Source organism: Streptomyces chryseus (assembly GCF_014650755.1).
In the GTDB taxonomy this organism is placed as follows: Bacteria; Actinomycetota; Actinomycetes; order Streptomycetales; family Streptomycetaceae; genus Streptomyces; species Streptomyces chryseus.
In genome coordinates, this window is sequence record NZ_BMVO01000023.1 from 57,672 (window position 1) to 107,656 (window position 49,985).

Here is a 49,985-nt window from a genome sequence, read left to right on the forward strand (position 1 = left end):
CGCGGCGTCGCGATACGCGGCCTCCAGGTCGGCGTACACGCCGTCCGCCTCGGTGAAGCCCGGTCGCGTCACGAGCAGCAGCCGTACGGCGAGCGGGTCGCCCCGCAGTGGGCGGATCGCCATGTCGTCGCGCGGCCCCGAGGTCGGCTACCAGGGTGCGACGGCCTCGCCCATCACGATGAGGGACGTCGCCGTGTGGTAGTCCCCGCGCAGGACGGGCGGGTCGAGGCCGGCCGCGTCGAACACCCGCTGCACGCCGTCCCATTCGCCGTCCACCGTGGGGTCGATCATCCAGCGGTCGGCGGCCAGGTCGGTCAGCTCCACCACGGAGCGGCCGGCCGCCGGATGATCTCGTGACATCGCGATGAACTGCGGTTCCCGCTCGACGAGTACGCGCTGGTCGAGACCGGCGGGGACCCGCAGGGCGAATCCCTCCACCTCGTGCACGAAGGCGACGTCGAGCTGTCCCGCCGCGAGCAGCCGCAGCAGCGTACCGGCCGATACGTCGACATGCAGGGAGGTGCCGGTCTCCGGGAGGCGCGTACGGAGCCTGCGCAGCCACCCGCCGATGACCCGGCTGGCGGTCGCCCCGATGCGCAGTTGCGGGCTCCCCGAGGAACGGGACGCGGCCGCTCGCGCGTCGGCCACCAGAGCGTTCATCTGCTCGACGAGCGGACGCGCCCTGCTGAGCACCGCGCGCCCCAGCGGCGTCGGCCGGCAGCCGGTGCGTTCGCGCGAGAACAGCTCCGCGCCCAGGGCGTTCTCGATCCGGCGGAGCTGCGTGGTCAGGGACGGCTGGCTCATTCCGAGCGTACGGGCGGCCTTGTGCAGGCTGCCCGTGTCGGCGATGGCGCACAACGCGCGAAGGTGCCTGACCTCAAGCTCCATGCCTCGACCCTGAGGCGGCCCGCCTGAGCCACACCAGACTCCATAAGCACAGGAATCACTGCCAGTTTGGCGCGAGTTGGGCCGGGCGATGCGCTCGCGCTATCACCGGTTGACATCATGCGCGGCCGCGGCGGGGCCCCGACACTCTCCCTACCCAACCGTTTGACATGAACGGAACGAGTAGGAGCCCCCCACATGAAGACACGGCACCCCAGAGCCCTCCTCGCCACCGCCCTCGGCCTCGGTCTCGCCGCCGCGACCCTCGGCGCCGCCCCCGCGACGGCGGCGACTTCGAGCACGTCCGGCACCTCCGGCACGTATTCCTCCTTCACCTCGTACGAGAGGTCCAAGGAGAACGCGGCCGCGAACAAGGCGTTCTTCGACGCCGTGCGGAAGTCGGTCGCCCAGAAGCGGGCGGCGAACCCCGGCGCCCAGGCCGTCACCGTCGTCTACTCCGCGGCGAGCGCGCCCAGCTTCCGCACACAGATAGCCAGGAGCACCCAGATCTGGAACAGCTCCGTCACCACCGTACGGCTCCAGGAAGGGTCCAACCCCGACTTCGTCTACCGCGAGGGCAACGACCCCCGTGGCTCGTACGCCAGCACCGACGGGCACGGCAGCGGGTACATCTTCCTCGACTACCGCCAGAACCAGCAGTACAACTCGACCCGCGTGACCTCGCACGAGACCGGCCACGTGCTGGGTCTGCCCGACCACTACTCGGGGCCGTGCAGTGAGCTGATGTCCGGCGGCGGTCCCGGCACCTCGTGCCAGAACGCCACCCCGGACCAGCGCGAGCGCAGCCGCGTCAACCGGCTCTGGCAGAACGGCTTCGCCCCGGCCGCCACCTTCTGACCGGCCCGGCCGGTCCGGGCGGCCCCGGCCGGCCGCGCCACCCAGGTGCCCCGTACGTCCACGGACGTGCGGGGCGCCGTCGCGCCGCCGCCGGGAGACCTGCCGCACCGGCTGCCCGCGCCGCCGCTAGGAGACCTGCTGCCCCGCCGTCTCGGTGGCCGGCTGCCCGGCGGACGACGCCGCCGCCCGCGGACGCGCGTACGGGAACGGGCCCCGGTACCCCGTCCCCGGCCCCTGCGCCGGTCTGCGCTCGAAGTCCGGGCACGCCCAGGTCTCCTGGACGAAACCGGACCGCAGGTCCCACAGGTCGAACAGGTCCTGCTTGCTGTCGACCGTGCGGTAGGCGTCCTTGGTCCTGCGGAAACAGGCCAGGTTTCCGAACATCCCGGTGCCCACCGGGTGGTAGTCGGAGAAGGCGCAGGAGATGCAGGCCCGCAGGTACGCCCCGGACGGCAGTTGCCGCTGGATCACCGTCAGGGCGTGCTCGAAGTCGCTCTCCGCACGCTCCGACGCGTACGCCGCCCCGTCGAAGTGCAGCGTCAGGGAGAGGTGTTCGCGGTCGACCGCGCCGTTCGGGAGCGGCTTGCCCAGCGCGAGGAGGCAGCTGAGGGTGGCCCGGTGGACCCGTCCGTCGGCGTACACCGGCACGGGGATGTCCCATTCGAGTACGCAGTCGCACAGCGAGCCGTCCGACAGCGTGAACCCCGCACCCTGGGACGGCGGTCCGGCCACCGGGTCCAGCGCGTCGAAGCTGTCGCCCTCGAAGTCGACCCCCCTGATACGGGTGCGCAGCCGCTGCCCGTCCGTCGTGAAGTGGACGGCGACGGAACCCTCACGGTCGCGGTACCAGCCGGCCCATGGCTCTCCTGTCATGACCCGGACTTTAGCCCGTTCGGGCGAGGGCTCCCGAACACCCCTGGTGTCAGCTCTTCTTGCTGTACTTCAGCACGATCGTGCCGTTGTCGAACGTCCGGGTCGAGTCGAGCTCGAAGGCGAATGTGCCGAACTCGGCGGAGAACATCGGGACGCCGGCGCCGACCACTATCGGGTAGAGCTTGACGATCAGCTCGTCGATCTCCTCCAGCAACTGGGCGGCGAGGTCGGCTCCGCCCGCGAGGTAGATCCCGAGACCGTCCTCCTGCTTGAGTGCCCGCACCTTGGCGACGACGTCACCGGAGACGACCTCGACGTCGGGGTCGATCGCGGGGTCGACGCTGCGGGACACGACGTACTGCCGCAGGTGCTTGAACGGGCTGGTGATCCCGACCGCCAGCGCCGCGTCGTACGAGCCGCGTCCTTGGATGATCGTGTCGAAGTGCTTGTTGTCGAGGTCGTCGACACCGAGGTGCTGCCGCACGTGCGTCGGCAGGCACTCGGGATATTCGCCGATGAAGAAGTCCTTCACCAAGGACTCGCTCACCGGATAGAAGTCGTAGGTGCCGTCGGGCGCCGCGATGAAGCCGTCGATGGACATGCCGACGTAGTAACTGAGCTTGCGCAAACTGATCCTCAGGTCGGAGAACAAGGGCGTGGCTGCCCCCGGGGCACGGCCGCGAGGCCGACCCCTGGAACCACTACGTGCATAGTGGTCTATGCGTAGTGGTTACGCAAGGGGCTTTCGCGGGAAAATTCGCACAGGCCCCGCGCCGGGCGTCAGCTCACCGGTTCGCGCCACATCGGCCACATGGGGGGGCCGCCGGGCAGGTCGACCGTACGGCCCGTGAAGGCGAATCCGAGCCGCTCGTACAACGTGCTGCTGCGCTCGCTGCTGGCCTCCAGATAGGCCGGTACGCCGTCGCGGTCGCAACGGTCGAGCACCGGCTGGATCAGCGCCGTGCCGAGCCCCTCCCCCTGGCGCTCCGGAGAGACCGCGATGAGCAGCAGGTACTCGTGCGCCCTGTCGTGCGGATGCACCTCGCCCGTCAGCCGGCCGACGAGCTCGGCGCGTTCGTTGTCCGGGTCGGCGGTCTGCCGCATGAGCGCCGGGGTGTCGTCCTCCCCCTGCGGCGGCCCGGCCGGCACCTGGAGCCACAGGGCGGTGGCCGAACCGTCCTCCGTCATGTCGACCCGCCCGTCCCGCAGGGCCACGTCGAGGAAGACACCGAGGAACGTGCCGTGCACCCGGCCGCGGTGGGTCCGGTCGGGGAAGACCCAGCTGCTCACCGGGTCGTCCATGAAGGCCGCGTCCAGCAGCCGTACGAGCGCCTCGCGGTCGCTCGCCCCCGCCTGTCGTATCTCCACACCCACGGTCCGGCCTCTTCTCTCGGGATCAGCTTCTGTCATCCAACTGACACACGTGATCCTAGAGTTGACACAGAGAAGACGGCGGGCGCCCGGGGGATTCTCCGGACGCCCGCCGTCTCGCAAGCCGCCCCGCGGCGGTCAGCGCGTCCTGCGGGTGACGAACTCGGCGAGCGAGAGCAGGTCGCCCGCCGCCCCCAGGTCGGGCACCGCGCGGGACAGATGCCGTACGGCCCGGCCCATCCGGTCCGCGGCGTGCCCCTGCGCCCAGTCCCGGCCGCCCGCCCGGTCGACGGCGTCGGCCGCCCGGCGCACGGCGGCCTCGTCCAGCGGCCCCGCGTACAGCGCGGCGAGCTCGGTGGCGGCCTCGTTGTCCGCGCTCAGTGCCGCCACCACCGGGAGGGACTTCTTGTGGGCCACCAGATCGGCGCCCGTCGGCTTCCCCGTGTGCGACGGGTCCCCCCAGATCCCGATCAGGTCGTCGATGAGCTGGAACGCCAGGCCGGCCTCCCTCCCGAAGGCGTCCATGGCCGCGACCTCGTCCTCGTCCGCGCCCGCGTAGAGCGCGCCGAGGGCGCACGCGCAGCCGAGCAGGGCTCCGGTCTTGGCCTCGGCCATGGTGAGGCACTCGTCCAGCGACACGTCCCGGGGCCCGCGCCGCTCGAAGGCGCAGTCGGACTGCTGGCCCGCGCACAGCTCGATGACGCACGCGGAGAGCCGTGCCGACGCCCTGGCGGCCGCCGGGTGCGGGTCCTCGGCGAGCAGCCGCAGGGCGAGGGCGAACATCGCGTCCCCGGCGACGATCGCGTCCGGCACACCGAAGACCGTCCAGGCGGTGGGCCGGTTCCTGCGGGTCGGATCCTCGTCGATGACGTCGTCGTGGAGCAGGGTGAAGTTGTGCGCGAGTTCGACGGCGGCGGCCGCCCGAACGGCCGGCCCCGGTGCGCCGCCGAGCGCCTCGGCGGCGGCGAGGACGAGGGCGGGCCTGATCGCCTTGCCCGCCTGCCCGGCGGCCGGAGTGCCGTCGGCCTGCTCCCAGCCGAAGTGGTACGCGGCGATCCGCCGTATGGACCCGGGCAGACTCTCCACCGCCGCGCGCAGCTGCGGATCGACGCTGCCGCGGGCCCGTTCGAGCAGGGCCGCCGCCTCGTGCCCGTCGGTCGCGGCTGCTTCGGCTCTCGTTATGGTCACGGGTCACTTCCTCCAGCAGTACTCGTACGGTGCCCCCCGTCCGGGGGCACGGACCGCCTGGGCGAGGGCAGGGTCAGTGCCACCTGCCGATCTCGACGTTCTCCAGGACACCGAGCGCGTCCGGCACCAGCACCGCGGCCGAGTAGTACGCCGTGACCAGATAGCGGATGATCGCCTGCTCGTCGATGCCCATGAAGCGCACCGAGAGGCTGGGCTCGATCTCGTCCGGGATGCCGCTCTGCTGGAGTCCGACGACGCCCTGCTCGGCCTCGCCCGTACGCATGCAGATGATCGAGGTCGTACGGGCGTCGCTCACCGGGATCTTGTTGCACGGGAAGATCGGGACGCCCCGCCAGGTGGGCACCCGGCTGCCGCCGATCTCGATGCTCTCCGGGTTCAGACCGCGCTTGTTGCACTCACGGCCGAACGCGGCGATGGCACGGGGGTGGGCGAGGAAGAGCTTGGAGCCGCGCCGCCGCGACAGCAGCTCGTCCATGTCGTCCGGGCTGGGCACGCCGTCGTGCGGCTGGAGGCGCTGCCCGTAGTCGCAGTTGTGGAGCAGGCCGAACTCCCGGTGGTTGATGAGCTCGTCCTCCTGGCGCTCGCGCAGCGCCTCGACGGTGAGCCTCAACTGCTGCTCGGTCTGGTTCATCGGCTGGTTGTAGAGGTCCGCGACCCGGCTGTGGACCTTCAGGACGGTCTGCGCGACGCTCAGTTCGTACTCGCGCGGCGCCGCGTCGTAGTCCACGTACGTGTGCGGGACGACGGGCTCGCCGACATGGCCTGCGGACAGGTCGATGGGCGCCTCGCCGTACTTGTTGGTGCGCTGGCGGGGCAGCGACCGTACTCGCGTGAGGTGATCGCGCAACGTTTCTGCGCGATCGGCGAGCGTCATGACGGACTGGCGCGACAGCGTCAGCACCGTGCACGCGGTCGCGGCGCGGACCGTGCACGACCAGGTGCCTTCCTCCTCGACCAGGGCGTGGTCGCCGAAGTACGCCCCGTCCGCGAGGACTCCGAGCACCGCCTCTGCGTCGTACGCCCCGTCCGCGACCTTCTCCACCCGGCCGTGGGCCAACAGGTAGACGGTGTCGGCGGCCTCACCGACGTTCGCGATCACGTCTCCCGCCGCGTACTCCCGCTGCTCGCACCGCTGTGCCAGCTCGGTCAGCACCGCGTCGTCGCCGTAGGTGCGCAGCGCCGGCAGCTCCGTCAGCTCCCCCGGAATGACCTCGACGCGCTCTCCCGTCTGCACGAAAGTCACTCGCCCGTCGCCCACCGCGTAACTGAGCCGACGGTTCACCCGGTACGTACCGCCCTGAACCTGGACCCATGGCAGCATCCGCAGCAACCACCGTGAGGTGATCTCCTGCATCTGCGGTGCGGACTTGGTGGTGGTGGCCAAGTTCCGCGCTGCGGCTGTGCCGAGACTCTGCTGCGGCTTGGCCTGCTGTTCGCGGATCTCGGAACCTGCCTCGACCGACATCTGACTCCCTCTCGATCATGTACTGACCTGCGTCGAAAAGCCTTTCAGTACAGGCAGTGGCTGCGCCATTACACAAAAGAGTGTGACTAGATCACCGGAGCAGCGGGCAGATCGGACGGCGCGGGGGCGGGCGGCCGGTGCGGAAGTTGTCCGAATCGACTCGTACGGCGTCCGAACGCGTAGCCGTGGCAGCGCGGTTCGGGTACAAGCAGCGGTACGAGATGGTGCGCGACTCACCTAAGGAGGCGGTCATGGCCTCACCCATGTCCGCGAGCAGATTCCTCGACGTACTGAGAGACGAGGGCATCAGCGTCGTCCAGGTCGGCGACTGGCCTACGCACAACCGCAACCACGTGGGCCCGTGGGGGCCTGTGCACGGCGTGATGATCCACCACACGGTCACCTCCGGCACCGCGAACACCGTCCGCATCTGCCGGGACGGCTACGCGGGACTCCCCGGCCCGCTCTGCCACGGCGTGATCGCCAAGAACGGATCCCTTCACCTCGTCGGATACGGCCGCGCCAACCACGCGGGGCTGGGCGACGACGACGTCCTACGCGCGGTCATCGCCGAGACGTCCCTGCCGCCCGACAACGAGAGCAACACCGACGGGAACCGGCACTTCTACGGCTTCGAGTGCGAGAACCTCGGCGACGGCCAGGACCCGTGGCCCGAGGCACAGCTCGACACCATCGAGCGGGCGGCGGCCGCGGTCTGCCGGCACCACGGGTGGAACTCCCGTTCGGTGATCGGCCACCTCGAATGGCAGCCGGGGAAAATAGACCCCCGCGGCTTCTCGATGAACACGATGCGAGGAAGAATCCAGGACCGCCTCGCTTGAGTCCCTCGGGGCCCGCGTGACGACAGTGGCGCCCGTGCCGCCCCATGAAGCCGTGCTGCCCCCTGAAGTCCGCGTTCCCCACGGCCTCCGCGGCCCCGGGACCCGCCACCCATGACCCCATGACGACCCCATGACCCCATGACCTCCGTGCCCCTCGTGGTGCCCACGGCGACAATGGGTGCGTGACCCCCGAAGCGCTCGACCTCTCCCCCCTGCGGCCGCGGCTGCCGTCGCCGCTGCGGGAGGCCGAGGACGAGCGCTTCGGCCGGTGCGGCGTACGCCTGCTGCTCAAGCGCGACGATCTGATCCACCCGGACCTGCCGGGCAACAAGTGGCGCAAGCTGGAGCTGAACCTGCGGGCCGCCGCCGGGCGCGCGGTGCTGACGTTCGGGGGCGCGTACTCGAACCACCTGCGGGCGACGGCCGCCGCCGGGCGGCTGCTGGGGTTCCCGACGGTCGGCGTCGTACGGGGCGACGAGCTGGCCGGGCGGCCCCTGAACCCGTCCCTCGCGCGGTGCGCGGCGGACGGCATGGTGCTGCGCTTCGTGGACCGGGCCACCTACCGGGCGAAGGCGCGGCCGGAGGTGCTCGCCGCCCTCGTGGCCGAGGCCGCCGCCTCCGCCGGGCGGGGCGGCACGCGGGACGACGTCTACGTCGTGCCCGAGGGCGGCAGCAACGCCCTCGCCGTGCGGGGGTGCGTCGTGCTCGGGCGGGAACTGCGCGCGGCGGCGGACGTCGTGGGCGTGGCCTGCGGCACCGGTGGCACCGTCGCCGGGCTCGCCGCAGGGCTGGGGCCCGCGCAGCGCGTCATCGGCTTTCCCGTCCTCAAGGGCGGCTTCCTCGGCGAGCGGATACGCGCCCTCCAGGACGCCGCCTTCGGCGCCCCGGCCGGCGACTGGGCGCTGGACGACCGCTTCCACTGCGGCGGATACGCCCGTACCACCCCGGAACTCGAAGCGTTCGCGGCGGACTTCCAGGACCGGCACGGGATGCCCGTGGAGCGGCTCTATGTCGCCAAGATGCTGTACGGGCTGACCACGCTCGCCGCCGAGGGCGCCTTCTCGCCCGGAACGACGGTCGCGGCGGTCGTCACGGGTCAGCCGGACTCCGCGCGGTAGGCCGCCGCCTCCTCCAGGTCCAGCCGGCGCATCAGGGTGCGCAGCATCTCGTCGTCGATGCGCCGCCGGTCGCGCAGTTCCACGAAGACCGTCCGTTCCGCGGCGATCATCTCCCCGGCGAGACGGCGGTACGTGTCGTCCGCCGATTCCCCGGTCTCCTCGTTGACCGCGCCGAGCCGTTCCCACACGGCGTTGCGGCGCCTCTCGAGAACGGTCCGGAGCCGGTCCGCGAGCGGCTGCGGCAGTGCGTTGCGAGGATCGGCGAGCAGTTCCTCCAGCCGCGCCTCGGCGGCCGCCGAAGCCTCGCTCTGCGCCTGCGCCTCGGCGAGCGTCTCGGCGTACGTGTCGCGCTTGGGCATCTTCAGGAGGCGGATCAGCGGGGCGAGCGTGAGGCCCTGGACGACCAGGGTGGCGATCACCGTGGTGAAGGTGAGGAAGAGGACCAGGTTCCGCGCGGGGAACGGATCGCCGTGCCCGACGGTCAGCGGGATGGAGAACGCGATCGCGAGGGACACCACTCCGCGCATCCCCGCCCATCCGACGACCACGGGTGAGGTCCACGTGACGCCCGGCTCGCGTTCCCGGACGCGCCTCGACAGGAGCCGCGGCAGATACGTCGCCGGGAAGACCCACACGAAGCGCACCACGACGACGGCGGCGAACACCGCGAACGCGTACCAGACGGCCTCGCCGCCCCCGTACGGCCCGAGGCCGCGCAGGACGTACGGCAGCTGCAGCCCGATCAGCGCGAACACGACCGATTCGAGGATGAAGGACACCATCCTCCACACGGCGTGCTCCTGGATCCGGGTCGCGAAGTCGACCTGCCAGGAGCGGTGCCCCAGGTAGAGGGCGACCACCACGACGGCGAGCACCCCGGAGGCGTGCACGTACTCGGCCGCCGCGTACGCCACGAAGGGGATCAGCAGGGAGAGGGTGTTCTGGAGCAGCGCTTCCTTCAGGTGCGTGCGCAGCCAGTGCAGCGGCACCATCAGGAGCAGTCCGACCCCCACGCCGCCGACCGCCGCGACGGCGAACTCCGCGATCCCGCCGGCCCAGCTGGCTCCCTCGCCGGCCGCGGCCGCGAGCGCCACCTTGAAGGCGGTGATGGCGGTGGCGTCGTTCACGAGGGACTCGCCCTGGAGGATCGCGGTGATGCGCGGGGGCAGCCCCAGCCGTCGCGCGATGGAGGTGGCTGCCACGGCGTCGGGCGGTGCGATCACCGCGCCCAGGACCAGCGCGGACGTCAGGGTGAGTCCGGGAACGACGAGATACGCGAAGTAACCGACGACCACGGTCGCGAAGAGCACATAGCCGACCGACAGGAAGGCGACGGGTCTGATGTTCGCCCGCAGGTCGAGGTACGAGCTGTCCACGGCGGCCGTGTAGAGGAGCGGCGGCAGCAGCAGCGGCAGGACGATGTCCGGGTCCAGCGTGTAGTCCGGCAGCCCGGGGAGGTACGTCGCCGCCAGCCCCGCCGCGACCAGCAGCAGCGGCGCCGGCACCGGTGTCCTGCGGGCCGCCCCCGCGACCACGGCACTCCCCGCGATGAGGACCAGCAGTGGCAATGCGTCCATCGTTTCCGACCCGCCCTGTTCGTTCGCCCGTCGTAACCTTGGCCATCATGAACGAGTGCCGTCACGTCGCCGCGCTGCCCCACCCCGACCCGGTCCCCCTGAGCGACACCTGCCCGGAGTGCCTCGCGGTCGGCAGCCATCCCGTCCATCTGCGGCTGTGCCTGGAGTGCGGGCACGTGGGGTGCTGCGACTCGTCGCCGTACCGGCACGCGTCCGCGCACGCCAAGGAGGCGGGTCATCCGGTGGTGCGCAGCTTCGAGCGGGGCGAGGACTGGCGCTGGTGCTACGAGGACGGTTCGATCGTCTGACGCGTGGGTACGTCAACCCGACGCCGGTTGTTTCCAATTGAGTGCCGCAGACCTCTAGCCACTGTGCGTACCCATGTGCTTACCATGAGTGACAGCCCGGGGTGGGGGCCCCGGCGACAGGGCAGAATGGATCGCGATAGCGTCACCGGCGAACGAACGTAACGACGTACCGCGTGGCTTCGGGGGGCGCTTCCTCCCGGACCCCCGAAAGAGCTTGTGCCACCTTGGAGGTGAGGGTGTCCCAGATCGCAGGCGAGCCCGGGACCCAGGACTTCGTGGAAGTCCGGCTGCCCGCTGCAGGTGCCTACCTGTCCGTGCTGCGTACGGCCACGGCCGGACTCGCGGCGCGCTTGGACTTCACCCTCGACGAGATCGAGGATCTGCGCATCGCGGTCGACGAGGCCTGCGCGATCCTGCTTCAGCAGGCCGTGCCCGGCTCCGTCCTCAGCTGTGTCTTCCGGCTCGTCGAGGACTCGCTCGACGTCACGGTCTCGGCCCCCACCACCGACGGACGGGCACCGGAGCGCGACACCTTCGCCTGGACCGTGCTCTCGGCACTCGCGGGCAAGGTCGATTCCACCGTCGCGGAGGACCGTACGGTCACCATCAGCCTGTACAAACAGCGCGGCGCGGGACCCGGGCCGGCGTGAGGAACGGGGACGGGCCGGTGCGCAACGAGGAGCTCAGCCCACAGGCGCCGACGGGAGAGCGTGCGGCCCCGGCCGGTCCCGCGCCCGCACCGGCGGGCATCCCTGAGCAGCAGGCCCGCCCCCACCCGGTCGACGGACCGGGGGACGGCGGGCCGGCGGTCGACGGACCGGTGGGCACGGTGGCGGCGGAGCAGGCAGAGCGGGCGGGCCATATGAGCGAGCACGGACAGCACTCCACGGAGCAGGAGCACGAGCGCCACGACGCGCACGAGCGCCATGATCCGAACGACCGCAGTGGTGCGCGCGCTCTCTTCATCGAGCTGCGCGAGCTGCCGGACGGATCGGCCGAGAAGGCGGAGCTGCGCAACCGGCTGGTGCGCATGCACCTGCCCCTGGTCGAGCACCTGGCGCGCCGCTTCCGCAATCGCGGCGAGCCGCTCGACGACCTCACCCAGGTCGCGACGATCGGCCTGATCAAGTCGGTGGACCGGTTCGATCCGGAGCGCGGGGTCGAGTTCTCGACGTACGCCACTCCGACCGTCGTCGGCGAGATCAAGCGGCACTTCCGCGACAAGGGCTGGGCGGTACGAGTGCCCCGCCGGCTCCAGGAGCTGCGCCTGTCGCTCACGACGGCCACGGCCGAGCTCTCCCAGCAGCACGGCCGGTCCCCGACCGTGCACGAGCTGGCCGAGCGTCTGGGCATCTCCGAGGAGGAGGTCCTGGAGGGCCTGGAGTCCGCCAACGCGTACAGCACGCTGTCGCTGGACGTACCGGACACCGACGACGAGTCGCCGGCGGTCGCGGACACCCTGGGCTCGGAGGACGAGGCGCTGGAGGGCGTGGAGTACCGGGAGTCGCTCAAGCCGCTTCTCGAAGACCTTCCGCCGCGCGAGAAGCGGATCCTGCTGCTTCGCTTCTTCGGGAACATGACGCAGTCGCAGATCGCCACGGAGGTCGGCATCTCGCAGATGCACGTCTCCCGGCTGCTGGCGCGCACGCTGGCCCAGCTCCGCGAAAAGCTGCTGGTCGAGGAGTAGGCCCCACGGGTACGACCCGTACCGCCTCCACGGTGGCCCGCGGCGCTGTCGCTACGCGTCGCGGGGACCGCGAATGCCCAGTGCCCGGTTCGTCGCGGGATTGACCAGCAGGACGAGGGACGCGACGGCGACTGCCGCCAGGGCGATGCCGGCCGGGATCAGCAGGGCACCCTCGGAGCGCAGCAGGGTCCAGGCCACCGGCAGCGCCATGATCTGCGTGATGATCGCCGGCCCGCGACTCCACGCGCGGCACTTCAGGAGCCCTCGCGCGGCCAGCAGCGGCAGCAGCGCCAGGGCGATCAGCGTCAGGCCGCCCATCTCCGCCTGCTCGGGCTTGTCGGGACTGCCGAGCAGGCCCATGACGAGCATGTACGCGCCACCGGCGACCAGGGCCAGGCCCTCCAGGGCGGCGAGCCCCGCCGCGGCGGTCAGCCGGTTCGGGCGGGGTCCGGCGGCGGCTTCGGAAGTCTGCTCGTTGCTCACCCCTGCAGCGTAGCCGCCCGCCCCGGAGGGCCTGGTCTGGGCCAGGTACCGCGTACTGGGTAGTCTGGCGACCATGCGTGCACTCCTCGTGGTCAATCCGGCAGCTACCACCACCAGCGCACGCACCCGCGATGTCCTGATCCATGCCCTCGCCAGCGAGATGAAGCTGGAGGTCGTGACGACCGAGTACCGGGGGCACGCCCGCGATCTGGGCCGGCGGGCGGCGGAGAGCCAGGACATGGAGCTGGTCGTGGCGCTCGGCGGCGACGGCACGGTCAACGAGGTCGTCAACGGTCTCCTCCACGAGGGCCCGGATCCGGAGAGGCTTCCGCGCCTCGCCGTGGTCCCGGGCGGTTCCACGAACGTCTTCGCCCGCGCCCTGGGCATTCCCAATGACGCGGTCGAGGCGACCGGCGCCATTCTGGACGCGCTGCGCACGCGCAGTGAGCGGACGGTCGGCCTCGGTCTCGCGGCGGGTACCCCGGGAACGGAGGACGAATCAGTTCCGGCCCGCTGGTTCACGTTCTGCGCGGGATTCGGCTTCGACGCGGGAGTGATCGGCCGGGTCGAACAGCACAGGGAGCGCGGAAAGCGGTCGACGCACGCCCTCTATGTGCGCCAGGTGGTACGCCAGTTCCTGACGGAACCGCACCGCCGGCAGGGACTGATCACCCTGGAGCGCCCCGGGCACGACCCGGTCGAGGATCTTGTGCTGTCCATAATCTGCAACACCTCCCCCTGGACCTACCTGGGCAATCGCCCGATGTACGCGTCCCCCGAGGCCTCCTTCGACAAGGCCCTCGACGTGCTCGGACTGAGCAAGCTCTCCACCCCCGCCGTGGCCCGTTACGCGACCCAGCTGCTGACCTCGTCGCCGGAGCGCGGACCTCATGGCAAGCATGCGGTGACATTGCACGACCTGACCGACTTCACCTTGCATTCGAAGGCCCCACTGCCCTTCCAGATGGACGGTGACCACCTCGGACTGCGGACAAGCGTGACGTTCACAGGCGTTCGCCGTGCACTGCGTGTGATTGTGTGAGCGGAAGGCGCAAAAGTCCTTTAACTCGAACGTACGGCCTGGGTTACACCCCATAGAAGTACGGCTGTGACCTACCCGACACCGAGGAATCAAAAAAAACTTTCCAGAAGGGGTTGTATCCGCTGCCGAGGTTTGGGAATCTCTACATGGCGATCGGGACGGCCCGCAACACCAGCCTCCGCTGAAAGCCAGAACCCCTCCTCCACACAGGACCCACACCAGGCAACTGGCAGTCGGCCCTTCACTTGCGGGGGGATTCGTGAAAGCGTTCACATTCACAAGCAACGTGCTTGTAATACCAAGGAGAGGTAGCAGCCATGGACTGGCGTCACAACGCCGTTTGTCGTGAGGAAGACCCGGAGCTGTTCTTCCCCATCGGCAACACCGGTCCTGCGCTGCTGCAGATCGAGGAAGCCAAGGCCGTCTGCCGCCGCTGCCCCGTCATGGAGCAGTGCCTGCAGTGGGCGCTCGAGTCCGGCCAGGACTCCGGCGTCTGGGGTGGCCTCAGCGAGGACGAGCGCCGCGCGATGAAGCGCCGCGCCGCTCGCAACCGGGCGCGTAACGCGACCGCCTGAACCACCACCCCGCACGAGCCTGAGCTTGGCGGCGCGTACAGCGTGTACGCACCACCCGCCCCCGAGCCGCAGCGCGCAGTACCCCCGATGCGCATAGCAACGTGAGCTTTGAGCCCCGGACCGTACCCTCGGTCCGGGGCTCGCCGCTTTCCCGCCCCGGCCGTCCGCAGGCTCCGCCGCGACGGATGCGCGCCGTTTCCTGCCGGTGCGTTACTTGGCGGCGCGTACGGGTACGTCGAGTACCACGCGGGTGCCGCCCTCGGGGCCCGGCACCATGTCGAACGTCCCGCCCAACTCGCCCTCCACCAGAGTCCGTACGATCTGGAGCCCCAGATTGCCGGTGCGCTTCGGGTCGAATCCCTCGGGCAGCCCGCGGCCGTCGTCCTGGACGGTGATGAGCAACCGGGCGTCCTTGGGGTCGCCGCCGCGCACCGCCGCCACCTCGACCGAGCCGTGCTCGGCCGGCGCGAAGGCGTGCTCCAGCGCGTTCTGCAGCACCTCGGTCAGGACCATGGCGAGCGGCGTCGCGACCTCGGCGTCGAGAATGCCGAACCGGCCCGCGCGACGGCAGTCGACCTTGCCGGGCGAGATCTCGGCGACCATCGCGATCACCCGGTCGGCGATCTCGTCGAACTCCACGCGCTCGTCGAGGTTCTGCGACAGCGTCTCGTGGACGATCGCGATCGAGCCGACCCGGCGCACCGCCTCGTTGAGCGCCTCGCGGCCTTTCTCGGAATCCATCCGGCGGGCCTGCAGCCGCAACAGCGCCGCCACCGTCTGGAGGTTGTTCTTCACCCGGTGGTGGATCTCCCGGATGGTCGCGTCCTTGGTGATCAACTCGCGCTCGCGGCGGCGCAGTTCCGTCACGTCGCGGCACAGGACGAGCGAACCGATCCGGGTGCCCTTCGGCTTCAGCGGGATCACGCGCAGCTGGATCACACCGCTGCTCCCCTCGACCTCGGTCTCGCGCGGGGCGTAGCCGCTGGCCAGCTTGACCAGGGCTTCGTCCACCGGGCCGCGGGAGGGGGCGAGTTCGGCGGTGGCCTGGCCGAGGTGGTGTCCGACCAGGTCGGAGGCGAGGCCGAGACGGTGGTACGCGGAGAGCGCGTTGGGCGACGCGTACTGCACGATGCCGTCCGCGTCGAGGCGGATCAGCCCGTCGCCGGCGCGCGGCGAGGCGTCCATGTCGACCTGCTGGCCGGGGAAGGGGAAGGACCCGGCGGCGATCATCTGCGCCAGGTCGGAGGCGCTCTGGAGGTACGTCAGCTCCAGGCGGCTCGGGGTGCGCACGGTCAGCAGGTTGGTGTTGCGCGCGATGACGCCCAGGACGCGCCCTTCGCGGCGTACGGGGATCGACTCGACCCGTACCGGGACCTCCTCGCGCCACTCCGGGTCGCCCTCGCGCACGATCCGGCCCTCGTCGAGGGCGGCGTCGAGGAGGGGGCGGCGGCCGCGCGGGACGAGGTGGCCGACCATGTCGTCCTGGTAGGAGGTGGGGCCGGTGTTGGGCCGCATCTGCGCGACCGAGACATAGCGGGTCCCGTCGAGCGTGGGCACCCACAGGACGAGGTCGGCGAAGGAGAGGTCGGAGAGCAGCTGCCACTCCGAGACCAGCAGATGGAGCCACTCGAGGTCGGTTTCACTCAGAGCGGTGTGCTGGCGGACGAGGTCGTTCATGGAGGGCACTGTGCGAGCGTACCCGCGCTCCGGCAACCCCATGGCCGCGGCGCCTGGGAGGGACCCTCAGCCCTCCTGGCACCGCAGCCCGGAGCTGCTCGACCGGGCGGGTGTGCGGTCCCGCGCGGCCTGTGGAGGCCACGACGCAGTCAGGGCAGAGAGCGCCGGTGCCTCGATCCACCCTCCTGTGCGGGGAGGGAGGAGGCTTTTGTCCTTACCGCACATTGTGGACTAGACCATTATCCGTGTCCATGGCCGTGCCGGGTCAAATTACCCGATCAATCGGCTTCGTGCGGCCACCCGTGCGTGAAGATCTCCACGACCTGCTCCGGTCGCCCCTCGCCGGCCCGGCCCTTCAGTGGGTCTCGGTGACCTTGGCCAGGGCCCGCGGGGCGTCCGGGTCCTGGCCCCGGGCGATGGTCACCTCGTACGCCAGGAGCTGGAGCGGCAGGATCTCCAGGACCGGCTGGAGTTCCTCGGGGACGCCCTCCAGGGACAGTACGAAGCCCGCCGAGGCGGCGCTCACCTGCGCGGCCGGGCCGATCACCACCAGGTCGGCGCCGCGGCCGCGCAGCCGGTCCAGTACGGGCTGCAGGGCCTCGCCGCCCTTGCCCGCGGTCACGACGGCGATCACCGGGGAGATGTTGTCGACCATGGCGAGCGGGCCGTGCAGCAGGTCGGCGCCGGAGTACGAGAGGGCGGGGATGTAGCTCGTCTCCATGAGCTTGAGCGCCGCCTCCTTGGCCGTGGGGTAGCCGTAGCCGCGTGAGGTGATGACCATGCGCCCGGCGAAGCGGTAGCGGCCGGCGAGCTGCCTGATCTCGTCCCGGCGCGCCAGGATGCGCTCGGCGTGGTCCGGCAGGACCGCCGCGTCCGACCCGTCGCCGCCCCGCAGGCCGTCCACGAGGAGGTAGAGGGCCAGGAGCGAGGACGTGTAGGTCTTCGTGGCGGGCAGGGCCCTCTCCGGGCCCGCGAGGACGTCGATGTGGTACTCGCTGACCGCCGCCAGCGGCGAGTCCGCGTTGTTGGTGACCGCGAGGGCGGTCGCCCCCGCCTCGCGGGCCGCCCTGGTGGACGCGACCAGGTCGGGCGAGCCGCCGGACTGACTGACGGTGACGACCAGGACGTCCCTGAGGTCCGGGCGGGCGCCGTACGCCGTCGTCGTCGACATGGACGCCAGTCCGCACGGCAGCCCGAGCCGGATCTCCACCAGGTACTTCGCGTACAGGGCCGCGTTGTCCGACGTACCTCGGGCGGTGAGCAGGACGAAGCGCGGGCGCTTGGCGGCGATGGCCCGCGCGGTCTCGCGGATGCGCGGCGCGCCGGTTTCCAGGAGCCGGCGCAGCGCCGCGGGCTGCTCCGCGATCTCCGCGGACATCATCCTGCCGGGCTGTTCGACCATGCTCGGTACCTCCAAGAAGGTGACGATCGGCGCCTCTCAGTCGACCATGGAAAGACGGGCGTCCGCATGGCGAAGAGCACCTGGTTCACGGCTCCAGCTCTGCTAGATTGGTCTATACCACAAGCGGCTCCCCCTCTCAGATCGGCAGGCTCAGCGTGGAAGTTGTCATCGTCCCGGACGCCAAGGCGGGCGGCGAGCTGATCGCGGCGGCCATCGGCCGGCTGCTGCGCCACAAGCCCGACGCGCTGCTCGGCGTGGCCACCGGTTCCTCCCCGCTGCCCATCTACGAAGCGCTGACGGCCCAGGTCCGCGCGGGCGGGACCGACGCGTCGCGCGCGCGGATCTGCCAGCTCGACGAGTACGTCGGCCTGCCCCCGGGGCACCCCGAGTCGTACCGCTCCGTCGTGCTGCGCGAGGTCGTCGAGCCGCTCGGCCTGACCGAGGCGTCCTTCATGGGCCCCGACGGGTCCGCCGAGGACATCGAGGGCGCGTGCGCGGCGTACGACCGCGCGCTCGGCGAGGCCGGCGGCGTGGACCTCCAGCTGCTCGGGATCGGCACCGACGGGCACATAGGCTTCAACGAGCCGTGCTCCTCGCTCGCCTCCCGCACCCGCATCAAGACGCTGACCGAGCAGACCCGCGTCGACAACGCGCGCTTCTTCGACAACGACATCGACCAGGTGCCCCACCACGTCATCACCCAGGGCATCGGCACCATCCTGGAAGCCCGGCACCTGGTGCTGCTCGCCACCGGCGAGGGCAAGGCCGAGGCCGTCGCGCAGACCGTGGAGGGCCCGGTCGCGGCGCTGGTACCGGCCTCGGCTCTGCAGCTGCACCCGCACGCGACCGTCGTCGTCGACGAGGCGGCGGCGTCCAAGCTGAAGCTCGCGGACTACTTCCGCGCGACGTACGCGGCCAAGCCGGCCTGGCAGGGGCTGTAGCAGGCGGCTACCCGCCCGGCTCCACCCGGACGCGGAGTGCCGGGGTCCCCCGAGGACCCCGGCACTCCGCGTTCGCCGTATGCCCTCAGACGCCCGCGACGACCTCGGCGGCCGCCCGGCCGCACACGCGCGCCGCGCCGTGCGTGGCGATGTACAGACCCCCGCGCGTCTGCGCCTGCGGCACGCCCATCTCCACCACGACCGTGTCGGGCCGGGCCGCGGTCAGCGACTCCAGCGCGACCGCCATCCAGGGGTGGCGGTGGGCGTCGCGCACGACCGCGACGATCCGGCGGTCGCCCGCGGCCCCGATCACCTGGTCGGGCGTGGAGTTCTCGCTGCCGTACGTGCCCGTCGCGGTGCCCGGAAGCAGGCGCGCCAGCTCGGCGGCCACCCCCCACGGCGTCTCGTCACCGACGGCGATGTTGGCGACGGGAGAGAAGGAGGCGACGTACGGGGCGGAGGTGACCGGTTCGAATTCGGGGCTCCGCGTGATCCGCAGCGCGCGCCGCGCGGCCGCCAGGCCGACGTCGGAGCGAGAGCCCGCGCCGGGTCCGGGCGCGGTCCCCTCCTGTGAAGCCGCGCCCGGCCCGGAGGCCCCCCGGGCCCCCCTGGTCTGCTGCGCCCAGCCCGCGAGCGCGCGCACGCGCGCGGCCGCGTCGGCCAGACGCTCCTCCGGCAGTACGCCGTCCCGCACGGCCGCGACCAGCGCGTCGCGCAGCCGCAGTACGGTCTCGTCGTCCGCCAGTCCGCCGCCGACGCAGATCGCGTCGGCGCCCGCGGCGATCGCCATGACGCTGCCACGCTCGATGCCGTACGTCGCGGAGATGGCCTGCATCTCCATGCCGTCGGTGATGATCAGCCCGTCGTAGCCGAGCTCCTCGCGCAGCAGGCCGGTGAGGATCTGCGGGCTCAGAGTGGCCGGACGGGACGGGTCGAGCGCAGGAAGCAGGATATGCGCGCTCATGACAGATTTGGAGCCCGCCGCTATCGCCGCCCGGAAAGGCACCAGCTCACGGGCGTGCAGTGTGTCCAAGTCCACGTCGATCGTGGGCAGGGCGTGGTGCGAGTCGACGGCGGTGTCGCCGTGGCCCGGGAAGTGCTTGGTGCAGGCGGCGACTCCGGCGGCCTGGAGTCCTTCGACGTACGCCGCGGTGTGCCGGGCCACGAGCAGCGGGTCCGCGCCGAAGGAACGCACGCCGATGACCGGATTGCCCGGGTTGGAGTTCACGTCGGCGGAGGGCGCCCAGTTGAGGTTGACGCCGCATTCGGCCAGTCTGCGGCCGAGTTCGCGGGCGACGTCCCGGGTGAGGGCGGTGTCGTCGACGGCGCCGAGCGCGAGGTTGCCGGGGAACGACGAGCCGCGGCGGACCTCCAGGCGGGTGACGTCACCGCCCTCCTCGTCGATCGCCACCAGCACGTCGTCCCGCTCGGCGCGCAACTGCGCGGTGAGTGCGGCGAGTTGCTCCGGGGAGGCGATGTTGCGGCCGAAGAGGCCGACCGAGGTGAGGCCCTCACCGACGCGGCGCAGCAGCCAGTCGGGGGCGGTGGCGCCCTCGAAGCCGGGCTGGAGGACCGCCAGGGCGTCGCGGGTCAGGGTGTCCGTGGGGCTTACGAGTGTCGTCATGGCGGCGTTATCCCTTCACTGCGCCGGCCGTCAGACCTGCGGCCATCTTGCGCTGGACGAGGAGGAAGAGGATCACGATGGGGACGGCCATCATGGTGGCGCCGGCCATCATCGGGGCGTACTCGGTGCCGTGCTTGGTGGTGAAGTTGCCGAGCCAGACCGTCGCGGTCTGGTTCTGCTGGCTCATCAGCATCAGCGCGTACAGGTACTCGTTCCACGCCTGGATGAATCCATATACGGAGGTCGCCACCATTCCGGGGGCGAGCAGCGGGAAGACGACGCGGACGAACGCCCCGGTGCGGGTGCAGCCGTCGACCATGGCCGCCTCCTCCAGCTCCTTGGGGATGTTGACGATGAAGCCGCGCAGGGTCCACACGGTGAAGGGGAGGACGAAGGTCAGGTACGTGATGATCAGGCCGGTGATCCTGTCGTACTGACCGAACTCGTTCAGGAGCAGGAAGACCGGGATGATCATGGCGACCAGCGGGACCATCTGGATCGCGAGGATGCCGACGATCACGATCTTGCGGCCCCGGAAGGCGAAGCGCGAGATGGCGAGCGCGGCGAGCATGCCGACCACGATCCCGATGACGACCACGACGGAGGAGACGGCGAGGCTGCGCGCGACCGGGCCCCAGAAGTCGGCGACGTCGAACGCCCTGCGGAAGTTCTCCAGCGTGAACGTGCCGGGGAAGAACTGGGGGTTCGGGTCGATCGCGTCCTTGGCGGGCTTGAACGCCGTGTTGAGCATCCAGTAGACGGGGAAGCCCATGACGACGAAGACCAGGAGGCCGAGGACGTTCCAGCCGGCCTTGCCCCTCCTGCCCTTGCCGGGGCGGCCCTTGAGGCGCGGGGCGGCGGCGGGAGCCGCGGTGGTCGAGGTCACTCCACCTCTCCGATCTTCAGCATCTGACGCATGTAGACGGCGACCACACCCAGCAGCAGCAACACGGTGACCAGGGCGATCGCCGAGCCGCCGGAGTAGTCGTTCACGACGAACGCCTTCTGGTACGAGTACGTCGTGAGCAGCTGGAACTCGGCTTCCGGGTTGCCGCCCCGCATCACGAAGACCTGCGGGAAGACGCCCATGTCCCAGATCACCGACAGGGTGGTCAGCATGACGAGGAGGGGCTTGAGGATCGGCAGGGTGACCCAGCGGAAGACGCCCCAGGCCCCGGCTCCGTCGAGGCGGGCGGCCTCTTCCATCTCCTTGGGGACCTGGGTGAGACCGGCGCTCAGTGTGATCACGACGAAGGGCACGGCGCCCCACACGACCAGCAGCATGATGACGGCGAGGCCCTGCGGGCCGCTGGCGAACCAGTTGTGGCCGCCCATGTCGACCCCGGGCAGCTTGCTCAGCAGCCAGTTGAGCACGCCGTAGTCGGTGTCGAAGATCCACTTGAAGATGGCGGTGGCGACGATGATGGGCATGCCCCAGCTCGCCACCAGGGCGATGCTGATGAGCGCCTTCACCCAGCCCGACACCCGCTGCATGAGCAGGGCGATCACCATGCCGAGCACCATGGTCAGGGTGACGGCGCCGACGGTGAAGACGATCGTCCGTACGACCACCGCCCAGAACTCGCCGTCACCCAGGACCGCGGTGAAGTTCTTGAGACCGACCCACTCGGCCTCCTTGAAGCCCCACAACTCCGACTTGCCGAAGCTCTGGAACGACAGCGTCACGAGCCGCACCAGCGGATAGCCCATGACGAGTACGAGGACCAGCAGGCAGGGGGCGAGCAGCACCCAGGGCACGGCGGCCCCGCCGGCGGACGGTTTCCTGGCGGGCTTTCCCGGTACTTCCGGCCCGGTGCGCGGCGTTGGCGACGGCCGCGTCGGCGGCACCTTGGCGGTGGTTGTCTCTGCGGCACTCATCGCGCGCTCCTCACAGCTGCCTCTCCTACCGCGGGCGGGCAGGGCCGGCGCCGGGGAACCGGCGCAGCCCTGCCCGCTCGAAGGTCACTTGGTGTTGATGACCTTGTCGATCTTGGCGTCGGCGGCCTTCGCGGCGGCCTCGACCGACTTCTTGCCGGTGCCGATCTCCTGGAGCATGGTCTGGAGGATCTTGCCCTTCTCGACCTGGCCCCAGCCGGGAGCGGTGGGAACGAACCAGCTGGACGCGGCGGCGGTCGCCGGAACAGCGGTCGCCGGGTCCGACTTCAGGGGCTCCAGGTCCGACTTGTTGTTCGGGAGGTTGCCCTTGCCGATGAGGCCCTTCTGGCCCTCGGCGCCGGTGAACGCGTTGATCCACTCGCCCGCGACGGCCTGGGCGTCGGACTTGACCGGGATGGCGAGGTCGGAGCCGCCGAGGAAGACCGGGAGGTTCTTGCCGGACGGGCCGGGCATCACGAAGCTCTCGATCTTGTCGGCCAGCTTGCCGACCTTGTCGTTCTTCGGGTCGGCGGCGGTGCCGCCCTCCCACGCGGCGGCGAACATCGTCGCGGCCTTGCCCTGGCCGAAGACGACCGGGCGGTCGGCCTCGTCCTTGGTCTTGTCCGCGTGCATGTACTTGTCGAGGACCTTCTTGTACTCGCCCAGGCCCTTGAGGGACTCGGCCGAGGACAGGTTGGACTTCCACTGGTCGCCGGACTGCTCGGCGATGGAGCCGCCGGCGTCGTACACGAACGACATGGCCGCGTACCAGTCGGGCGAGGGCTGGTACCAGGCGCTGAACTTGTCGCCCTTCTTCTTCTGGATCTTGTCCAGGGCGGAGGTGAGCTCCTTGTACGTCTTCGGCGTGGCCTTGACGCCCGCCTCGGCGGCGATGTCCTTGCGCCAGGTGCCGACGCGGCCACCGGCGTAGTACGGCACGCCGTAGGTCTTGCCCTCGTACGTGACGGACAGCTTGAGACCGTCCAGCCACTCGTCCGACTTGTCGAACTTCGACGGGTCGACCTCGGCGAAGGCCCCGGTGGACATGTAGCCCACCATCTCGGAGTTGCCCATCTCGACGACGTCCGGGGCCTTGTCCGTGGCGAGTACGGCGTCGAGCTTGGCGTTCTTGTCCGGCCAGCCGTAGTACTCGTGCTTGATCTTGATGCCCGGGTACTTCTTGACGATCGTGTCGTCGGCCGCCTTGACCAGCTCGGGCCAGTTGTTCTGCGCGTCGACCGTGAGCCAGACCGTGAGCTCCTTGGGCTTCGCCTCGTCGCCACCGCCCGAGCTGCCCGAGTCGCCACACGCCGCGATGCCGACCATCATGCCCGCGACGCCTATCGCCGCGATGAGCTTGCGCTTCACGCCACCCTCCTCAGGGATGCCTGCAACCCCCCTGCCCACCGCGAAGACTTCGACAAGTACTGCCCGGGGGTGGGACCTTGGCCTCTAATGGTTTAGACCAGTACCGGGAGCTTGGCCTAGACCTTTAGGGGTGTCAAGGGTGTATAAGAAGGGCTCTCGCGTCCGTTATCGGACCGACACCTGAGCAAGGGCGACGACCTGCGCCAAGGCCGTGCCACCATGTGAGCCGCGACAGTCGGAGGAGCCGGTGACGGCAGCAGCACAGAAGTCGGAAAGGCGGGTCATGGCCACGGACGGGGGCGGCACGGAGGCCGAGGGCACGGCGGCGGCGACACGCACCGCACGCGTGCCGAAGTACTACCGGCTCAAGCGGCATTTGCTGGACATGACGGAGACCCTGCCGCCCGGGACCCCCGTGCCGCCGGAGCGGACCCTGGCCGCCGAGTTCGACACGTCCCGCACGACCGTGCGCCAGGCGCTCCAGGAGCTGGTCGTCGAGGGCCGCCTGGAGCGGATCCAGGGCAAGGGCACCTTCGTGGCCAAGCCCAAGGTCTCGCAGGCGCTGCAACTCACGTCGTACACGGAGGACATGCGGGCGCAGGGCCTGGAGCCCACGTCCCAGCTCCTGGACATCGGTTACGTGACCGCCGACGACACCCTGGCCGGCCTGCTCGACATCTCGGCGGGCGGCCGGGTCCTGCGGATCGAGCGGCTGCGGCTGGCGAGCGGCGAGCCGATGGCGATCGAGACGACGCACCTGTCGGCGAAGCGCTTCCCGGCGCTGCGCCGCTCGCTCGTCAAGTACACCTCGCTCTACACGGCGCTGGCGGAGGTGTACGACGTCCGCCTGGCCGAGGCCGAGGAGACGATCGAGACGTCGCTGGCCACCCCCCGCGAGGCGGGGCTGCTCGGCACGGACGTGGGCCTGCCCATGCTGATGCTGTCGCGGCACTCGATCGACGGGAACGGCGAGCCGGTGGAATGGGTGCGCTCGGTCTACCGCGGCGACCGCTACAAGTTCGTGGCGAACCTCAAGCGGCCGACGGACTGACCCTCAAGCGGCCCACGGACTGACGGAGCTCTGGTACGGCCCCGACCTGCAGTGGTCGGGCCGTGTCCGTACCGATATGCGGACGGGGGGTTACGGACGGCGGTCACAGCACCTAGATTTCGCGCACGTTACGAGGAAAGATCGCGCGAGGGGACGGATCGCCATGCCGGAGCCGCAGTCGACAACGCCAGCCCAGAGACAACGGGCCCTGTCCCCGAAGTCCATAGCCATATGGGGCGCGGTGGCCCTCGTCGGCGCCATCGCCTGGGCGGTACTCGCCCTCTCGCGCGGGGAAGAGGTCTCCGCCGCGTGGATGCTGGCGGCGGCCCTCGGCTCGTACGCCATCGCGTACCGCTTCTACTCGCGCTTCATCGCCCACCGCGTCCTGAAGGTCGACAAGAACCGGGCCACCCCCGCCGAGCGGCTCGACAACGGTGTCGACTTCCACCCGACCGACCGCCGCGTCCTGTTCGGGCACCACTTCGCCGCCATCGCGGGCGCCGGGCCGCTGGTCGGTCCCGTGCTCGCCGCGCAGATGGGCTACCTGCCCGGCACGATATGGATCATCGTCGGCGTCATCCTCGCCGGTGCCGTACAGGACATGGTGACGCTCTTCTTCTCCACCCGGCGCGACGGCCGTTCGCTCGGCCAGATGGCGCGGGACGAGATAGGACCGTTCGGCGGCGCGGCCGCGCTGGTCGCCGTCTTCGCCATCATGATCATCCTGCTCGCGGTGCTGGCGCTGGTCATCGTGAACGCGCTCGCGCACTCGCCGTGGGGTGTCTTCTCCATCGGCATGACCATCCCGATCGCCCTCTTCATGGGCGTCTACCTGCGCGTCCTGCGACCCGGCCGGGTCAGCGAGGTCTCGGTCATCGGCGTCGCGCTGCTGCTGCTCGCGATCGTCTCGGGCGGCTGGGTCGCCGAGTCCTCGTGGGCGGACACCTTCACGCTGGAGCCGGGCACGCTCGTCGTCTGGATGATCGTGTACGGCTTCCTCGCCTCGGTCCTCCCGGTGTGGCTGCTGCTCGCGCCGCGCGACTACCTCTCCACCTTCATGAAGGTCGGCACGATCGGGCTGCTCGCCCTCGGCGTCTTCATCGCGCTGCCGACGATGAAGATGCCCGCCGTCACCGACTTCGCGACCAGCGGCACCGGACCGGTCTTCGCCGGCTCGATGTTCCCGTTCGTCTTCATCACCATCGCCTGCGGCGCGCTCTCCGGCTTCCACTCCCTGGTCTCCTCGGGCACCACCCCGAAGATGGTCCAGAAGGAGACGCAGATCCGGATGATCGGCTACGGCGCGATGCTGACCGAGTCGTTCGTCGCCGTGATGGCGATGATCACGGCGTGCATCATCGACCCGGGCCTGTACTTCGCCATCAACTCGCCGGTGGGTGTGGTCGGGGACAGTGTCCAGGCGGCGTCCGAGGCGGTGACGAACCTGGGCTTCTCCATCTCCCCGGAGGCACTGGCCCAGGCGGCCAAGGACGTCGAGGAGCAGAGCCTGCTGTCGCGCACCGGCGGCGCGCCGACCTTCGCGCTCGGCATGTCGGAGATCTTCTCGGCCGTCGTCGGCGGCACCGCGATGAAGGCCTTCTGGTACCACTTCGCGATCATGTTCGAGGCGCTGTTCATCCTCACCACGGTGGACGCCGGCACCCGCGTCGGGCGCTTCATGCTCCAGGACATGCTCGGCAACGTCTACAAGCCGTTCCGCCAGGTCAGCTGGAAGCCGGGCGTCTGGTTCGCCAGCGCCGTCGTCGTCGGCGGCTGGGGCTACTTCCTGTGGGTCGGCGTGCACGACCCGCTGGGCGGCATCAACCAGCTCTTCCCGCTCTTCGGCATCGCGAACCAGCTGCTGGCCGCCGTCGCGCTGGCCGTCTGCACGACGCTCCTCGTCAAGTCCGGCCGCCTGAAGTGGGCGTGGGTCACGGCGGTGCCGCTCGCGTGGGACGTGGCGGTCACGCTCACCGCCAGCTGGCAGAAGATCTTCTCGGACGACGTGAAGGTCGGCTTCTTCGCCCAGCGCGACAAGTACCAGGCCGGCATCGACGCGGGCGAGGTGCTGCCGCCCGCCAAGAACATGGACCAGATGCACACCGTCGTCACCAACTCGACCGTCGACGGCGTGCTGTGCGCGCTCTTCGCGGTCCTCATCGTGGTGGTGCTCGCCGACGCCGGCCGGGTCTGCCTCAAGGCGATCCGCGACCCCGAGAGCGTCAAGCTCCACGAGGCGCCGTACGTCGAGTCGAGGCTGGTCGCCCCCGCGTCGATCATCGCGACCAAGGAGGAGAAGGCCGAACTGGTCGCGGCCGGCGTCGGCCCTGAGGGCGGCAACCGCAAGGAGACGGCGCCCGCCGGGACGGGGACGCCCGAATGACGCTGACGGACGTACGGCGGGCGGCGGGCCGGATCCGCTGGTACGTCCGCGAGCTGACCGGCGAGTCGGCGTACGACCGGTACGTCGCCCACGCGCGGTCCCGCGACCCCGGGGCGCCGGTCATGACCCGCCGCCAGTTCGAACGCAGCCGCACGGACGCCCGCGAGGCGGACCCCCGCGAGGGCTTCCGCTGCTGCTGAGCACGGGCCGACGGGCCGTCGCATCCCACGAGCCGGGACGCGGCGGCCCGTCGGCGTCAGCGCACCCACTCCTTCAGGGCTTCGGTCTCCAGCGTGATGTCCACCGGACCCGGCAGCGCCAGGGGTTTGCCGAACGGGACGGTGTGCGCGTTCTCGTACCGGACGCCGTCGGGCTCGCTGTAGACCGTCACCTCGCAGGTGTCCCGGTCGATCAGCAGGTACACCGGAATGCCGGTCTGGGCGTAGGCGCGGGGCTTCTCCACCCGGTCGCGCTGGTCGGTGTCGGTGTCGTACGACGTGACCTCGACGACCATGAGCACCTGCTCGGGGTCGGCCCACTCGCCCTGGCCGACAAAGGCGTCACTGGGCGCGAGTGAACCGTCGGGGCGCGCGCGGCCCTTCCGGTAGGCCTGCACCTTCAGCCCTTGGTCGGGATGGAGCCACAGCTCGGGGCGGGACTGCATACAGATGCGCGTCAGCCACTGAATGATCCGCCCGTGGTCCCCGTCCGGCACAACCCTGCTCCTCAGCCTCCCGTCGATGAGCTCCAGCCGCACGCCCTCGGTCGTGCGGGCCAGTATGCGCGTGGCCTCGTCGAACTCTTCGGGGAGCAGGTGAGGCCGGTCGTCGATGGCTGACATGGGCGTACCTCCTTGTGTTCACGACGATAGCCGAGAGCTGTGACAGTCGCCCCGATCCTCCCTGCGCGACACAACATCTGGGGGGTGCAACTCCCAACCGCCCCCACATGTATGCTCATGCTCGCTGTCGCCGCAGGGGAATCCGGTGTGAATCCGGAACTGTCCCGCAACGGTGTGATCGGTGTGCTTTTGCGCACCCAGGAGTCCGAGGACCTGCCGACGGCGTATCCGGCTCGACCGAACCGGGTACCGACACGTCCGGGCCTCGCGGTTGGGCCGGTGGACGCTACGCGGTGTGCCGCCCTTCACGGGTGACGTGTGCCCGTACGCCCCCGCTCCCCCCGCCGGCCCCGCGCCGAGCGAGGGAGAGCACCCTGTGACCATCGCGTCAGCCGATCCGGCCACTGCCACGGAATCGACGGAGCCGTCCGACGGACCCGGAGCCGGGACCGCACTGCTGCGGACCCTCACCGACCTGACCGCCGACCTCCCCGACACCGACCCGGGCAGAGTCGCCGCGGCCGCCCTGCGCGGCCGCAACGCGGCGTCGGACGCGGCCGAGCTGCGGGGCCTGGCCACCGACGCAGCCGCCGGGCTGATCTCCGAGGACCCGGCGTACTCCCGCCTCGCGGCCCGCCTGCTCACCCGTACGATCCGGGACGAGGCGGCCACGCAGGGCGTCCGTACCTTCTCCGAATCGGTGTCCGTCGGCCACCGCGAGGGCCTGATCGCCGACCGTACGGCCGACTTCGTGAGCGCCCACGCGGCCCGCCTCGACGCGCTGGTCGACCAGGACGCCGACGACCGCTTCGGCTACTTCGGTCTGCGCACGGTCTACAGCCGCTACCTCCTGCGCCACCCCATCACCCGTCAGGTCATCGAGACCCCCCAGCACTTCATGCTGCGCGTGGCGTCCGGCCTGGCCAAGGACGGCTCCCCCGCCGCCGCGGACGAGGTCGCCGCGCTGTACCGCCTGATGAGCCGCCTCGACTACCTGCCGTCGTCACCGACGCTGTTCAACTCCGGCACGCGCCACCCGCAGATGTCGTCCTGCTACCTGCTGGACTCGCCGCTCGACGAGCTGGACTCGATCTACGGCCGCTACCACGAGGTCGCGCGTCTCTCGAAGCACGCGGGCGGCATCGGCCTCTCGTACTCCCGCATTCGCGCCCGAGGCTCCCTGATCCGCGGCACCAACGGTCACTCCAACGGCATCGTGCCGTTCCTGCGCACGCTCGACTCGTCCGTCGCGGCCGTCAACCAGGGCGGCCGGCGCAAGGGCGCGGCCTGCGTCTACCTGGAGACGTGGCACGCGGACATCGAGGAGTTCCTGGAACTGCGCGACAACACGGGCGAGGAGGCGCGGCGTACGCACAACCTGAACCTCGCGCACTGGATCCCCGACGAGTTCATGCGCCGCGTCGACGCGGACGCCGACTGGTCGCTGTTCTCGCCCTCCGACGTTCCCGAGCTCGTCGATCTGTGGGGCGACGCGTTCGACCAGGCGTACCGCAAGGCGGAGGCGGACGGCCTGGCCCGTACGACGATTCCCGCGCGCCAGCTGTACGGCCGGATGATGCGCACCCTGGCGCAGACCGGGAACGGCTGGATGACGTTCAAGGACGCGTCGAACCGTACGGCGAACCAGACCGCCGAGCCCGGCTCCGTCGTGCACTCCTCGAACCTGTGCACCGAGATCCTGGAGGTCACCGACGACGGCGAGACGGCCGTCTGCAACCTCGGTTCCGTCAACCTCGGTTCGTTCGTGTCCGGGAACGGCGAGATCGACTGGGAGCGGCTGGACGAGACCGTCCGTACGGCCGTCACCTTCCTCGACCGCGTCGTCGACATCAACTTCTACCCGACCGAGCAGGCCGGCCGCTCCAACGCCAAGTGGCGTCCGGTGGGCCTGGGCGCGATGGGCCTCCAGGACGTCTTCTTCAAGCTGCGCCTGCCCTTCGACTCGGCCGAGGCCCGCGCCCTGTCCACCCGGATCGCCGAGCGCATCATGCTCGCCGCGTACGAGGCGTCCTGCGACCTCGCCGAGGCCAGCGGCCCGCTCCCCGCCTGGAAGAAGACCCGCGCGGCGCGCGGCGTCCTGCACCCGGACCACTACGGCGTCGAGGTCACCTGGCCGGAGCGGTGGGACGCGCTGCGCGCCCGGATCGCGAAGACCGGGATGCGCAACTCCCTGCTCCTCGCGATCGCGCCGACCGCGACCATCGCGTCCATCGCGGGCGTGTACGAGTGCATCGAGCCGCAGGTCTCCAACCTCTTCAAGCGCGAGACGCTCAGCGGTGAGTTCCTCCAGGTCAACGCCTACCTGGTGGAGGACCTGAAGAAGCTCGGCGTCTGGGACGCCCAGTCCCGCGAGGCGCTGCGCGAGTCCAGCGGCTCGGTGCAGGGCTTCAGCTGGATCCCCGAGGAGGTACGGGCGCTGTACCGCACCGCGTGGGAGATCCCGCAGCGCGGCCTGATCGACATGGCGGCGGCCCGTACGCCGTACCTCGACCAGTCGCAGTCACTGAACCTCTTCCTGGAGACCCCGACCATCGGGAAGCTCTCCTCGATGTACGCCTACGCGTGGAAGAAGGGGCTGAAGACGACGTACTACCTGCGCTCGCGCCCCGCGACCCGCATCGCGCGCGCGGCCGGCTCCGGCGCGGCTGCCGCGGCCCCCATCCCCGTACAGCAGGCCCCTGCCGCCCCCGACGCGGACGCGATCGCCTGCTCCCTTGAGAACCCCGAGTCCTGCGAGGCGTGCCAGTAATCATGAGCGAAAAGGCTGCAATCTCTAAAAACCTTCTCGACCCGGGCTTCGAGCTGACGCTGCGTCCCATGCGCTACCCGGACTTCTACGAGCGCTACCGGGACGCGATCAAGAACACGTGGACGGTGGAGGAGGTCGACCTCCACTCGGACGTCGCCGACCTCGCCAAGCTCTCGCCGGGTGAGCAGCACATGATCGGCCGGCTGGTCGCGTTCTTCGCGACGGGCGACTCGATCGTCTCCAACAACCTCGTGCTGACCCTCTACAAGCACATCAACTCCCCCGAGGCGCGCCTCTACCTCTCGCGCCAGCTCTTCGAGGAGGCCGTGCACGTCCAGTTCTACTTGACGCTGCTCGACACCTACCTCCCCGACCCGGACGACCGCGCGGCGGCGTTCGACGCGGTGGAGGAGATCCCCTCGATCCGCGAGAAGGCGCAGTTCTGCTTCAAGTGGATGGACTCGGTCGAGAAGATCGAGCGCCTGGAGACGCAGGCCGACCGCCGCCGCTTCCTGCTGAACCTGATCTGCTTCGCGGCGTGCATCGAGGGCCTGTTCTTCTACGGGGCGTTCGCGTACGTCTACTGGTTCCGTTCGCGGGGCCTGCTGCACGGCCTGGCGACGGGGACCAACTGGGTCTTCCGCGACGAGACCATGCACATGAACTTCGCGTTCGAGGTCGTCGACACGGTCCGCAAGGAGGAGCCGGAGCTCTTCGACGACACTCTCCAGCAGCAGGTCACCGACATGCTGAAGGAGGCCGTCGAGGCGGAGCTCCAGTTCGGCCGCGACCTGTGCGGTGAGGGCCTGCCCGGCATGAACACCGAGTCGATGCGCGAGTACCTCCAGTGCGTCGCCGACCAGCGCCTGGAGCGCCTCGGCTTCGCCCCGGTGTACGGCTCGCAGAACCCGTTCTCGTTCATGGAGCTCCAAGGCGTGCAGGAGCTGACGAACTTCTTCGAGCGCCGCCCGTCGGCGTACCAGGTCGCGGTCGAGGGCTCGGTCGCCTTCGACGACGACTTCTGATCCGTCCCCGGGTGCGGGCCGTCCTCGCGTAGGCGCGGGGGCGGCCCGCACGTGTCGCTCCCCCCGTCGCTCCCTTCACCGCCGACGCCCCGCCTGCTCTACTGGAGCGGCCGGACCTCGGCAGGCACGTCGGCGTTCCCGGGAGGGGGTGGAGGCATGGACGACCTGCGGGATCAGGACGAGTTACGCGCCCGGGCCCGGGCCGGGGACCGGTCGGCGGGGTGCCGGCTGGCCGAGCTGCTGGCCGGGCAGGGCCACGTCGAGGAGGCCATCGCGGTGGTTCGCGCGCTTCCGTCCGGGGCCGCCGTCCGCAACCTGCTGATCCGCCTGCTTCTGCGGGCGGGCCACATCGAGGAAGTGCGGGCGATGGCCTACGCGGGCGACATCAACGCCCGTTCATGGCTGGTCGACCTGCTCGCCGCCCAGGGCCGGATCGACGACCTGCGGACCCGGGCGGAGGCCGGCGACAGCACGGCGGGCGGGCGGTACGCCGACTGGCTGGTGGAGCACGGCGCGATCGACGAACTGCGCGCTCGTACGGCCGCCGGTGACGTGATCTCGTCGGTACGTCTCGTTCCGCTGCTGGCCAGGCGTGGCCGTATCGACGATCTGCGCGAACTCGCCGCCGCGGGCAACACCTACGCGGGGCTGATGGCGCTGTTCACCGAGCTGGATCAGGTCGAGGCCGCCCTCGACATCGTCCGGGCCGGTGGCAACGACTGGCACATCCGCGGCCGCCTCTGCGACAGGATCGTGGAACTGCTCACCGCGCGGGGCCGGGCCCGGGACGCCCTCGCCGTCGCGGAGAACCGCGCCGCCGAGGGTGACGAGGACGCCGCGGGCTGGGTCGTCCGGCTGCGGGCCCTCACCGGCTCCGGTGCGCCACAGGGGCCCGCGCGACCGGTCCCCGGCGCGGGCGGGCACGGCACCAGCCCGTGACCGGTGAACCGGCGGCTGATCGTTCACCTGCCGGCCGACGACAGCACGTCCGCCGCGACGGTCCGCCTCACCGGCCGCCGTCCGGGGGCGCTGCGGATGGTCTCGGGCCGGTGCGGGCGGGGGTTCTCGGCCTGCTTGAGCTGCCGGTCGATCCGGCGTTCCCCGGCGTGCCCGAGGAACGACGGGAGGGTGAGGAGGACGAAGAGTACGAGGACCACGAGGTAGTTCAGGAAGGTTGCCATGCGTCCACTCTGGTCCTCGGGACGAAGAAAAGTCAGTGGCAGGACTGTCATGGAACCTCGAATTGCTGCCACACTGTGCGCATGTTGAAAAACGTGGCCGTGGCCCTCGTCGACGGAGTGAACCCCTTCGAACTGGGCGTCCTCTGCGAGGTGTTCGGGATCGACCGCAGCGATCAAGGGCTGCCGGTCTACGACTTCGCGGTCTGCGCCGCCGAGCCGGGCCCGATCGCCGCCCGTTCCGGCGCCTTCTCCATCTCCGTGCCGCACGGTCTGGACCGGCTGGAGAGCGCCGACCTCATCGCCATCCCGGCCGACCAGCACTGCGAGGCCCGCACCTACCCCGAGCCGCTGCTCGACGCCCTGCGCCGGGCCGTCGAGCGCGGCGCCCGCGTGCTCAGCGTCTGCTCGGGCGCGTTCGTGCTCGGGGCGGCGGGGCTGCTGGACGGGCGCCGGTGCACGACCCACTGGCGGCACTCCGCGGAGCTGGCCCGCCGCCATCCGCGGGCCAAGGTCGAACCCGACGTGCTGTACGTCGACGAGGGCCCCGTCATCACGTCGGCCGGGACCGCCGCCGGGATCGACGCCTGCCTGCACCTGATCCGCCAGGAGCACGGGTCCGAGGTGGCCAACACGATCGCCCGCCGCATGGTCGTCCCGCCGCACCGCGACGGCGGTCAGGCGCAGTACATCGAGCGCCCGCTGACCCACGTGCGCTGCGACACCGTGGGCGGGGTGCTGGCCTGGATGGAGCGGCACCTGGACCAGGAGATGACCGTGGAGCAGCTCGCCGACCGGGCGCACATGTCGCCCCGGACGTTCGCGCGGCGCTTCCTCCAGGAGACGGGCACCACGCCGTACCGCTGGCTGCTGCGCCAGCGGGTGCTGCTGGCGCAGGAGTTGCTGGAAGCGACGGACGACACGGTGGACGCGATCGCGGGCCGCGCGGGCTTCGGGAACGCGGCGGCGCTGCGCCATCAGTTCGTACGGTCCCTGGGGACCACTCCGAACGCGTACCGCCGCACCTTCCGGGGGCCGGCGCTGGCCGCCTAGGCCCCCGGAAGACGGCTCAGGAGACGCCGCAGCTCGACGCCGACCAGAAGCGGCTCGCGCGGTGGTCCAGGTGGGTGTGGTCGCTGTGGCCGGGGTAGCCCGGGCCGAGGATGCCGTTGAAGCCGTGGTTACGGGCCTGCTTGGCCAGGGTGCACAGGGAGTGCGGGCCGGAGCCGAGGTCGGCGGCGTCCCCGTAGAGGTGACGGCTGCCGGCCGCCCCGCCGACCGCGTCGTTGCACGCCTGCGAGCGGAATCCGCTGGTGACGGTGATCGGCTGGTCGCCCAGCGCGTGCCGCAGCGCCTCCAGTTTCCACATGGTGCGCAGGGCGTTGGACTTGGCGGTGGCCGCACTCACCGCGCCGCCCGCCCAGGTGCTGTTGCAGTCGTTGAGTTCGGCGTAACTGAAGTGGACGGGCGTGCAGTCGTCGTCCTGGAGCGCGTAGAGCTTGCTGAAGGTGGCCGCTCCCGCGACGCCGTCGGCGGCGAGCCCGTACGCGGACTGGAAGCGCTTGACCGCCGCGGTCGTGGCGGGTCCGTAGTCGCCGTCGATGCCGAGCACGGCGCCGTAGCCGGGGTAGCCGCCGAGCCGGATCTGGAGCTGGGTGACGTCGGCCCCGGTGGCGCCCTGGGAGAGGGTGCGGGACCAGGTGTAGCAGCCGTCGGCGTGCGCGGTACCGGCGGTGGCGACCGTACCGGCCAATCCGGCGACCATGAGCATGACAAGGCAGAGGACGGTTCTCGCCGTACGTCGGAGCATGGGACCTCCATACCGAGGAGCGCGGGAGCGGGGGCACGCCCGAGACTGACGTGCCCGTCGACGCGCGTCAACAGGGCGGCCGCCCTGGTCATTTGTCGGACCAATGGCGGTCGCCCCGCGGTGACGGGAAGTCGGTCAGTCGTTCGGAACGGTCTCGTAGCGGGGCGTGCCCTCGGCCATCTGCTTCAGCGCGTCCTTGCGGTCGCGCTTCGACAGGCGGTCGATGTAGAGGTAGCCGTACAGGTGGTCCGTCTCGTGCTGGAGGCACCGTGCGAAGTAACCCGTGCCGCGCACCTTGATCGGCTTGCCCTGGGCGTCCTGGCCGTGGACCACCGCGTAGTCGGGGCGGCCCAGTTCGGCGTACGCCGTCGGGACGGACAGGCAGCCCTCGTTGGACTCGTCGAGCCGGCGCTGCTCCTGCGGAAGCTCCTGCAGGACCGGGTTGCAGACCACGCCGACGTGACGCACCCCGTCGTCGTCCGGGCAGTCGTAGACGAAGACCTTGAGGTCGACACCGATCTGGTTGGCGGCCAGGCCCACGCCCTCGGCGGCGCGCTGGCTGGCGAACATGTCGTCGATCAGCGCGGCGAGCTTGTCGTCGAACTCCGTGACGTCCTCGCACTCCTTGTGGAGGACCGGGTTCCCGACGACGGTGATGGGACGGGCGGTGCCGCGCTCGCGGTACGCCTGCTCGCGCTCCTCGGTGTTCTCCGTGTCCACGACGAACCCGTCGTTGATGACCTGCTGGTCCGTCGCCTGCTGGTCCGTCTCCTGCTGCGCCATGTCCGCCGTACGCCTTCCTCAAAGCCAAGAAACCCAAGAACTTGGCCGTACCGAATCCGATGCCCGTACAGCCTACGGGCAGGCGGGGGCGGACTCTCAGCAGACTTCTTCGAGATCCCGCCACTCACGGCTGTCGGGATTGTCGGCGACCCATCCGTCGAGCAGCCCGCGCACCAGTCCGGCGGGCGCCGCGATGCCGCACTCGCGCTCCGGCAGCCACAGCTCACCCGCGCCGGCCGTGCGGTGCCCGAGCGGCCCGGGGTGGCCGGGCTCGCTGTGGTCGTGCGGGTCGAGGTGCTCGCCGTCGCCCTCGTCGCTGGGCATCTGCGACTCGGAGCAGGAGCGGCACAGCAGCCGCACGGACGACGACCAGTCCTCGGCGGCGAACCCCGCGTCGGCGGCCAGCCGCTCCAGGGCGTCCCGGTCGGCCTCGGTCGCGGCTTCCAGCAGCACCACCCAGGTCGGCACGGGCGACGGCGCCCACAGTTCGATCTCGTCGAACACGGGGAAGGACGGTCCGGCGGCAGTGACGCGCTCGCCGTGCGGCACGCCGTCGTGCAGGACGACCTCGCCCCAGCGCCGCCCGGACGACGGCAGCGGGATCGAGAGCACCTCGATCCGCGCCGGGTCCAGCCTGCGGCCCCACACCACCTCGGCCTCGCCCTCCGGCGAGAGGCGGACAGCGGCGCTGCCCAGCTCCATGCCGTGCGGCTCGCCGCTCTCGGTGGGCTCGCCGGGCACCTTCAGGCCGTACGCCTGCCAGGCGCGGCGGGCCAGCGGCCAGTCCTGGAGGGCGGTGGCCGCGATGCCGACGTTCCACCAGTCCGGAGCGCCGGTCTCCCGGTCGAGGAGCGCGACGGCGCGCAGCCCTGCGGAGCGCGCCTGCTCCCAGTCGTGCCGGAACTTGTGCAGCAGCGCGAGATTGAACCAGGACTCGGACAACCAGGGTTCGAGGTCCGCCGCGCGTGTCAGCAGAGCCCCCGCGTCCTCGTACCGACCGTCGCCGATCAGCGTGAACGCGCGGTCGGTGGCCTGCCGCCACGAGGCGGATGGCCGATGCCGTACCTTCCCGAAGATCTTCACGATTCCCGCCTGTCCCGCCTGCCGGTCGCTGAAGGTCAGTCCCCCCGGACGCCCTCTTGTTCCTCTTCTTCGCATCCAACCATGCCGGGTCGGAGGGCCGCTCATTACCCATGGGTTACCCAGGTGGGGACGGGGTCAGACCGCCCCGGGACAGGACACGCGCCAGGGATTCCACGACCTCGGGCTGATAGTCGCGGCCGGTCCCGAGACGCAGCTGTTCCAGGGCGCTGAGCGGCCCGCCCAGTCCACCTCCGCTTTCCCCCGAGAGATCGTCGTATGCGTTGACGGCGCGGACGATACGGGCGGAAAGCGGCTGCTCCCGGTAGGGGTCGGCCTGCCGCTCCACGACGACCGCCACCTCGGCGGGGACTCCGGTCTGGCGTACGACCGCTCCCCCGAGCAGGGCGATGCGGCGCTGCTCGGCGGGCGGCAGCGAGGCGGTGGCTCCGCCCTGGACGGGGTCGAGGAGGGAGAGCTGCCCGATGTCGTGCATCAGCGCCGCGTACTCCAGGACGGTCAGGTCCGGCTCGGAGAGCCCCAGCTCACGCCCGACGGCCCGGCTGAGCAGGGCGACGCGGCGGGCGTGGCCCTGGGCGGTGTAGCCGGCGATCTCGGTGGCGCGGGCGAGCGAGGTGATGGTCTGGCGGTACGTCGTACGGACGGCGGCGTACCGGCGGAAGGACAGCTGGGTGAGCAGCAGCGGTACGCAGAAGACGGGCAGCGCCCAGAGCCCGGCGGCGGCGACGCCGAGCGCCATGACGGCCCCCGTGGCGCAGACCGCCGACCCGATCCCCAGCAGCGCGCGCAGCTCGTCGCGCAGGAGCGGCCCGTACGGGTAGCCGGTACGGGCGCGGGCCATGGCTGCGGTGAGTACGGCGTCGCACAGGGCGGTGAGCACGAGCAGGAGCGCGAGGAACAGGGCGTGGTACGGGCCGTGGCCGACCCGCTCGCCCCACAGTCCGCAGTTGTAGAGCGGCTGGAAGCACACGGCGGCGAAGGCGACGGTGAGGACACGGCGGACGACGTGGTCGAGGGCCGGCCCGTGCCCGGCGGCGACGTGCGGCACGGCGCCGGCGAGGGCGGCGGCGACCACGACGGCGACGACCTGGAGGACGCCGTGGGTGGTGGGCTGCCCGGCGATCTGGCCGAGCAGGGCGTAAGCGAGGGCCCCGGCGGCGCCGAGCGGTGCGGGCTCGCGCTCGGCGGGCAGCGCGCAGGGGCCCGTCCGAACGCCCCACCGGGAGAGCTCACCGAGGGTGATGAGCACGCCGAAGGCGAGGGCGATGCCGGGTTCGGTGACGCCGTACCAGAGGGTGTCGCCGAGCGCGTAGAGGGTGAGCACGGCGGCCGTGCCGTACACGCCGCCGAGGGCGTACGCGGGCCTGCGCCCCCTCACCCGGCACGCCCCGGCCGCACGCCGCCCGCCTCTGCGGCACCCGAGGAGCGGGATTCGGGGCCGCGCACCGGTTCGGGAGGGCGCGGCGAGGGGTAGGGCTCGCCGGGACACCCCTCGGGCCCGGTGTCCGCAGCGGCGCTCACCCGGGCCGGCCCGGGTCGTGGGACCGCGCGGCGGCGAGCGGAGAACCCGCCTCCCCGGCCGGGGCGGAAGCGGGGGCCTCGTCGCTCCCGCGCGATGGCGGGACGTTTCCTCTGGGATCGGCCTGCTCGTCCGAGGTGACCCGGTGGTGCCAGCCCTGGCGGGCCAGCGCCCGCGCGAGCGCCCGCACCATCCGGGGATCGAACTGCGTTCCCGCACACCGTTCGAGCTCCCGCAGAGCCGTGTCGACCGGCCGCGCCCGCCGGTACGACCGCGTCGAGGTCATCGCGTCGAACGCGTCGGCCACCGCGACGACCCGCGCGAACTCGGGGATCTGGCCGCCCGCGAGCCCGTACGGATAGCCGCTCCCGTCGAGCCGCTCGTGGTGGTGCAGGATGGCCGCCCGCGCCTCCCCGAGGAAGCCGATGCCCCGGACCATCTCGTGCCCGTACTCGGGGTGCAGCTCGATGACCCGCCGTTCCTCAGGGGTCAGCGGCCCGTCCTTGCGGAGCAGCCGCGTCGGGACGCCCAGCTTGCCCACGTCGTGCAGGATCCCGGCGAACCGCAGCACCTCGACGCGGTCCTCCTCCATGCCGATCTCGCGCGCGATCATGACGGAGGCGCGGCCGACCCGTTCGCTGTGCCCGCGCGTGTACTTGTCCTTGATGTCGACCGCTTGGACGAGCGCGCGGATGGTCGCCTGGTGGGCGGCGCGCTCGCGGTGGTACTGCGCGAAGACCCAGCAGGAGATGTACATCGGCAGCAGCACGAAGAGCGCGGCGAGCGGCCCGTACGGACTGCGCCAGAGCACCGCCGTCATCAGCCCCGCCAGGCCCTGCACGCAGTGCGGCGCGACGGAACGCAGCAGCAGCCCGCGCCACGCGGTCCGCGCGGGCAGCCGCTCGGCCGTGGCGAGGATGCCGCCGTCGAGGGCGGTCAGGACCAGGCAGAAGGCGAGGACGGCGGCCCCGGCGGGCAGCAGGACGTACGGGAAATCGGGCGCGGCCGCCCCGCCCCCCAGCGCCGCACCGCAGTCCAGGAACGCGCGGACGTGCGCCGCGCACCACGCGGCCAGCGCCAGCTGGGCCGCCCGCCAGACCCGCCGGACCGCGCGCGGGCGCCGCTCGACGTGGCCGGCGAGGGCCCCGGGCACGGCGACCAGCGCGGCGGCCGACGGGGGCAGCAGCAGCACGGCGGCGAGCAGCACCGGGAAGAAGGAGCCCGAGCCGACCCGTACCGCGCTCACGAGGAACGGCCGGCGTCCGAGCACCTCGCACGCGGCGTAGAGCGCGGCCAGCAGCGCGGCGGCCTTCCAGGGAGTGCCGGCGCCGGGCCGCAGGGCGGGGAGCGCGCAGCAGACGGCCGCGATCAGCGCGCACAGGATGTACGCGCGCGCCGCCACCGAAAGGGCTCTCACCTGCGTCGCTCCAGTTGTCCCGGTCCGCTCGCCTCAATGCGTGCGCCAGGCTAGCGAGTTGAGGGAGGCCGGATACGACGAAGCGGCCGATTAGCACCTTCGAGTGATAATCGGCCGACTTCGCGACAAGCGGGGTGGCGGGGTGGCTACGCCTCGTGGGCCGTGGCGGGATACTCGGCGGCCGTCGTGGCCGTCACGTCCTGATCGGGCACGGCCTGCCCCGACCGGATCAGGTCGATTCGCCCCATGACCTTGGACCGCAGGTCGGCGGGGACGTCGTCACTGCCGCAGCAGCGCTTCACCAGCTTCTTCACGGCCTGTTCGAGGCCGTACTTCTCCAGACACGGGGAGCACTCCTCGAAGTGCACCTCGAACTTGGTGCAGTCGCTGTCGGGCATCTCGTGGTCGAGGAACTCGTAGAGATGATCCAGGACCTCAGAGCAGTCAGTCTCGTGCGGCTCTCCGCAGCTCATGAGCCCGAACCTTTCCCGTCGTTCGACTCTCCGGCACCCGCCGGAACCAGCCCGCGGTCACGCGCGTAGTCCTCGAGCATGCCGCGCAGTTGGCGGCGGCCCCGGTGCAGCCGGGACATCACCGTGCCGATGGGTGTTCCCATGATGTCCGCGATCTCCTTGTACGCAAAGCCCTCGACATCCGCGAGGTAGACCGCGATGCGGAACTCCTCGGGGATGGCCTGCAGCGCGGACTTGACGTCCGAGTCGGGCAGGTGGTCGAGCGCCTGCGACTCGGCGGAGCGCAGGCCGGTCGACATGTGCGACTCGGCGCGCGCGAGCTGCCAGTCCTCGATCTCCTCGGCGCCACTGCGCTGAGGCTCACGCTGCTTCTTCCGGTACGTGTTGATGAAGGTGTTCGTCAGAATGCGGTAAAGCCACGCCTTCAGATTCGTACCCTCACGGAACTGGTGGAAGGACCCGTACGCCTTCGCGTACGTCTCCTGCACCAGGTCCTCCGCGTCGGCCGGATTGCGCGTCATGCGCAGCGCGGCCGAGTACATCTGGTCGAGGAAGCCCAGCGCGTCGCGCTCGAAACGCGCGTTGCGCTCGGCGGTGCTCTCCTCCGCCGCCTGGCCGTCGTCGGTCCCTGTGTCGGTCCCAGTGACCGGACCCACCTCCTCCAACGCCGTGGCGGGGCCGAATGCGGACCCGCTCGAATCGGAGGATAGACGACGATCCTGCCCGGCCGCCGCCCGACGTGGGGCGGTCTTCGCCGCGGTGAGCACCGTCCACTCCAGGTCAGCGGTGTTCGAGCGGCTCGGGCAGATGGTCGATCCCATGCGACGGACTCCCTCTCCACGTACGTGCGGTATATGTCGACGCACGCAATAACAGAAGGGCCCCGCTCATCATTCCCGCAGCCCGTCGATCCAGCTCCCCACGGCGTCGGTGATCGTCGCGACCACCTGTTCCTCGGTGCGTCCGGCCTTCTTCGGTACGGCGAAACCATGGTCCCCGTACTCCACCTCCACGAGGTCGTACTCCCCGTCCGGGAACTCCGCCGGCTTCCCGAAGGGATCGTTTCCGCCCTGTACGACCAGCGTGGGGACCCCGGCGCCCAGCAGCTCATCGGCGCGGGACTTCTCGGGGCGACCGGGCGGGTGCAGCGGGAAGCTCAGCGCGAGCGCCGCGTGCGCGCCCAGCTCCACGGCCGTACGGCAGGCGACGCGCGCCCCGGCGCTGCGCCCGCCGGCGACGACCGGCAGGCCGGGCCGCAGCAGCGCGGGCCACAGTCCGCGCCATCCGGCGTCCAGGGTCCCGGGCGCGGGCGCGACCTTCTTCCCGGCCACCCGCCAGGGCTGCTCCACCAGCGCCACGCTCACCCCGCGCGCGGGCAGCGCGGCCGCGAGCCCCTGAAGGTCCCGCGCCCCGATGCCGCCGCCGGCGCCGTGGCTCACGGCCAGGACGACCCAGGGCGTCTCGGCCTCGGCCCAGGTGATGCGGGCCTGGCCGGTCTGCGTCTCCACCATCTCGCTGTGCGTCACGGCATCCATCCTGCGCCCGCGCCGCCGCGTGATCCAACGCCCCACGCGCGCCGCGTCAGAACAGCGTCTCCACCTCCGGCGCGGGCAGCTCCTCCAGCAGCTCCGGCCCGTTGTTGCGCACGTTGCTCACGGCGGTGGTCACCGGGTACGCCCGCATCAGCCCGCCCGGCGGCGGCGCCAGCAGCTCCCGCAGGCCGTCCAGGTCCGTACGGGCCGGGTCCAGCCACGCGTCCCAGCGGTCCGGGGTCAGCATCAGCGGCATCCGGGGGTGGATGTCGGCCAGCGACCCGGGTCCGGTGGCCGGCGCGACCGCCAGCGGGGCCTTCTCCGCCTCGGTGGTGATGACGGAGCACGTCACCCACCACGCCTGCGGGTGGTCGTCGGGCAGCGTCCGGTCGCGCCAGAACTCGTACAACCCGGCCATCGCCATGACCGACCCGTCGGCCGGCGTCACGAAGTACGGCTGCTTGCGCGGCCGCTTCTTCTTCCCCTGCTCCTCCAGCTGCCGCTCGTCGGCGCCGGTGACCCACTCGTAGTAGCCGTCGGCCGGGACGAGGCAGCGCCGCGAGACGAACGGCTGGCGGAACGACGGCTTCTCGTGCACCGTCTCCGCCCGCGCGTTGATCATCCGCGCCGCGCCCTCGGGCGACTTCGACCAGGAGGGCACGAGCCCCCACCTCAGCTTCCTCAGCTGCCGAACCGGGCGCGGGTCCGGCGCGTCCTTCACAGGACGCTCCAGGACGACGTGGACCTCCTTGGTGGGCGCCACGTTCCAGTCCGGGGCGAGCGCCTCCTTGGGCTCCCACTTCCGCACATCGAACATCCCGACCAGATCCTCGGGCCGCCGGCTCGCCGCATACCGTCCGCACATAAGTGCCAGACTGCCACGACTGCCCCGACCGCAAGGAGCCGCCCGGAAAATGGACAGCACCCAGCTCGGCGACCTGTGGGACCGCGTCTTCGGTACGCAGCCCGATCCCGACCAGTGGCTGGTGATCGCCACGGCCCTCGCCGCTCTCGCCGTCGTCGTCCCGCACGCCGTGTGGCGTCTGGCACGCAACGCCATCACGATCGCCCACGAGGGAGGCCACGGTCTGATCGCCCTGCTCACGGGGCGCAGCCTGGACGGCATACGCCTGCACTCCGACACGAGCGGTCTGACCGTCAGCCGGGGCAAGCCGACCGGCATCGGCATGATCCTCACCGCCGCCGCCGGCTACACCGCTCCCTCACTCCTGGGCCTCGGCGGCGCCTGGCTGCTCGCGGCGAACCGCATCACGCTCTTCCTGTGGATCGCGACGGCCCTGCTCCTCGCGATGCTGGTGATGATCCGCAACGCGTACGGCGCCCTGACCGTGATCGTCACCGGCGCCGCCTTCCTGCTGATCTCGTGGCTCACGCCGCCGGAGGTGCAGGCCGCCTTCGCGTACGCCGCCGTCTGGTTCCTGCTCATCGGCGGTGTCCGGCCCGCCTTCGAGCTCCAGTCCAAGCGCCGCCACGGCGGCGCCCCCGACTCGGACGCCGACCAGCTGTCGCGGCTCACCCACGTACCGGCCGTGCTGTGGCTGTTCTTCTTCCACACGGTGTCGGTCTGCGCGCTGCTGGGCGGCGGCCGCTGGCTGCTCGGGCTGTAGGACCGGCTGTCACGGCGCGTCACCCTGCCGGTACCATTGCGTTACGCCCTGGTTTCGGCGCATTTGATCAAGATCCGGGTCCGCCGCGAGCCACTAAAGTGATGGCCATGACCGAAAGCTCCGTGCACCCCGCCCTCTGGCCCGCCCCGCGCGCTTCCGAAGCCGTCGACGCGACCGTCACCGTGCCCGGATCGAAATCGGTCACCAACCGCGCGCTCGTCCTGGCCGCGCTCGCCGCCGAGCCCGGCTGGCTGCGCCACCCGCTGCGCTCCCGCGACACGCTGCTGATGGCCGACGCGCTGCGCGCGATGGGCGTCGGCATCGAGGAGACCGTGTCGTCCAGCTCGTCGGCGACGGCCGAGCTCAGCGGCTCGGGCGAGGCCTGGCGCGTCATCCCGGCCGGGCTGCACGGGCCCGCCGCGGTCGACGCCGGCAACGCCGGCACCGTGATGCGCTTCCTGCCGCCCGTCGCGGCCCTCGCGGACGGTGACGTGCGCTTCGACGGCGACCCCCGTTCGTACGAACGCCCCCTCGGCGCCGTCATCGAGGCGCTGCGCACGCTGGGCGCCCGTATCGACGACGACGGCCGCGGCGCCCTTCCGCTGACCGTGCACGGCAACGGTGCCCTGGACGGCGGGGCGGTCGACATCGACGCGTCCGCGTCGTCGCAGTTCGTGAGCGCGCTCCTGCTCTCCGCCCCGCGCTTCAACCAGGGCGTCGAGGTGCGGCACACCGGCGCCGTACTGCCGTCCATGCCGCACATCCGGATGACCGTCGACATGCTGCGCGCGGTCGGCGCCCAGGTGGACACCCCCGAGTCGGGCGGTGAACCCAACGTCTGGCGGGTCTCCCCCGGCGCCCTGCTCGGCCGGGACCTGACCATCGAGCCCGACCTGTCCAACGCGCAGCCGTTCCTGGCCGCCGCCCTGATCACGGGTGGCCGCGTCACCATCCCCGACTGGCCGGAGCGCACCACCCAGCCGGGCGACGCGCTGCGGGAGATCTTCACCGAGATGGGCGGTTCCTGCGAGCTGACCGAGCAGGGGCTGACCTTCACCGGCACCGGTACGGTGCACGGCATCGACGTCGACCTCGGTGACGTCGGCGAGCTGACCCCGGGCATCGCGGCGGTGGCCGCCCTGGCCGACTCGGAGTCCGTCCTGCGCGGCGTCGCGCACCTGCGGCTGCACGAGACCGACCGGCTGGCCGCCCTCACCCGGGAGATCAACGCCCTGGGCGGCGACGTCACCGAGACCGCCGACGGTCTGCGCATCCGCCCGCGCCGCCTGCACGGCGGGACCTTCCACACGTACCACGACCACCGCATGGCGACCGCGGGCGCGATCATCGGCCTCGCCGTGAAGGACGTACAGATCGAGAACGTCGCGACGACGGCCAAGACACTGCCCGATTTCCCGCAGATGTGGACCGGAATGCTCGACGGAAACTGACGGGGCCTGACGACATGCGCCGCTACGGCAAGAACCCCGACGAGGACGACATCCGGATCCGCCCGAACCGCAAGGGCAACCGGCCTCGCACGCACACCCGCCCCAAACACGAGGACGCCGTCGAGGGCTTCGTCCTGACCGTCGACCGGGGCCGCATCACCTGCCTCGTCGAGGACCGTACGGTCATCGCGATGAAGGCCCGCGAGCTGGGCCGCAAGTCCGTCGTCGTGGGCGACCGGGTCGCCATCGTCGGCGACCTGACCGGCGACAAGGACACGCTGGCCCGCATCGTCCGGGTCGAGACGCGCGCCTCGGTGCTGCGTCGCACGGCCGACGACGACGACCCGTTCGAGCGGGTGGTGGTGGCCAACGCCGACCAGCTGGCGATCGTCACCGCGCTGGCCGACCCCGAGCCGCGCCCGCGCATGATCGACCGCTGTCTGGTCGCGGCGTACGACGCCGGGCTCACGCCGTTGCTCGTCCTGACCAAGTCGGACCTGGCGCCGGCGGACGCCCTCCTGAACGCCTACCGCCCGCTCGGTGTCCCGTACGTCGTCACCAGCCGCGAGGACCTGGCGAACGGGGCGGCGACCGATCTGGTGCGCAAGCACCTGGAGGACAAGGTCACGGCGTTCGTCGGCCACTCGGGCGTCGGCAAGACGACCCTGGTCAACACACTGGTGCCCGAGGACCGTTGGCGTACGACCGGAGTGGTCAACGCGGTCACGGGCCGCGGCCGGCACACCACCACGTCGGCGCTCGCGCTGCCGCTCACGGGCGTGCCCGGCTGGGTGATCGACACCCCGGGCGTGCGTTCCTTCGGGCTGCACCACGTCGACCCGTCGCGTGTCATCCTCGCGTTCCCGGACCTTGAGCCGGGTACGGAGGGCTGCCCGCGCGGCTGCAGCCACGACGAGGCGGAGTGCGCGCTGGACCAGTGGGTCGCGGACGGCCACGCCGATCCGGCCCGGCTCGACTCGCTGCGCCGGCTCCTCGCCACCCGGGAGCGCCGCGAGGGCGACTGACCCGCCGCGTTCACGTCTGCGGGCGTCCGGCACGGGCATAATCGCACCAAGTCAGACGAAGCAGTCACCGACGCGGGAGGCGACCGACCATGGCGTGGCTGCTGGTGATAGTGGCTGGTTTGCTGGAGACCGGATTCGCCGTGTGCCTGAAGCTGTCCCACGGCTTCAGCCGGCTCTGGCCCACCGTCGCCTTCTGCGCGTTCGCGCTCGGCAGCTTCGGCCTGTTGACGCTCGCGCTGCGCAAGCTCGACGTGGGACCCGCGTACGCGGTGTGGACGGGCATCGGGGCCGCGGGCACCGCGATCTACGGGATGGTCTTCCTCGGCGACGTGGTGTCGACGCTGAAGCTGATCTCGATCTCGCTGGTGATCATCGGCGTCATCGGCCTCCAGCTCTCGGGCTCGGCCCACTGAGCCCCGGCCCGCCGGGGCCCGCCCCGGCGAGGGCCCTGCGCAGCAGCCGCGTGAAGCCGCCCCCCGGGGCCGTGGGCGCCAGGACGTACGAGAGCGCGAGCCGCAGGACCAGTTCGCAGCGGTACGCGATCTCCGCCGCCTCCTCCTTCGTACGTCCCGTCCCGAGCGCGGCGAGCGCCCTGTCCCGTACCGCCGCGATCAGTTCGGCGGGCCCCGGCGATCCGGCGTCGGCGCGGCGCTGGGCGGGCACCGGGGACACCGCCGTGTACGGGACGGTCCGCGCCGGGCGGGGGGCGGGCAGCCGGTCGCCCCAGCATCCGGTGAGCAGCGCGCGGACGAACGGATTGACGCGGGCGGCGCCGACGGTGAACTCGGCCACGGCCACCAGCCGGTCTTCGGGTCCAGCAGTCCGGGCCGCCGCCGGGGCGGCCCGGACTGTTCCCCGCCCGGCCGTCCGCTCGGCCGGCCGGCCGGCCAGCGCCCGCTCGACGCCGGCCAGGAAGCCGTCGGCCTCGCGGCGCACCAGCGCGCGGGCCAGACCGTCCTTGGTGCCGAACTCGTTGTAGAGGGTCTGCCGCGAGACGCCCGCCGCCGCGGCCACGTCGACCATCCGCACCCCGGACCACGGACGGACCGCGAGCGCGGTGAAGGCGGCGTCCAGCAAGGCTTCTCGCGCTGTGGGCATCGCGTGCGCCTCCCCGACGGCTGGGGTCTCAGAGTTGACGCGCCGCCGGGCAGTGTCAATGGGCCCCGCGCCGCGCGTACCGGGCGGCGGGCGGCGCCCGCACCGCGAGACCGTGTGGTTCGCGCGGAACGCGGTCGATACTGTTCAGTCATGCCCGACTACCACGATGATCTGCGCTTTGCCCATGTTCTCGCCGACGCCGCGGACGCCACGACGATGGAGCGCTTCAAGGCTCTGGATCTCAAGGTCGAGACGAAACCGGACATGACGCCGGTGACGGAGGCCGACAAGGCCGCCGAGGAGCTGATCCGCAGCCATCTGCACCGCGGCAGGCCGCGTGACGCCGTTCTGGGCGAGGAGTACGGGCTCCAGGGCACGGGCCCGCGCCGCTGGGTCGTAGACCCGATCGACGGCACCAAGAACTACGTGCGGGGCGTCCCGGTCTGGGCGACCCTGATCTCGCTCATGGAGGCCGGCGAGAACGGCTTCCAGCCCGTGATGGGCGTCGTGTCCGCGCCCGCGCTGGGCCGCCGCTGGTGGGCGGCGAAGGGCGGCGGTGCGTACACCGGGCGCAGCCTCACCTCCGCCACCCGCCTCCACGTCTCCAAGGTCGACCGGATCGAGAACGCGTCCTTCGCGTACTCCTCGCTGAGCGGCTGGGAGGAGCGGGGCCGGCTCGACGGCTTCCTGGACCTGACCCGCGACTGCTGGCGGACACGCGCGTACGGCGACTTCTGGCCGTACATGTTGGTCGCGGAGGGCGCGGTGGACATCTGCGCCGAACCCGAGCTCTCGCTCTGGGACATGGCCGCGAACGCGATCATCGTCCAGGAGGCGGGCGGCGTCTTCACCAGCCTCGAAGGAGTGACGGGTCCCCACGGCGGCAACGCCGCGGCGTCCAACGGCCTGCTCCACGACGAGCTGCTGGGCTACCTGCGCGCCTAGCGCCCGTGGCCCCCGCGCCCGGAAAACCGGCGCGCGGGGGCGTCCGCTCGTCCAACTCCCCCTCCCACGCCCCCTTGTTGCCTCGCCGGTCAACTGCCACTCTGTGAGTCCCCCCACTTGTGAACTTGTGAATCGGTTCTCGTAGCGCATGATGCCCGCTTCACCAAGGAGGTGGCTCCGTCCATGCTCGTCCGTGACGCCATGAGCACGGTGGTCCTCACCATCGGCCCCGCCCACACACTCCGCCAGGCAGCCCGACTGATGGCGGAGCGCCGCGTCGGGGCGGCCGTCGTCCTCGACACCGACGCCGGCGGAGTCGGCATCCTGACCGAACGCGACATCCTCGTCTCCATCGGGTCGGGCCAGGATCCCGACCTGGAGACGGCCGGCACCCACACCACCACCGACGTCGTCTTCGCGGCGCCCCGCTGGACGCTGGAGGAAGCCGCCGACGCCATGGCGCACGGCGGCTTCCGGCACCTGATCGTGCTGGACGGGGACGGCCCCGTCGGCGTCGTCTCCGTACGCGACATCATCCGCTGCTGGGCACCGAGCCGCAGGCAGTCACGCCCGCAGCCGGGAGCCCTCGTGGCCTGAGCGCGAAAGAGGGCCGGACTCCCCTGGGGAATCCGGCCCTCCGCCTACGACAAGCGTCCGTACTAGCCGCGCAGGGCCTGGACCGCGGCTTCCAGCCGCTTGCCGAAGTCACCGTCGGCCTGACGGAAGTTGTTGACCGCGCGCTCCGCGATGTCGTCGCGCGACACCTTGGAGATGAACTGGGCCAGGTTGTCGATCAGACGGCCCTTCTCGTCCTCGGACATCAGGCGGTAGAGGTTGCCGGCCTGGACGAAGTCGTCGTCCTCGGCGTGCCGCGGAGCCTCGTGGTTGCCGGTGGCGCCGGTGACCGGTACGGGCTCCCACAGCGGCCTGCCCGTCTGCGCGGGGCCGCCGAAGCTGTTGGGCTCGTAGTTCTTGGTGCCCTTGTGGCGGCCGCCGTACAGGTAGCCGTCACGGGAGTTCGTCCGCGCCTCGGTGGCGTGCGGGCGGTTCACCGGCAGGTGGTCGGCGTTGATGCCGACGCGGTAGCGGTGGGCGTCGCCGTACGCGAAGAGGCGGCCCTGGAGCATCTTGTCGGGGGACGGGCCGATGCCCGGCACGAAGTGCGCGGGGCTGAAGATCGACTGCTCGACCTCGGCGAAGATGTTCTCCGGGTTCCGGTTGAGCTCCAGCTTGCCGATCTCGATCGGCGGGTAGTCCGCGTGCGGCCAGACCTTGGTCAGGTCGAACGGGTTGAAGCGGTACGTCGCCGCCTCGGCCGCCGGCATGATCTGCACCTGCACGGTCCAGGACGGGAACTCGCCGCGCTCGATGGCCTCGCGCAGGTCGCGCTGGTGCGAGTCGGGGTCGACGCCGGAGAGGCGGTTGGCCTCGTCGGTGGTGAGGTTCTTGATGCCCTGGTCGGTCTTGAAGTGGTACTTGACCCAGAAGACCTCGCCGGCCTCGTTGTTCCACTGGTACGTGTGCGAGCCGTACCCGTTCATGTGCCGCAGTGTCGCCGGGATGCCGCGGTCACCGAACAGCCAGGTCACCTGGTGCGTCGACTCGGGGCTCAGGCCCCAGAAGTCCCACACGTTGTCGGCTTCCTGCGAGCCGGTGTACGGGTCGCGCTTCTGCGTGTGGATGAAGTCCGGGAACTTGATGGCGTCCTTGATGAAGAAGACGGGGGTGTTGTTCCCGACGAGGTCGTAGTTCCCCTCCTCCGTGTAGAACTTCAGCGCGAAACCGCGGGGGTCGCGCACCGCGTCCGCCGAGCCGAGGTTGCCCGCGACCGTCGAGAAGCGCAGGAAGGTCTCGGTCTGCTTGCCGACCTCGGAGAGGAACTTCGCCCGCGTCCACTGCGAGACGTCGCGGGTGAGGGTGAAGGTGCCGTAGGCACCGGCACCGCGCGCGTGGACGATGCGCTCCGGTATGCGCTCGCGGTTGAAGTGCGCGAGCTTCTCCAGCAGCGCCTGGTCCTGGACCAGAACGGGACCGCCGGCGCCAGCGGTCTCGCTGTTCTGATTGTCGCCGACCGGCGCGCCGGCCTCCGTGGTAAGCGGTCCCTGCGTCACGTGCGCCTCCTGCGTCATACCTGCAAGTCCTGTCCCTTGGCGTTTGCCGTTCTCGATCCTACAATAGACTTTGTCTAAGTCAAGCAATCATCCAAAGTCACACCCGTTCGGGACCTGGGTCCCACCACTGTTAGGCTGGATCGCATGAGTGACCTGTTGGAACGACTGCGCGGACGCGGCTGGCGCATGACCGCTCAGCGGCGCGTCGTGGCCGAAGTCCTCGACGGGGACCACATCCACCTGACCGCCGACGAGGTGCACGCGCGCGCCGTCGCGAAGCTGCCCGAGATCTCCCGGGCGACCGTCTACAACACGCTGGGCGAGATGGTGTCCCTCGGCGAGGTGCTCGAGGTGTCCACGGACCGCCGGGCGAAGCGGTACGACCCGAACGCGCACCGCCCGCACCACCACCTGGTGTGCGCGCGCTGCGGCGCCATACGCGATGTGCACCCGGTCGGCGATCCGCTCACGGATCTGCCGGACTCCGAGCGCTTCGGCTTCACGATCTCGGACGTAGAGGTGACCTACCGGGGCACATGCCCCAACTGCGCCTCCGCCTGACCCTCCTCGACACGGCCGAAGGGCCCGGCACCGGATTCCGGGACACTGTTGGTTAATTCGGGCCCTGCGTGACGTCGGCCTTCAAGACCCGGTTGTGGTCTTG

At 71.0% G+C, this 49,985-nt stretch carries 49 protein-coding genes, 1 pseudogene and 1 riboswitch (1 of these 51 only partly in view); of the genes and pseudogenes, 23 read left to right on the forward strand and 27 right to left on the reverse strand.

Annotated elements, in window-relative coordinates; all coding sequences use genetic code 11:
- Positions 1-888: pseudogene (locus IE185_RS26405) on the reverse strand (LysR family transcriptional regulator); it reaches 78 nt to the left of the window's first position.
- Between the two features lie 195 nt (positions 889-1,083).
- Between IE185_RS26405 and snpA the strand changes: the two are divergent.
- Positions 1,084-1,743 carry a snapalysin gene (snpA, locus tag IE185_RS26410; RefSeq protein ID WP_138896526.1) on the forward strand — a complete coding sequence of 220 codons (660 nt, stop codon included), beginning with the start codon at positions 1,084-1,086 and terminating at the stop codon, positions 1,741-1,743.
- Between the two features lie 126 nt (positions 1,744-1,869).
- On the opposite strand, the gene IE185_RS26415 is transcribed toward snpA, so the two are convergent.
- From IE185_RS26415 to IE185_RS26435, 5 genes are all read right to left on the reverse strand, one after another.
- The gene (locus tag IE185_RS26415) at positions 1,870-2,616 is read right to left on the reverse strand and encodes a DUF6304 family protein (RefSeq protein ID WP_229843706.1); all 747 of its coding nucleotides are present in this window, start codon (positions 2,614-2,616) and stop codon (positions 1,870-1,872) included.
- 49 nt (positions 2,617-2,665) lie between these two features.
- Positions 2,666-3,244, reverse strand: coding sequence for a dihydrofolate reductase family protein (locus tag IE185_RS26420; protein WP_138896525.1), 579 nt, complete (start codon positions 3,242-3,244; stop codon positions 2,666-2,668).
- A gap of 152 nt (positions 3,245-3,396) precedes the next feature.
- On the reverse strand, positions 3,397-3,990 hold the full coding sequence (locus tag IE185_RS26425; protein WP_138896524.1) for a GNAT family N-acetyltransferase: 594 nt from the start codon (positions 3,988-3,990) through the stop codon (positions 3,397-3,399).
- Positions 3,991-4,125: 135 nt separating this feature from the next.
- Positions 4,126-5,175 (reverse strand): family 2 encapsulin nanocompartment cargo protein polyprenyl transferase, encoded by a 1,050-nt coding sequence (locus IE185_RS26430; protein WP_138896523.1) that lies wholly within the window; start codon positions 5,173-5,175, stop codon positions 4,126-4,128.
- Between the two features lie 73 nt (positions 5,176-5,248).
- Complete coding sequence (locus IE185_RS26435; RefSeq protein WP_138896522.1) at positions 5,249-6,661, reverse strand: family 2B encapsulin nanocompartment shell protein; 1,413 nt, start codon at positions 6,659-6,661, stop codon at positions 5,249-5,251.
- A 251-nt stretch (positions 6,662-6,912) separates the two neighbouring features.
- Between IE185_RS26435 and IE185_RS26440 the strand changes: the two genes are divergently transcribed.
- A complete protein-coding gene (locus tag IE185_RS26440) occupies positions 6,913-7,503 on the forward strand; it encodes an N-acetylmuramoyl-L-alanine amidase (RefSeq protein ID WP_189716132.1) in 591 nt (196 codons plus the stop codon).
- A gap of 182 nt (positions 7,504-7,685) precedes the next feature.
- Positions 7,686-8,621: a 1-aminocyclopropane-1-carboxylate deaminase/D-cysteine desulfhydrase gene (locus IE185_RS26445; protein ID WP_138896521.1), complete on the forward strand. Its 936-nt coding sequence runs from the start codon at positions 7,686-7,688 to the stop codon at positions 8,619-8,621.
- Here IE185_RS26445 and IE185_RS26450 read toward each other — a convergent pair.
- Positions 8,600-10,198: a Na+/H+ antiporter gene (locus IE185_RS26450; protein ID WP_138896520.1), complete on the reverse strand. Its 1,599-nt coding sequence runs from the start codon at positions 10,196-10,198 to the stop codon at positions 8,600-8,602. The genes IE185_RS26445 and IE185_RS26450 overlap by 22 nt on opposite strands.
- A gap of 47 nt (positions 10,199-10,245) precedes the next feature.
- Between IE185_RS26450 and IE185_RS26455 the strand changes: the two genes are divergently transcribed.
- From IE185_RS26455 to IE185_RS26465, 3 genes are all read left to right on the forward strand, one after another.
- Entirely contained in the window at positions 10,246-10,506 is a 261-nt protein-coding gene (locus IE185_RS26455; protein ID WP_138906957.1) for a UBP-type zinc finger domain-containing protein, read from the forward strand.
- A gap of 236 nt (positions 10,507-10,742) precedes the next feature.
- Positions 10,743-11,156, forward strand: a complete 414-nt coding sequence (locus IE185_RS26460; protein WP_028811722.1) for an ATP-binding protein — start codon at positions 10,743-10,745, stop codon at positions 11,154-11,156.
- Complete coding sequence (locus IE185_RS26465) at positions 11,153-12,193, forward strand: RNA polymerase sigma factor SigF (RefSeq protein WP_138894940.1); 1,041 nt, start codon at positions 11,153-11,155, stop codon at positions 12,191-12,193. Before IE185_RS26460 ends, IE185_RS26465 begins: the two co-directional genes overlap by 4 nt.
- 51 nt (positions 12,194-12,244) lie before the next feature.
- On the opposite strand, the gene IE185_RS26470 is transcribed toward IE185_RS26465, so the two are convergent.
- The gene (locus IE185_RS26470) at positions 12,245-12,676 is read right to left on the reverse strand and encodes a hypothetical protein (RefSeq protein ID WP_189716134.1); all 432 of its coding nucleotides are present in this window, start codon (positions 12,674-12,676) and stop codon (positions 12,245-12,247) included.
- 73 nt (positions 12,677-12,749) lie between these two features.
- On the opposite strand from IE185_RS26470, the gene IE185_RS26475 reads away from it, so the two are divergent.
- Complete coding sequence (locus IE185_RS26475; RefSeq protein ID WP_138894939.1) at positions 12,750-13,718, forward strand: diacylglycerol/lipid kinase family protein; 969 nt, start codon at positions 12,750-12,752, stop codon at positions 13,716-13,718.
- Between the two features lie 317 nt (positions 13,719-14,035).
- A complete protein-coding gene (locus IE185_RS26480) occupies positions 14,036-14,293 on the forward strand; it encodes a WhiB family transcriptional regulator (protein WP_004937597.1) in 258 nt (85 codons plus the stop codon).
- A gap of 210 nt (positions 14,294-14,503) precedes the next feature.
- Here the strand turns inward: IE185_RS26480 and IE185_RS26485 are convergent, their stop codons facing one another.
- Both IE185_RS26485 and IE185_RS26490 read right to left on the reverse strand, forming a co-directional pair.
- Positions 14,504-15,970: a sensor histidine kinase gene (locus IE185_RS26485; protein ID WP_189716136.1), complete on the reverse strand. Its 1,467-nt coding sequence runs from the start codon at positions 15,968-15,970 to the stop codon at positions 14,504-14,506.
- Positions 15,971-16,325: 355 nt separating this feature from the next.
- Positions 16,326-17,372 (reverse strand): SIS domain-containing protein, encoded by a 1,047-nt coding sequence (locus IE185_RS26490; protein ID WP_138894937.1) that lies wholly within the window; start codon positions 17,370-17,372, stop codon positions 16,326-16,328.
- 155 nt (positions 17,373-17,527) lie between these two features.
- Between IE185_RS26490 and nagB the strand changes: the two genes are divergently transcribed.
- Positions 17,528-18,313, forward strand: a complete 786-nt coding sequence (gene nagB / locus IE185_RS26495; protein WP_138894936.1) for a glucosamine-6-phosphate deaminase — start codon at positions 17,528-17,530, stop codon at positions 18,311-18,313.
- An 85-nt stretch (positions 18,314-18,398) separates the two neighbouring features.
- Here nagB and IE185_RS26500 read toward each other — a convergent pair whose 3' ends face one another.
- The 4 genes from IE185_RS26500 to IE185_RS26515 form a co-directional block, all read right to left on the reverse strand.
- Entirely contained in the window at positions 18,399-19,937 is a 1,539-nt protein-coding gene (locus IE185_RS26500; RefSeq protein WP_138894935.1) for a glycoside hydrolase family 3 protein, read from the reverse strand.
- A gap of 7 nt (positions 19,938-19,944) precedes the next feature.
- On the reverse strand, positions 19,945-20,823 hold the full coding sequence (locus IE185_RS26505) for a carbohydrate ABC transporter permease (RefSeq protein WP_138894934.1): 879 nt from the start codon (positions 20,821-20,823) through the stop codon (positions 19,945-19,947).
- Positions 20,820-21,815 carry a carbohydrate ABC transporter permease gene (locus IE185_RS26510; RefSeq protein ID WP_138894933.1) on the reverse strand — a complete coding sequence of 332 codons (996 nt, stop codon included), beginning with the start codon at positions 21,813-21,815 and terminating at the stop codon, positions 20,820-20,822. Before IE185_RS26510 ends, IE185_RS26505 begins: the two co-directional genes overlap by 4 nt.
- An 84-nt stretch (positions 21,816-21,899) precedes the next feature.
- Positions 21,900-23,180 carry an extracellular solute-binding protein gene (locus IE185_RS26515; protein WP_138894932.1) on the reverse strand — a complete coding sequence of 427 codons (1,281 nt, stop codon included), beginning with the start codon at positions 23,178-23,180 and terminating at the stop codon, positions 21,900-21,902.
- Positions 23,181-23,463: 283 nt separating this feature from the next.
- On the opposite strand from IE185_RS26515, the gene IE185_RS26520 reads away from it, so the two are divergent.
- The 3 genes from IE185_RS26520 (at position 23,464) to IE185_RS26530 (ending at position 26,814) form a co-directional block, all read left to right on the forward strand.
- Complete coding sequence (locus IE185_RS26520; protein ID WP_138894931.1) at positions 23,464-24,231, forward strand: GntR family transcriptional regulator; 768 nt, start codon at positions 23,464-23,466, stop codon at positions 24,229-24,231.
- Positions 24,232-24,394: 163 nt separating this feature from the next.
- Positions 24,395-26,614 (forward strand): carbon starvation CstA family protein, encoded by a 2,220-nt coding sequence (locus IE185_RS26525; protein WP_189716138.1) that lies wholly within the window; start codon positions 24,395-24,397, stop codon positions 26,612-26,614.
- A complete protein-coding gene (locus tag IE185_RS26530) occupies positions 26,611-26,814 on the forward strand; it encodes a YbdD/YjiX family protein (protein ID WP_138894930.1) in 204 nt (67 codons plus the stop codon). Before IE185_RS26525 ends, IE185_RS26530 begins: the two co-directional genes overlap by 4 nt.
- A 56-nt stretch (positions 26,815-26,870) precedes the next feature.
- Here IE185_RS26530 and IE185_RS26535 read toward each other — a convergent pair whose 3' ends face one another.
- The gene (locus IE185_RS26535; protein ID WP_138894929.1) at positions 26,871-27,455 is read right to left on the reverse strand and encodes a Uma2 family endonuclease; all 585 of its coding nucleotides are present in this window, start codon (positions 27,453-27,455) and stop codon (positions 26,871-26,873) included.
- A gap of 111 nt (positions 27,456-27,566) precedes the next feature.
- Positions 27,567-27,690, forward strand: a riboswitch (cobalamin riboswitch).
- Between the two features lie 141 nt (positions 27,691-27,831).
- Between IE185_RS26535 and IE185_RS26540 the strand changes: the two genes are divergently transcribed.
- From IE185_RS26540 to IE185_RS26550, 3 genes are all read left to right on the forward strand, one after another.
- The gene (locus IE185_RS26540; protein ID WP_189716140.1) at positions 27,832-30,225 is read left to right on the forward strand and encodes a ribonucleoside-diphosphate reductase subunit alpha; all 2,394 of its coding nucleotides are present in this window, start codon (positions 27,832-27,834) and stop codon (positions 30,223-30,225) included.
- A gap of 2 nt (positions 30,226-30,227) precedes the next feature.
- Complete coding sequence (locus IE185_RS26545; RefSeq protein ID WP_138894908.1) at positions 30,228-31,250, forward strand: ribonucleotide-diphosphate reductase subunit beta; 1,023 nt, start codon at positions 30,228-30,230, stop codon at positions 31,248-31,250.
- A gap of 156 nt (positions 31,251-31,406) precedes the next feature.
- Positions 31,407-32,189 carry a hypothetical protein gene (locus IE185_RS26550; RefSeq protein ID WP_138894907.1) on the forward strand — a complete coding sequence of 261 codons (783 nt, stop codon included), beginning with the start codon at positions 31,407-31,409 and terminating at the stop codon, positions 32,187-32,189.
- Between the two features lie 23 nt (positions 32,190-32,212).
- Here the strand turns inward: IE185_RS26550 and IE185_RS34050 are convergent, their stop codons facing one another.
- Complete coding sequence (locus IE185_RS34050; protein WP_167518878.1) at positions 32,213-32,431, reverse strand: hypothetical protein; 219 nt, start codon at positions 32,429-32,431, stop codon at positions 32,213-32,215.
- An 81-nt stretch (positions 32,432-32,512) separates the two neighbouring features.
- Between IE185_RS34050 and IE185_RS26560 the strand changes: the two genes are divergently transcribed.
- The gene (locus IE185_RS26560) at positions 32,513-33,481 is read left to right on the forward strand and encodes a helix-turn-helix domain-containing protein (RefSeq protein ID WP_138894906.1); all 969 of its coding nucleotides are present in this window, start codon (positions 32,513-32,515) and stop codon (positions 33,479-33,481) included.
- Between the two features lie 16 nt (positions 33,482-33,497).
- On the opposite strand, the gene IE185_RS26565 is transcribed toward IE185_RS26560, so the two are convergent.
- From IE185_RS26565 to IE185_RS26605, 9 genes are all read right to left on the reverse strand, one after another.
- A complete protein-coding gene (locus IE185_RS26565; RefSeq protein ID WP_138894905.1) occupies positions 33,498-34,238 on the reverse strand; it encodes a D-Ala-D-Ala carboxypeptidase family metallohydrolase in 741 nt (246 codons plus the stop codon).
- A 135-nt stretch (positions 34,239-34,373) separates the two neighbouring features.
- Positions 34,374-35,021 (reverse strand): peptide deformylase, encoded by a 648-nt coding sequence (def, locus tag IE185_RS26570; RefSeq protein WP_138894904.1) that lies wholly within the window; start codon positions 35,019-35,021, stop codon positions 34,374-34,376.
- Between the two features lie 96 nt (positions 35,022-35,117).
- On the reverse strand, positions 35,118-36,104 hold the full coding sequence (locus IE185_RS26575; protein ID WP_028811741.1) for a tetratricopeptide repeat protein: 987 nt from the start codon (positions 36,102-36,104) through the stop codon (positions 35,118-35,120).
- A gap of 115 nt (positions 36,105-36,219) precedes the next feature.
- Complete coding sequence (locus tag IE185_RS26580; RefSeq protein WP_138894903.1) at positions 36,220-37,500, reverse strand: HD-GYP domain-containing protein; 1,281 nt, start codon at positions 37,498-37,500, stop codon at positions 36,220-36,222.
- A 139-nt stretch (positions 37,501-37,639) separates the two neighbouring features.
- Positions 37,640-39,058, reverse strand: a complete 1,419-nt coding sequence (locus IE185_RS26585; RefSeq protein ID WP_138894902.1) for an HD-GYP domain-containing protein — start codon at positions 39,056-39,058, stop codon at positions 37,640-37,642.
- Positions 39,059-39,204: 146 nt separating this feature from the next.
- On the reverse strand, positions 39,205-39,531 hold the full coding sequence (gene rsrA / locus IE185_RS26590; RefSeq protein ID WP_138894901.1) for a mycothiol system anti-sigma-R factor: 327 nt from the start codon (positions 39,529-39,531) through the stop codon (positions 39,205-39,207).
- Entirely contained in the window at positions 39,528-40,187 is a 660-nt protein-coding gene (locus IE185_RS26595) for a sigma-70 family RNA polymerase sigma factor (protein ID WP_167518243.1), read from the reverse strand. Before IE185_RS26595 ends, rsrA begins: the two co-directional genes overlap by 4 nt.
- Before the next feature lie 234 nt (positions 40,188-40,421).
- Positions 40,422-41,066 (reverse strand): alpha/beta hydrolase family protein, encoded by a 645-nt coding sequence (locus IE185_RS26600; RefSeq protein ID WP_138894899.1) that lies wholly within the window; start codon positions 41,064-41,066, stop codon positions 40,422-40,424.
- Positions 41,067-41,112: 46 nt separating this feature from the next.
- The gene (locus tag IE185_RS26605; RefSeq protein ID WP_138894898.1) at positions 41,113-41,928 is read right to left on the reverse strand and encodes an SOS response-associated peptidase; all 816 of its coding nucleotides are present in this window, start codon (positions 41,926-41,928) and stop codon (positions 41,113-41,115) included.
- A 49-nt stretch (positions 41,929-41,977) separates the two neighbouring features.
- On the opposite strand from IE185_RS26605, the gene IE185_RS26610 reads away from it, so the two are divergent.
- From IE185_RS26610 to IE185_RS26625, 4 genes are all read left to right on the forward strand, one after another.
- Positions 41,978-42,691, forward strand: coding sequence for a M50 family metallopeptidase (locus IE185_RS26610; RefSeq protein ID WP_138894897.1), 714 nt, complete (start codon positions 41,978-41,980; stop codon positions 42,689-42,691).
- A gap of 107 nt (positions 42,692-42,798) precedes the next feature.
- Entirely contained in the window at positions 42,799-44,142 is a 1,344-nt protein-coding gene (aroA, locus tag IE185_RS26615; RefSeq protein WP_138894896.1) for a 3-phosphoshikimate 1-carboxyvinyltransferase, read from the forward strand.
- A 14-nt stretch (positions 44,143-44,156) separates the two neighbouring features.
- Entirely contained in the window at positions 44,157-45,167 is a 1,011-nt protein-coding gene (gene rsgA / locus IE185_RS26620) for a ribosome small subunit-dependent GTPase A (protein WP_138894895.1), read from the forward strand.
- A gap of 89 nt (positions 45,168-45,256) precedes the next feature.
- Positions 45,257-45,580, forward strand: coding sequence for a DMT family transporter (locus IE185_RS26625; RefSeq protein ID WP_138894894.1), 324 nt, complete (start codon positions 45,257-45,259; stop codon positions 45,578-45,580).
- On the opposite strand, the gene IE185_RS26630 is transcribed toward IE185_RS26625, so the two are convergent.
- Entirely contained in the window at positions 45,546-46,265 is a 720-nt protein-coding gene (locus IE185_RS26630; RefSeq protein ID WP_138894893.1) for a TetR/AcrR family transcriptional regulator, read from the reverse strand. The genes IE185_RS26625 and IE185_RS26630 overlap by 35 nt on opposite strands.
- A 150-nt stretch (positions 46,266-46,415) precedes the next feature.
- Between IE185_RS26630 and hisN the strand changes: the two genes are divergently transcribed.
- Positions 46,416-47,210, forward strand: a complete 795-nt coding sequence (hisN, locus tag IE185_RS26635; protein WP_138894892.1) for a histidinol-phosphatase — start codon at positions 46,416-46,418, stop codon at positions 47,208-47,210.
- Positions 47,211-47,393: 183 nt separating this feature from the next.
- Entirely contained in the window at positions 47,394-47,807 is a 414-nt protein-coding gene (locus tag IE185_RS26640; protein ID WP_138894891.1) for a CBS domain-containing protein, read from the forward strand.
- 62 nt (positions 47,808-47,869) lie between these two features.
- Here the strand turns inward: IE185_RS26640 and IE185_RS26645 are convergent, their stop codons facing one another.
- Positions 47,870-49,321: a catalase gene (locus tag IE185_RS26645; protein ID WP_189716142.1), complete on the reverse strand. Its 1,452-nt coding sequence runs from the start codon at positions 49,319-49,321 to the stop codon at positions 47,870-47,872.
- 144 nt (positions 49,322-49,465) lie between these two features.
- Here IE185_RS26645 and IE185_RS26650 point away from each other — a divergent pair, with 144 nt between their 5' ends.
- Positions 49,466-49,882: a Fur family transcriptional regulator gene (locus IE185_RS26650; RefSeq protein WP_138894889.1), complete on the forward strand. Its 417-nt coding sequence runs from the start codon at positions 49,466-49,468 to the stop codon at positions 49,880-49,882.
- The last annotated feature ends 103 nt before the right edge of the window (positions 49,883-49,985 follow it).

Bases quoted from the DNA above. Each gene is read 5' to 3' on its own strand.
- IE185_RS26490 (WP_138894937.1), bottom strand. From the start codon at position 17,372: ATGGTCGAACAGCCCGGCAGGATGATGTCCGCGGAGATCGCGGAGCAG.
- IE185_RS26535 (WP_138894929.1), bottom strand. From the start codon at position 27,455: ATGTCAGCCATCGACGACCGGCCTCACCTGCTCCCCGAAGAGTTCGAC.
- IE185_RS26530 (WP_138894930.1), top strand. From the start codon at position 26,611: ATGACGCTGACGGACGTACGGCGGGCGGCGGGCCGGATCCGCTGGTAC.
- IE185_RS26510 (WP_138894933.1), bottom strand. From the start codon at position 21,815: ATGAGTGCCGCAGAGACAACCACCGCCAAGGTGCCGCCGACGCGGCCG.
- rsgA (WP_138894895.1), top strand. From the start codon at position 44,157: ATGCGCCGCTACGGCAAGAACCCCGACGAGGACGACATCCGGATCCGC.
- IE185_RS26630 (WP_138894893.1), bottom strand. From the start codon at position 46,265: ATGCCCACAGCGCGAGAAGCCTTGCTGGACGCCGCCTTCACCGCGCTC.
- hisN (WP_138894892.1), top strand. From the start codon at position 46,416: ATGCCCGACTACCACGATGATCTGCGCTTTGCCCATGTTCTCGCCGAC.
- IE185_RS26440 (WP_189716132.1), top strand. From the start codon at position 6,913: ATGGCCTCACCCATGTCCGCGAGCAGATTCCTCGACGTACTGAGAGAC.
- IE185_RS26560 (WP_138894906.1), top strand. From the start codon at position 32,513: ATGTTGAAAAACGTGGCCGTGGCCCTCGTCGACGGAGTGAACCCCTTC.
- IE185_RS26640 (WP_138894891.1), top strand. From the start codon at position 47,394: ATGCTCGTCCGTGACGCCATGAGCACGGTGGTCCTCACCATCGGCCCC.
- snpA (WP_138896526.1), top strand. From the start codon at position 1,084: ATGAAGACACGGCACCCCAGAGCCCTCCTCGCCACCGCCCTCGGCCTC.
- def (WP_138894904.1), bottom strand. From the start codon at position 35,021: ATGGCGCAGCAGGAGACGGACCAGCAGGCGACGGACCAGCAGGTCATC.
- IE185_RS26480 (WP_004937597.1), top strand. From the start codon at position 14,036: ATGGACTGGCGTCACAACGCCGTTTGTCGTGAGGAAGACCCGGAGCTG.
- IE185_RS26610 (WP_138894897.1), top strand. From the start codon at position 41,978: ATGGACAGCACCCAGCTCGGCGACCTGTGGGACCGCGTCTTCGGTACG.
- aroA (WP_138894896.1), top strand. From the start codon at position 42,799: ATGACCGAAAGCTCCGTGCACCCCGCCCTCTGGCCCGCCCCGCGCGCT.
- IE185_RS26435 (WP_138896522.1), bottom strand. From the start codon at position 6,661: ATGTCGGTCGAGGCAGGTTCCGAGATCCGCGAACAGCAGGCCAAGCCG.
- IE185_RS26415 (WP_229843706.1), bottom strand. From the start codon at position 2,616: ATGACAGGAGAGCCATGGGCCGGCTGGTACCGCGACCGTGAGGGTTCC.
- IE185_RS26455 (WP_138906957.1), top strand. From the start codon at position 10,246: ATGAACGAGTGCCGTCACGTCGCCGCGCTGCCCCACCCCGACCCGGTC.
- IE185_RS26550 (WP_138894907.1), top strand. From the start codon at position 31,407: ATGGACGACCTGCGGGATCAGGACGAGTTACGCGCCCGGGCCCGGGCC.
- IE185_RS26500 (WP_138894935.1), bottom strand. From the start codon at position 19,937: ATGACGACACTCGTAAGCCCCACGGACACCCTGACCCGCGACGCCCTG.
- IE185_RS26650 (WP_138894889.1), top strand. From the start codon at position 49,466: ATGAGTGACCTGTTGGAACGACTGCGCGGACGCGGCTGGCGCATGACC.
- IE185_RS26565 (WP_138894905.1), bottom strand. From the start codon at position 34,238: ATGCTCCGACGTACGGCGAGAACCGTCCTCTGCCTTGTCATGCTCATG.
- IE185_RS26475 (WP_138894939.1), top strand. From the start codon at position 12,750: ATGCGTGCACTCCTCGTGGTCAATCCGGCAGCTACCACCACCAGCGCA.
- IE185_RS26485 (WP_189716136.1), bottom strand. From the start codon at position 15,970: ATGAACGACCTCGTCCGCCAGCACACCGCTCTGAGTGAAACCGACCTC.
- IE185_RS34050 (WP_167518878.1), bottom strand. From the start codon at position 32,431: ATGGCAACCTTCCTGAACTACCTCGTGGTCCTCGTACTCTTCGTCCTC.
- IE185_RS26625 (WP_138894894.1), top strand. From the start codon at position 45,257: ATGGCGTGGCTGCTGGTGATAGTGGCTGGTTTGCTGGAGACCGGATTC.
- IE185_RS26545 (WP_138894908.1), top strand. From the start codon at position 30,228: ATGAGCGAAAAGGCTGCAATCTCTAAAAACCTTCTCGACCCGGGCTTC.
- rsrA (WP_138894901.1), bottom strand. From the start codon at position 39,531: ATGAGCTGCGGAGAGCCGCACGAGACTGACTGCTCTGAGGTCCTGGAT.
- IE185_RS26520 (WP_138894931.1), top strand. From the start codon at position 23,464: ATGGCCACGGACGGGGGCGGCACGGAGGCCGAGGGCACGGCGGCGGCG.
- IE185_RS26600 (WP_138894899.1), bottom strand. From the start codon at position 41,066: ATGGATGCCGTGACGCACAGCGAGATGGTGGAGACGCAGACCGGCCAG.
- IE185_RS26450 (WP_138896520.1), bottom strand. From the start codon at position 10,198: ATGGACGCATTGCCACTGCTGGTCCTCATCGCGGGGAGTGCCGTGGTC.
- IE185_RS26605 (WP_138894898.1), bottom strand. From the start codon at position 41,928: ATGTGCGGACGGTATGCGGCGAGCCGGCGGCCCGAGGATCTGGTCGGG.
- IE185_RS26525 (WP_189716138.1), top strand. From the start codon at position 24,395: ATGCCGGAGCCGCAGTCGACAACGCCAGCCCAGAGACAACGGGCCCTG.